Here is a 56125-nt window from a genome sequence, read left to right as displayed (position 1 = left end):
ACGATTAAAGGTGGATGAGATATGAATAACGAAGAAATCATTTTGGGACAAAAATATGCGTGTAAGCCAATCGGTTTAAAGCATGTAGTAGTAGGTGAAGTCATTAATAAATTAGAAAATTGTATCGTGTTATGTGTGGAAAAATACCAAGAAAGTGATCATGAAGAAATATTAGAAAAATGTGGGAAAGTGGTTGCGAAATATGCGGATGTATATGATTTAACTACTATAGAAGCCATTTTTGAAACTTCTTCAAAAATTTATGAACCAGCGCTTGTCTCATAAATAAAAAATAGTTTAAAAGAGAAAGAGGAATAGCTTTCTCTTTTTTTTGTTATTCAAACTTTTATGCTTTACAAGTCTCACTAAAACATTTATATTATTGATAAGTCAATAATTGACAAGTCAACGGAAGGAGGATGGAGATGGATTTAAGAAAACTCAGTCAGTTACTCTATAAAATCAAAATTATCAGTCAAGAAGGATCAGCTTTGTTCGAGAAAGAAACTGGATTCAGTTTGACGAGATATGAAATGCTGATGTTTTTATGGGAAAAAGGCAAATGTTTACAAAATCAAATTCAAACAGATCTGAAAATAGACAATGCAGCTATCTCTAGACATTTGAAGATATTGGAAGAAAAAGACTATGTTTCACGAAAACGCAATCCAGCGAATAATCGTGAAGTATTTGTTCTACTGACGGATACAGCCAAACGAGAACTGGCTAAGTGTGAAAATAATCATCAACAGTCCGCTGACTCTTTGTGCATTTCGTTGACCGATGAAGAAATCACCGAACTAACAAAATTATTGAATAAACTTTATTAACTACATTAGGAGAAAGAAGAGAGAGAAATGAGCAAAGAATTAGTAAACAATGATTTTTCAAGTGTTGTATTTGGAAGAAAATCCGTTCGTGTATATGATGAAACGGTTAAGATTTCTCATGAAGAAATGTTAGAAATGATACAAGAAACAACAACAGCACCATCTTCAGTTAATATGCAACCATGGCGTTTTGTGGTGGTAGAAAGTGAAGAAGCAAAAGCAAAATTGAAACCATTGATCCGTTTTAATACGAGACAAAATGATACTTCATCTGCAATGGTCATGATCTTTGGAGATATGAACTGCTACGAATATGGGGAAGAAATCTATGACCAAGCAGTAGCAGAAGGTAAGATGCCGGCAGAAGTCCGAGACCAACAACTTGCTGCGATCCTTCCTTATTACCAAAACTTTACACGTGAACAAATGAATGACGTTGTGAAAATTGATGCTAGTTTAGCTGCAATGCAATTCATGCTAGTTGCTCGTAGTCACGGCTATGAAACAAATCCAATCGGGGGATTCGAAGCAGACCAATTGGCTGAAGCTTTTGATCTCGACAAAGAACGTTATGTTCCAGTGATGATCTTATCTGTTGGGAAAGCAGTAGAAGAAGGGTATGAATCTGTTCGATTGGCTCCAGAAAAAATTACAACTTTTAAATAAAGCGAGTGTGGAAAAATGATCGTTATCAATGCAAAATTTTCAATCAAACCAGAAAAAAGAAATGAATTTCTTGCGGAAGTCAATGAACTTGTTGCAAGTACAAGAAAAGAAGACGGGTGCTTAAGCTATCAATTGTACGAATCAATCGATATTGAAAATGAATTTGTCATGGTTGAAAATTGGCGTGATCAAGCAGCGATTGAAGGACACAATCAAAGTCCGTTACTTCAACAATTATTTAAAAATATGAGTCAGTATAGTAGTAAGAAGACAGAAATAAATGTTTCTCAAACAGTAAACTAATTTTTTTATTAAAGAAGTTATGTGTTAAATCTATTTTTTAAAATGTATCTAAATAATTTCCAGTTCGTCATGGTAAAATGATTAATCATTTACCGTGACGGGCTTTTTTTGTTAATCAATCATTTTTACTAAATAAACAGAATCGGATTTTAAATAACGTTTGTGAATTTTTTTAAGAATGTAAAAATCATAATTTTAATTCCTTAACTAGATATTTTTTTATTTTAACACACAGAAAACCTTGGTTTAATAATAAAATAATCTTGCGAATCTTATATGTTACAGGTAACATTAATATGTAGGTTAAACTACTACTGTTTATTTTAAATAACGTTTTTTAAGGAGGCGGATAATCGGATTCAAGTACATAAATAAAAGTAACCAACCTTAGAATAAAGTAAGAAAAAGCTAGGTTAGCCAAATTTCAAATATAACTGGGGGAGCAGATAAATTAAATGACGAAAAGAAAGCAAAATAAAAAAATAAAAAAAATGAAAACAATTATCAACTCAGCATTGCTGATGACCACTGTAGTGGGGTTGCTAGCACCTAACGTATTGGCAGCATCCAACGCAGTAAGTGAAATCGAAATGATTGATGAGGTGCAACCACCATATGATTCAGGAACATTGGACCTATCCATGCCTGAACCGGAAATAGGACGGGTATCTGTCATTGGGGTAGATGTAGATACACAAAAAGTACTTTGGTTTTCAGAGGAATTCGGTTTTGTCGGAAACAATGTAACCTTATTCGCTGAAATTGTAGAAGGGTATGAATTGATCTCTCCAGATAGAGTGACTATTTATATGGAAACGCCAGAGATATATCACAATTTTTATTATAAAAAAATTGAAGATAGTCCTGAAGAAAGCTTCTCATCAGTCACTGTGCAGTATTTACATAATGAAACTGGTCAACCGATTGCCGAACCTACGGTAATTAATGATTTAGAGATTGGAACAGAATACATAGGAAATGCACTGGTGATTGATGGCTACACGATCGTAGGGCCTGAAACTTATACAATCAATGTTTCCGAGGATCCAAATAGCAATATCATTACTTTCCGTTATGATGAAAATCCAGTGACTAAAGAAAAAGCAACTGTAACTGTTAAGTATATTAATGAGAAGGGGGAATCGATTGCTGAAGATAAAATAATAAGTGACCTGGAAGTCGGCTCTACACATACAGAAGAAGCGTTACTTATCGAAGGATACGAATTGCTGAGTACCAAAGTCCAAACGATAGAAATACAAAGCGAAGGCAATATCATTACATTTATATATGAAACTAAGGAAACAACGCCGCCAGAAAATGAAAAAGCCGATTTGACTGTGAAATATATTGATGAGCAAGGTCAAACGATTGCTAATGATAAAATAATCCAAGACTTAGAAGTCGGCTCTACATATACAGAAGAAGCGTTACTTATCGAAGGATACGAATTACTGAGTGCCAAAGTCCAAACGATAGAAGTACAAAGTGATGGCAACACCATTACATTTATATATAAAGCCAAAGAAACATCACCGTCAGAAAATGAAAAAGCCGATCTGACTGTCAAATATATCGATGAGCAAGGTCAATCAATTGCGGAGAAAAAAGTAATAACTGATTTAGAGATTGGGAAGCTTCACAAAGAAGAAGCGTTGCTAATCAAAGGATATGAACTAGTTAATCCGAAGTTAGCGATACAAGAAGTCATGATTGAAAAGGGAACAAACACGATCATGTTTATCTATAAGAAAATCAAAACAACAGTAGCGTTAGCAGAAAACGTTGCTTTCATTTATGGTACAGAAGGAAAACAAATGACGGCGGTTATTCCAGGAGGAACAACGATGTACGTTGTTTTGAACGGGGAAATCATCGGAAAAGCCAAACAAGAAAAGGTCAATTCTTCTCGTTTAGTAGATGTAAAAGTAGAAGAACCGACGACGATTTATTTATCTAAAGCTGTAGCAAATGGGGAAACAGTTCAATACTATACAGAAAATGAAGCCGGAGAAAAATCAGTCATCTCAGAAATTACACGCCAAGAAAAGACGGATCAAACAAATAAACCAACTGAGAATGATGACAACAAACAAGATCAAAGTAAAGTGGATACCACAACTGAAACGAATAAAAATAAAGAAAGTACCGAAAAGAAAGAATCAAATCAAACGTCAACTTCAAAAAATGGTAGCACCACAAAAAATAATTCTACAGGTACGACCAAAACCACCGTATCTGGAAAAGCTACTTTACCAAAAACAGGAGAGCAACAAAATCGCTTATTGCGCAGTTTAGGAATGGCACTTTTAGTAACGGTAATGGGGATCAGTTACATATTAAAGAGAAAAAATAGAATAAAACAAGATTAAAAATCATTCAATGAAAAATAACTAAAAAAACACAGACCTCCAGAAGTATCTAGATACTTCCGGGGGCCTGTGTTTTTGTTCTCGCTTCCTATTTACTGGCAGTGATAGCGGACAGGATACTCATGTTTTCGGGATCGGATAAAACCGTCAATTATTTATTGATCTATGTGAGTAAACTTTGTCATAATGACTGAGAAATAACCAAAATCTAACTAATTCAAGGTTGCTTATTGTTCAAATTATGCGCTTTATATGTATCAGTCAGCAGGGAATGCTTAGATTCAATCGTTAGTATAGGAAAATGTTCAGAATCATTCAATTTTATAATGAGACTAGATAATAAAATTTTATCTTTCATTACTTGGTATTTTTTTTGTAAGGGATAAGCACGAGATTTTTTGTCTCCGTAGTTTCTTCCTCGCTTAAAGGAGTGAGAATAATCGTTTCATTCTTCTTACTGACTTTGTAAGACATGATGTCACTTTTAGACCAAAGTTCCTTCCAAGTCATTATATCTCCTTTAATCGTATAACGAAACTCTTCTTTTATATGCTTACTGAATTGTTTGATAAATTTCTTCATATGTACACTATTGGATTCATCGTCTACAGAGTAATCGATACTTGAAAAATCTAAGTTAAAACTAGCTTTACGGTTAGAAAAGGTAAGGGTCATTTTGGGATCATCAGTAGAGTCCGTCCCTTCAATTACCCACGCATTTGCTTTTAGATCCTTAACTAAACGATTCCACGAACATGGTTTATTAGTCTCTGTATGGACTTGCCCTGATGATAAGTTTGGCGCAATGGAAGACGCTGGTGTTGATATTATCACAACAAATAGCCGTTCTGGCGATTTAAGGTGGTCTCAACTAACGTTAAAGAATGGATACACTGGTGTAACATGGGCTGGGTATTTACCACCATACGTCGAAGAAATCAATAAAGGTTTAGTGCGTTTAAGCTGTACTGTAACTGGTGGATCAAATAGCCAAAACACTGTAATTGCAGAATTACCTGAATGGGCTCAACCTTATTTAAACAGCGCAGGTTTGGGTATGGTACGTACTAGCTCAAGCATTAACAAGTGTAGCGTTGATGTAATTGGGAAAATAGCTGGAACACCCAGATTTGTTGTTGGATTAGGTTGGGAAAGTCGAAGTTCTTGGGCAATGATCAATATTGATTACAAAATTTTATAAATATTAATAACATTTTATTTATTAGACACTCATTTTGAGTGTCTTTTTATGAAAGGAGGCTAGTTGGTTGAAAGACGAAGCAATACAAGACGTGGTAGAACGCTTAGTGCGTATTGAAACGAAGTTAGATAATTACGAGTTATTACGCGAAAAAGCGGAAAGTGCAAAAGATAGAGCGGATCAGGCATATTCTATTGCGCTTAATAATGTAGAAGATATCAAGGAAATGAAGAACAATAATAAATGGGCTTGGGGCTATATGATTGGCTTAGGCATTACAATCATTGGCTATTTCTTGACTAAATTGTAAAGGAGGTTAGAAGAAATGATTTTACCAGATAAGTATTATCAAATCATTAAATGGACGGTTTTAACAGTTTTACCAGCTGCATCTGTTTTAGTAGCCACGTTAGGAAAAGCGTATGGATGGAATGGAACAGATATGACAGTACTCACTATCAATGCAGTAGCAACATTTTTAGGCGTTATCACTGGTGTGTCGGCTTATAATTTGAAAAAATAGGAGGAAACAAATGAAAAAGAAAATTACTGTTACTGCGATGAGCCTATTAATGGCTCTTTTTTTATTGCCAATTAACGGGTTCGCCTATACGATCAACAATGGATTTAATTTAGGTGTAAATGAAGGTAGCTCTCAAGTAGCAAATAACCAATATATTCTATTGCATGAAACAGCAAACGAAACTGCGACAGGACGAAATGAAGCGCAGTATATGCAACGTTCATGGACTAGTGCTTATACTGCTTATATTGTGGGAGACGGTGGAATTGTTTACCAAGTCGGACAACCTGGTTATGTACAGTACGGTGCTGGTTCATATGCTAATGCCAATAGTCCTGTTCAGATTGAGTTACAACACACACATGATAAAGCAATTTTTGAAAAGAACTATAAAGCATATGTTGAATTGGCAAGAGATTCAGCAATGAAATATGGTATTCCATTAACATTAGACACTCCTTATAACCAACCAGGAATCAAATCGCATTTATGGGTAACACAAAATATCTGGGGCGATCATACAGATCCTTACGGTTATCTTTCTGAAATGGGCGTAAGTAAAGAAAAATTAGCATATGATTTAGCTCATGGATTTACCGATGAAAATCCAACTACTTCAGATGATAAACCAGTCATTGATCCAACTAGAGCAGGTGCTGCAAATCCTACGCTGACAGATGGAACAAATTACGCCCACATTGATCAGTTCGGAGAAATCGAAAACGCAAACTTGCATGTAGCAGGATGGCATATTGCTAACTATAAATACGAGTATATTTTCATTATGGACTACAATACTGGGAAAGAATTAGTTCGAGTAAAAGCTGATGGAATATATAGACCAGATGTAAATCAAGCTTATAATACTTCTGGAAATGTTGGTTATCATGTATCTTTCAATATGCGTAACTTCCCTAATAAAAAAGTTTACGTAATGATGCGTGCGACAAACGATCCAGAAGGAAATACTAAGGGTGGAGCACAAGATTTTCATGACAAGCGTTGGTATTTAAATATTCCACAACGATAAAAAATTCCCCCCTCTTTGAGGGGCGGTACATAAAAATTTATTATTTAGATTCTATAAACATGTGCAACTTATCTAACAAGAAAGTATATATTCTACAGAAGTAAACAAATAGCTTATATTTTAGGATGTACACAAATTGACAAGTATAATAAAACTTTGATAAAATACAAATGTTTTTTTATTTTTATGTGTGATTAGTTAGAACTTACTTAAATCCTATTATAATATTTTTGTTAATGATTTTAATAAAATGATTGGAGAGAAAATGATGGATCAAAAAGCGTTTATCGAATCTATTGATTCTACAATCGATAGATTAAAAAAAGAAATTCGATTTTATAATAGAGTAATTGGTATCGGAAATATTATAAAAATAGTCTTATCAGCTAGTATCCCAATATTAATTGATCAGGCTTCCGAACACAGGTCTTTACTATTGATTGTTTCAATTGCTTCAGCAATAATTACAATTATACAAAGTGGGATGTCTGCATTTAATTATCAAGATAAAGTACAGACTTCGGCAGAGTTATTAATGAAAATTGAAAAAGAAAAGTTGTTATATATAACGAAAACATCCCCATATAATAAAACAGATGAAGAAAATTTCCATTTAATCGTTACAACCCTTCAAACTGAATTAAATGATATTATCTCTGATTTTAATCAAGTTAATAACTAAAAATTTATTTAATTAGAAAGTAGTGCAGATAATACTAATTGTACAATTAAGAAAAGAGATAAGACTTTACATTCCTAAAAAAATGTAAAGTCTTATCTCTTTTCTTAATGCTATAAATTCATAATAAGATTATGGACAATAAATTTAAAATTTATTCAGACTGTAGACAAACTCCTAAATTTAGAGTGTTGTTTGCAGTCTGACGACTCAAAAATGAGTCGTATAAATCAATTATAGTAATAAGTCATTGATTTCTTTAAATTCTTTATCAAGTTCTTTTTCATCATATTTTTCATATTTATCAGCTTCATGAAGAACTTTTTTAATTTCATGAATAGCCTTTCGTTCAACTAACCATTTTTTTAGGTTATGTTTTTTTTCTGGATTTTCAGATAACGTATCAAGTTCGTCTAACTCTTTATCCAGTTTATTGACAACAGAAACAATTTTGTTTACAACTTTTTCTTCTTTGTTTTCTAAATTTGACATTTGTCTTCACGTCCTTTTTATTTGATAATTTAAGTATAGAACTTTGATATAGTTTATACAAATAGAAACGCTTCTTCGTGTATTCTGTGATTTTCTTTTGAAATGAGGAAAACTTTGGAGTAAAATGAACGTGGACAGAACAATATTTAGGAGGAATAAACTATGTGTACGTCTATTACTTATGTAACAAGTGATCATTATTTTGGAAGGAATTTTGATTATGAAATATCTTACAATGAAGTAGTCACTGTTACTCCAAGAAATTATAAGTTGAATTTTCGAAAGGTAAATGATTTGGATACTCATTATGCAATGATTGGTATTGCCGCTGGTATAGCTGACTACCCTCTTTATTACGATGCGACAAATGAAAAAGGATTGAGTATGGCTGGGCTAAATTTTTCTGGGTATGCTGATTATAAAGAAATACAAGAAGGGAAAGACAATGTATCTCCTTTTGAATTTATTCCTTGGATTTTAGGACAATGCTCAACAGTAGGAGAAGCTAAAAAATTGTTAAAAAATATCAATTTAGCAAATATAAATTATAGTGATGAACTTCCTTTATCCCCTTTACATTGGCTATTAGCTGATAAAGAAAAATCAATTGTCATTGAAAGTATGAAAGATGGACTTCATATATATGATAACCCTGTGGGCGTTCTTACCAATAATCCTTCATTTGACTATCAATTATTTAATTTAAACAATTATCGTGTCTTATCGAGTGAAACTCCTAAAAATAATTTTTCAAATCAAATAAGTTTGAATGCCTATAGTCGCGGTATGGGAGGGATAGGCTTGCCTGGAGATTTATCCTCAGTATCTCGTTTTGTTAAAGCGACTTTTACGAAGCTGAATTCTGTATCTGGAGATTCAGAGTCAGAAAGTATTAGTCAATTTTTCCATATCTTAGGTTCAGTAGAACAACAAAAAGGTTTGTGTGATGTTGGTGATGGAAAATATGAATATACAATTTATTCTTCTTGTTGCAATGTTGACAAAGGAATCTATTATTATCGAACATATGAAGACAGTCAAATTACTGCAATTGATATGAATAAAGAAGACTTAGATAGTCATAAGTTAATTAGTTATCCAATTATAGAAAAACAACAAATTAAATATATAAATTAGTTAATGTGTTGTGATTGATTATTTAATATAGATATAATACAAAAAGGCAAAGATATTTTCAAAACATTTTTTCTTGATGTGATATCCTTGTCTTTTTTGTAATGTTTTTAACTTATTGCTTTTGCAAAATTTATTTACCTGTTTTCTGGATCAACGATAGTGTATATTATGCTATCCTTGTTTGGATTTTAGGACGTTTAAAGAGGCACTTTTTTACATAACTTAATCCATAGACATAGACCTTTTAAGCATGCTGTGAGATAATAATAAAGAAGAGTTTAAAGCGCACCCCAAACCACTTCCCCATAAGTGTGTTACGCTTTAAACTCTTTTATATTTGAAGCCATTAAAAAGCATACCATATAACTGTAAAAAATAATGGGAAAAAGACTTATAATTGGAGTAGTAGTTAATTAGTGACTTATTTTTGATTTTATAGCACTGATACTATAAAATATAGATATCGTCATATTACACAATCTTAATACTAACTTAAAAATATTTCCTTTTATAAGTATGGTGATAAAATCCGTTCCGGGCTACCTTTTTAGGTAGCCTACTTTAATCTTTATACCTTTCTGGATCAACGAAAGTATACTTTATATAGTCATAACGCCGATGATCGCTTCGTGCGTCTGGCACGTCAGTCACGATATCAAACAAAAAGTATACGTCTTTCTTCATTCTAGTTTTTGCAGCAGGGATTTTAAAGTAGTTCTTATTAGAATAATAGAGATTAACTAGCAGGCTAGTTTCAATTGCTAAAAAGACTACTTCAGTATCCCAGACTTTATATAAATCTTTGACAAATTTTTCTGATGGATCGTATTTAAACCAAAGCAGATGTTCCTCTAGCTCGATTGTCATGTTTTTCACCTCAACGAAAGTATACGAACTAAAGTTCTTTTTGTAAAGTTAAGTAAGTTGCATATATAAAGTATGCAACATGAAAGAATGTATTTTTTGAATGCCATTTTGAATGCCATTTATAATTATTTAACGAATTTTAGTGAAAATAAAAAACGCTCAAACCCTTGTTTAATAAGGATTTGAGCGTTATGCGAAATCTACCAAAATCTCACAATGGAGACGGCGGGAGTCGAACCCGCGTCCAAACACATCGCCACTTAAAAATCTACGTTCATAGTCAACTCATTTGTGGTTTCGCTTTACAGCTTGCCGAGTGACAGGCATTCTGTATCGCTAGTCTGATGATCTCTTTAACAACTTACAGACGGAAAGTTGTCACGTATCCCACTAAATTTGAGACCCTTACTCGAGCACATGGGCGATGCCGAGAGGATCTACGCTAACTGTTTTTAGGCAGCTAAAGCGTAAGAGTTGTTTTCGTTTTTAGCAGTTATATTTAACTGTAACGTTTTAACGTAGACGTAACCTACGAAACGCAATTCAAGCTCAAACTGTGCCTGTCGAATCCGTAACGTCCCCGTTATAAACAAGGGTTACGTGTATTTTTCATACAATTTATATTATAGCACAAAATTGAATTTTTTCAATGAGGAACGATCACGGAAAAAGCAAATCGTCCGAAGTATCAAGAGATGATCCTCAATAGCTAATACTGTAAAAAATCATCTCTCAGTTACTCGGAAATATACATCGTATCTAGTTAAAAAGCTTTCAACATTCACCTGATATTGGCTAGATGAATCACCTTTCTACTAGTTATCATCCTTATCAGCAGAATTTCATCGTTTTTCGATTAAAAATCAAATCAAGTCAAAATATTTGAGCGCATGAACGATTCCGCCCTCAGTGTTTTTCTTTGTAATAAAAGTGGATAGTTCTTTGAGATCATTATAAGCATTGCCCATCGCGATCTTGTTGTCGCATGCTTCTAACAGTGCAAAGTCATTTGGTCCATCACCAAATCCAAATGTAGGCACATCAACAAGGTTTAATTCTTGTTTTAGACGTTTCACTCCTGCGCCTTTCGAGATTCCTTTTTTGACCGTGTCAATCGAGTAAGGACCATTTCGATAAAAAGTCAGATCAGGAAATTGTTCATGATAATATTCATCCCCAGATTGAGAGAGGATAAGTAACATATTGATTGGATGATCCAAATAAGCTTGCGGATTGATTTCTGGTACATTTGAATGGATAAAGTTATAGGCATCAATCATCGTTTGTGTGTGTGCAGTACACCAAATATGTTGATGGTTATAAAATGAGAGCTGGTGCCCTTGTATTTGGACATGTTCGAGCATCTTTTGACAGTCTTCAGTTGCGATTATTTCAGAATGAACTTCTTGACCATCCACGCTGATGTAAGAACCATTCATCGTAACTGCAGAGGAAATACCAGCATCTGACATGATATGTTTGATTTCAGCTTCAGTTCGTCCAGTTGCTATGACTGGCAGGACGTTATTTGCCTGTAGTGCTTGCATTGCTTCGGCCACTTCTGGTGTGATTTTTGATTGAGCATCTAACAGTGTTCCATCAAGATCAAAAAAAGTAATTGCACGATAATTTGACACAAAAAAAACCCCTTTTTTATTCGATTACCCCTATCTTAACAAAGAATGAACAAAAGACAAACCTTTCGTGAAGAATTACCGAATATATTGGTTCAAGTTAATTTTTAGAGTATACTAGAAAGAGAGATTTAGGAGGGATCATATGATTTTTTTAGTTATCGGAGTATTTTTGACTATCCTAGGTTGCTTGTTTCTTTTTATCCCTTCTAAAGGGAATCTGCCTTTTTATGGTTACCACTCACCGCGAGCCACAAAATCCGATGTTCACTGGCGGTTAGCACAAAAAACAAGTGGAAAATATTTTTTTATTTTCGGTTTATTGATGGCCTTGATCGGCTATTTACTAAAATTAACTGGACAGACAAACTATTTTATAATCGAGATGTTGGTTTTAGTTTTTCCAATTATGCCGATTTTTATCTTAACTGAAAAAAAATTACAAGAACTCGATGATAGTATTGGAGGAAATAAAAAATGAATATTTTAATGATAGAAGATAATCAATCCGTATCTGAAATGATGCAGATGTTTTTTTTGAATGAAGGATGGGAAGCAACCTTTAAATATGACGGAAAAGAAGGTCTAGATGCTTTTTTAGAAAGACCGAATTACTGGGACATGATCACTTTAGACCTGAACTTGCCAACGATGGATGGTATGCTTGTTGGTAGAGAAATTCGGAAAGTCTCTAGTACAGTTCCGATCATTATGTTAACAGCTCGTGATTCTGAAAGTGACCAGGTTATTGGATTAGAGATGGGCGCAGATGACTATGTGACCAAACCTTTTAGCCCACTAACTTTGATTGCCCGAATGAAAGCTTTACACCGTCGTAGTGAATTGGTAGAGGTAAAAGAAGAAACAAACAACTCGGACGATCACTTCGATATCGAAACAGATCACTTTAAGATGAATACAAAAACACGTGAAGCTTATTTAAATAAAGCACCAATCGAAGGTTTGACACCGAAAGAGTTTGATCTATTATTTACACTAGCTAAAAAACCACGTCAAGTATTTTCTCGGGAACAATTACTGGAATTAGTGTGGGATTATCAATACTTTGGTGATGAACGAACGGTTGATGCGCATATCAAAAAGCTTCGACAAAAAATCGAAAAGGTTGGACCACAAGTCATTCAAACGGTTTGGGGCGTAGGTTATAAATTTGATGATTCTGGTGTGGCCTAATGCGCTATCTTTACCAGCAGTTATTAGCCTTTTGCGGTATGATCGCGATGATCATTTTGATCGTAGGTGTTTCCTTTACGCAACTGACTAAGCAAACCATTGAAGAAAATAATTACCAACAACTTTTTGGCTATGCAGAATCTGTCGAGAAGACAACACAGACATACACAGACACGTTTCCTCAATTAAGCCAAGATCAAGCGTTTCAAAATGCATTATTATTAACGGAACAAGTCTTATCAGAACAAAATGTCAATTTTATTTTTATCGATAAGAACGAACGGGTCATTTATCCTACTGATAATGTGGTATTGAACTTTACGATTAAAGCGGAACAATGGGATAATCTGCGTCATGGAAGACAAGTAAAATTTACCTCCAACAAAAATATACTAGGACAAAATCAAGCGACGTCTTATGCCTTAGTACCTTTTAATTTAAATCATGAATTTTATGGTGGCTTGGTTGTTAGTCAACCGGCTAAAAATATCCATAATAGTGTTCGATCGGTCACATTGAATCTGTTTAAAGGTTTTATTTTTTCAAGTATTGTTGCTATATTAGCGAGTTATGCGTTTGCTGCTTTTCAGGTTAAAAGGATCAATCGTTTACGTAATGCAACGAAAGAAGTCACGAATGGAAATTTTGATGTCCAATTGCCAGTTCATGATAAAGATGAATTTGATGAATTAGCGGATGACTTCAACAAAATGACGAATTCTTTAAAAGAATCTCAGGCTGAAATCGAAGAGCAAGAAAATCGCCGAAGACAATTTATGGCAGATGCTTCTCATGAAATGCGTACGCCGCTAACCACAATCAACGGGTTACTTGAAGGTCTAAAATATAATGCAATTCCTGAAGACCAAAGAGAAAATGCGATCAACTTGATGAAAAATGAAACAGAACGACTGATACGCTTAGTTAACGAAAATCTAGACTATGAAAAAATCAGAACCAATCAAATCAGTATGGTTATTAAAAGATTCAATGGTACAGAAACATTGAAAAATATTGTGGCACAGCTTGAAACAAAAGCAGAAGCTGCAGGGAATGTTTTAGTTTTACAAGCAGAAGACGATGTGGAAGTGTATGCAGACTATGACCGATTTGTGCAAATCATGGTGAATATCATCCAAAATGCGATTCAATTTACAGAAAATGGAACGATCACGATCTCTTTAGAAAAAGGTTATCTAGAAACGATTATCCGAATTAAGGATACAGGTATCGGAATGACTGAACAACAAATGAAGAGTATTTGGGACCGTTATTATAAAGTTGATCCCTCAAGAAAGAATACAAAATACGGGGAATCAGGTCTAGGACTTCCAATCGTTCAACAGCTAGTTCGGCTTCATAAAGGAAAGCTGGAAGTAGAAAGCGAACTGGGGACAGGAACAACATTCACAGTTAAATTACCAGATGTAGAAATAAAATAAACAAAGAGACTGATCCAAAAATTGGTTCAGTCTCTTTTAGTATCTCTAAAAACGAATAAACGGCGTTCAAGAAACAACTCCTCAACAATTAAGAGAGGAGCTAAATAGTGTTCAAAGAACTGATCTTCGACAATAAGGATGAAACTCTCAAAACATAGGAAGCTGTGAGTTTCATCCTTATTACATAGGTCAAGTTGCTCTATCCACGACCTCTTTTTATCGTTCATCATAGATTTGGTCGACATACTGACTATGAGCAATGGTTTCATCATGAGTCAGTAATAGAATGGCGATTTTTTTGTTTTTGACTAGATAATCAAATAGATCAAGAATTTCTTGTGCTTCAATTACTTTAAGTTCATCCAGCACTTCTTCAATGATGAGTTTGTCTTTTTTAGCAAGTAACGCATGCAACAATTGAAGTTTGATTTTATCAAAAAGAGAGAGTTGATCAGGTTCTCTGTTAAGAAGTGCTGGATCAATCTTGAGCATTTCTTGAAAAGATAAACGTTCTTTTTTATTTTCAGATAAATTCAGTAGTACTTGATCTTTGGTTTTTAAATAAGGGAAGAGAGGCCAATCTTTTTGGACGATAAGTAATTGTTTGGGACTCGATACAATCGCTTGCTCTTTTAGCGCTGTTAATAGTTCTTCTTGTTTTGCTTTTGGGCAAAGAATAACAGCTAATTCTCCTAAAGACATTATTGGCTTACATGTATTCATGAAAGATCACCTTACCTTTTTTTAAACGTTGATAGAAAATCGTAAATTGTAAGAGACTAATACATAGACTGATGGAGATAAGAAGGCCAACCGTTTGTAGGAAACTCTTAAACGTATCGAAGAAAAAAGCATCGTTTACAAAATCAATTTTAAAAAAAGTTTGTTGATCCATCGGTATGGCTAATGGTCGAGTAGTCGATATAAGTGAATGGGTGTCAGGCAATTCAAATAATCTTAGACTCCAAAAATTAAGATGTTGTAACAGTGCTTGATAAATGTTTTGAAAAAGCACAATTCCAATAAATAAAAGTGTGCAACAGATCAGTAATGGTAAGATCATTTGCCAGATAATCAAAAGAAAAATTCTAGTTTTCGATAAACCAGCTAAACGCCAGTTGATCAATTCACGTTGATCTTGTTTTAATGTTCGCTGAAAGAAAAAGATAAATGCGCCAACAAACAAGAACAGTAACAACAAGATCAGCTCGGCATAAAATTGTTTCACTGATAGAAAAGACGGAAAGTGTACTTTTAAGGACGTCGTGTCCAAGAAACTAAGACGATCTTCAATTTGTGCATAAAGTGTTGATTGTAAATGATATAAGTTACACACAAGCATCAATAAAAAAGCAGTGACACTTGTAAATAAGCAACTAAAGAGTGTCTGTTTTTTATAATAACGCATTCTTGCAACTGAATAGCGGAGTATTCTCATCACTTTCACCTCATTTTAAATTATAGAAAATGAATATGAATAAAGTATGAAATTCATATAGTAAAATCAGGAAATCCCTATTTTTTAATAAACGAAAATGACGATAAATCAACTGTTCCGCTATATTTTGTGAATAAAATCCAATGTTCATGGATGGTTCTAATACGTGAATTTAAGCTCTATTTTCTAGAAAAACGCCAGAGTAACTCAAATTAAAGTGCATGAAAAAAGCTAAGAATTAACGAAAAACAAGAATTGGTTTTCGTCAATCTTAGCTTTTATAATCATTACTTCTATGGGCACGTAATCCTTTTGAAAGAAAGGCTAGCTATTTATCAGATTCAGAAGAAGGAACTGAATCACTCGTCTGTGTCCCATTTATTTGTTGGTAAGTTTTGGTTTCATATAGATCTTTTGTTGATTGGTTATTGTTTTGACTAAAGACACTTGTTGATTTGTCACCTAGTTCTTTTTCTTTTTCAAGCAACTGTTTCATGCCGTTTTTGTAATCAAATTGACTTGCTTCAATTGGGTCTAACCCAGTATCTGTAGAAAAGCGGAGTAAGTCACCATTGTTGATTTGATCTGAAACAGCTAACTGTTTATTCGCTTTTTCTTTCAATGCATCAATCTCATTTTGAACTTCTTGAGTCGGTTCTGTAATGGCTTGTCCAGTTTTGTTATCGTAAATCGTTCCGCCATAATAAGTGTATTTAGGAGTAATAAAATCACCATCACGGAAAGTAACAAGTTGATCATGTTGCTTAGAAAAGAGATCTTGTCCTAGCTGATTGTAGTTTTTGGTATCTACTCCTAACAGATGGAGTAGAGTAGGTAATGCATCCACTTGTCCGCCATAGGTATGATTGATTCCACCGTTTGTTTGTCCAGGTAGATGGATCATGTAGGGAACTCGTTGCATTTGTGCGTTGTCAAAGTTTGTCCATGTATCACTTGTTTTACCCACTAGTTCCGCTAACGATTTATTTCTAGAGTTAGAAATTCCGTAGTGATCACCATAAAGGACGATGACAGAATTATCATAAAGACCACTAGCTTTCAAATAGTTGAAAAATTCTTCAACTGCTGTATCGAGATAATTCGCTGTTGCAAAGTATCCGTTGATCGTTTCATCATTTGTCGTAGCTAGCGGGAAGCCTGCTTCTTCGTTTGTGAACTTAGAATAAGGATAATGATTAGATACCGCAATAAATTTAGAATAAAAAGGTTGTTGTAAATGTTCTAAATATTGTACTGATTGTTGGAAGAACGGTTTATCATGCAATCCATATTGGAATGAATTGTCGTCATTGACATCATAATAAGAAGCATCAAAGAAATAGTTGTAACCTAATTTTTTATAGGTCTCATTACGATTCCAGAATGTACCAGCGTTACCATGGAAGGCGGCACTCGTATAACCTTGTGTCTGACTCAAAATATCAGGAGCAGCTTGGAAGGTATTCTTTCCACCTAATTGAGTGAATAATGATCCTTGATTTAAACCAAATAGTGAATTTTCAAATAAGGTTTCAGCATCACTGGTTTTACCTGCTTTAACTTGATGGAAGAAATTGTCAAAGCTAAATGTACTGTTACTATGATATAAACTATTCAGAAATGGCGTTACTTCATGTTCTACACCATTGGCATCTTTTAGTTTATAGTCGATCAAGAATTGTTGGAAACTTTCTAAATGGATATAAATCACATTTTTTCCTTTAGCAATACCAAATGTTTCAGCATTTGGTTCAGCATAGTGATCTTTGATATAACTTTCTACTTCTTTCAGATCATTAGGACTTGCTTCTGCTCGTACTTGGTTCGTTTGGTAAGTCTGGATACCATCATAGACGGTAAACGCATTGATACCTAAATATTTGACTAAATAATCTCTAGAAAAAGTACGAGTCAATAATTCTGGGCGATCGGCTTCTGCTAAAAATAAATTTCCAGAAAAAATCATGACTGACAAAGTCGAGATCGCAAAAGCCATTCGTGCACGAATCGGTTGTGGATCCATTTTGATTTTTTTGGTTATCAATAATGCAGCGACAATGATAAAGTCGATCCAATAAAGGACGTCATATGGTCTAAATAAGCGAATAGCACTTTCTCCAAGCCCGCTAGCTACTTTTCCTGCCCCCAAGATGGTATTGATCGTAATAAAATCCGTAAACTCACGATAATAAGTTACGTTGGAGAACACCAGTAAAGTCAATAGGAAATAAATGACCATCATTGTAATATAAGACGCTTTCGTCCGTCTCACATATAACGCAATCCCCATTAACAACAACGTGGTAGCGATCGGATTGATAAACAGTATAAAGTATTGTATGCCACTTTCGATGCCTAAATTGAAATCAAACAAATAGGCAAAAATTGTTTTTAGCCAAAGTAAAACAGCTAATAAAGAAAAAAATCCGAGCCTTTTATTCAAAAAGGCGGGTGTTTTTATTCGTCTCAATGTAATCTCCCTTTCCCCACTCTTCTCATTTACAGAGTGTTATGAAGTTATGATTGCTCAAACTACATATTCCATCCTATTTTACTAGTACGCAAATCCAGTGTCAATCGAAACCAAACGCTTACACCGGTGATTAAGGATTTCTTATTCTTTTGTGAACGCTAGCACTAAGACAGCCTGCTTAATATTTGGTATACTGATTAATGATAAAGGTAAAGTAGGTGAGTCAATGAAAGTACAAATTAAGAAAAAAGCAGGAAATCGTATCAAGAACGGTTATCCATTGATTCAAAAGGAAGATTTGGTCCAGTCGTACAATGAAACCACGCAGTGGATCGAATTGGTTGATCAACAAGATAATTTCTTAGCTAAGGGCTATTTAGGTAAACAAAACAAAGGAATCGGTTGGGTTTTGAGTCAACAAAATAAAACGTTTGACCAGGCATTTTTTGAGAAAAAGTTTTCTGAAGCTAAAGCAAAAAGACAAGCTTTTTTCATAGATGAACAAACAACAGCATTTCGTTTATTTAACGGAGAAGGGGATGGCATCGGTGGTCTGATCATTGATTATTATGAACACTATGCAGTATTTTCTTGGTATAATGAAACTCTTTATACTTACCGCCATTTGCTCTTCTCAGCGTTTCAACAAGTTTATCCTGAGATAAAGGGTGCTTACGAAAAAATCCGTTTTGAAACAAATGAATTTCCTGAAAGTCAGTATGTTTATGGAGAAACAGCTCCTGAACCTTTAATCATCAAAGAAAATGGCGTCTCTTACGCCACTTATTTGAATGAAGGGCTGATGACAGGCATCTTTTTAGATCAAAAAGAAGTCAGAGGAGCTTTGATCGATGGACTTGGTCTAGGAAAGTCTGTTTTGAATATGTTTAGCTATACTGGGGCTTTTTCAGTTGCGGCAGCAATGGGTGGTGCTTTGGAGACCACTAGTGTTGACCTAGCAAAGCGAAGTTTGAAAAAAACACAGGAACAATTTGAAATCAACGGTTTGGATCTTCAGACACAAAAAATCATTGTGATGGATGTTTTTGCCTATTTTAAATATGCTAAAAGAAAGCAGCTGACTTATGATCTCATTGTGCTTGACCCTCCAAGTTTTGCGAGAAACAAAAAGAAAGTGTTCCGAGTAGCCAAAGATTATGGCGAATTGGTTAAAGATAGCTTGGCTATTTTATCGGACGAGGGAACGCTTATCGCTTCAACGAACGCAGCTAACGTGAGTACCGATCAGTTCAAAAAAATGATCGAAAATGAACTAATGCTAGCCAATGTTGAATATGAAGAAATTACTCGTTTTCGATTACCACAAGATTTCCAAACCATTGAAGCCTTTCCAGAAGGGGATTATTTAAAAGTATTTATCTATCAAATTAGGAAATAAGGGGGGGAGGACAGATGGTGCAAGTGAAAAGACTAAACTTAGGAAAAGGACATCCTAAAATTTGTGCGCCAATGATCGGAGACACTCGTGAAGAACTTTTGCGAGAAGCGATTTTAGCCAAAGAAGCTGGTGCTGATTTAGTGGAGTGGCGAATTGATTATTATGAAGATGTCTTTCAATATGAAAAAGTCACAGAAACGTTGGTACTGATCCATGAGATGCTCGACGGGTTACCGGTGCTTTTCACTTTTAGAACAATAGCAGAAGGTGGCAAACGAGATATAACGATCCGAGCATATCACGAGTTGTACCTACAGATGATCCGCTCTGGTTTAGTCGATATGGTTGATTTAGAATTAGACAAAATTGAAAGCCTTGAAAAAGAGTTGTTAGCAGAAATCAAACAGCGCAACATCCCGTTGATTATCAGCAGTCATAATTTTAAAGAGACCCCAGCTGATCCAGTCTTATTGTATCAATTGAATATGATGGAACATCTTGGTGCAGATATCGGTAAAATAGCGGTAATGCCCCATAACGAACGAGATGTTTTACGTTTGATGGAGCTAACGAGACGGGCAGGAGCGTTTGTGTCCATGCCTCTGATTACAATGTCAATGGGACAGCTCGGAATGATTTCGCGCTTATCGGGAAATTTGACTGGTTCGGTCATGACTTTTGGTGCGTTAACCTCTGAAAAAGCATCAGCACCTGGACAAATCACTGTAAAGGAACTAAAATCAATAATCAAATTATTAAATTGAAACAATCTAATTTGAAGGTGAAAATGTTGGCAAAGAAAAAACAAGTGAAAACAAATGCGATCCGCTTAGTAGAACAAAAGAAAATCAAGTATACTGAACATGAGTATGCTTGGGATGAAGCGCATTTAAGTGCATCTTCTGTCGCTGAGCAACTTTCTGAAAGTGAACACCGCATTTATAAAACACTCGTAGCGGTTGGAAACAAAACAGGAACGATCGTAGCGGTCATTCCTGGTAATCGAGAGTTAGATCTAAAAAAATTAGCAAGAGTATCTGGAAACAAAAAAGTAGAAATGTTACATCTGAAAGACTTAGAAGCTACCACTGGTTATATTCGTGGTGGTTGCTCGCCAATTGGGATGAAGAAATTATTTCCTACTTATTTAGAACAAACAGCACAATCACAAGAAACGATCATTGTATCAGCAGGAAAAAGAGGACACCAAATGGAGCTAGCACCTCAAGCCATTTGTGATTTAACTAAAGGGACTTTTGCTGATCTTGTACTGTGATGCAGTCGGCAATTCATCAGTTTATCAACTAAAAAAAGAAAAAACAGTAACGAAAAGAGTCAGACATCTTCTACTCCCTTCGTTACTGTTTTCGTTTAATCAGCTAAGAAAAGCGGCATTCATTCCTGCTACATGTCCAGTTGCAAAAGCCGCAGTAATATTGAACCCACCAGTATATCCATTAACATCTAGCAATTCACCAGCAAAAAATAATCCATTGACCAATTTGCTTTCTAATGTTTTTGGATTGATCTCTTTTAGTGAAACGCCACCACCAGTCACAAAAGACTTTTCGATGGCAAAAGTTTTGGTTATTTTGAAAGAAAAACTTTTGCAAAGCTCCGCAAATTGTTGGATCTCTTTTTCTGTCGTTTGACTACCAGTTTGTTCCGTTAGTCCACTTTTTTCAAGGAAAAAGAGAAGCAAGCGTTCAGGTAAAAAGCCATGCCAAGCATTACTCAATGTTTTCTTCGATTGGTGGCTTTTAGCAGTCAATTCGTTGATCAATTCTTGAAGCGAACGATTCGGAAAACAGTCTAAGACGACCGTGACAGGTTCTCCAGTCGTTTGCAACTCTTGATTGATGAAACTTGAACATCTCAATGCCGCAGGTCCAGAAATCCCAAAATGCGTGAAAAGCAAGTCCATAACATGTTCGGTGATGACTTTACCTTTCTTATTTAATACGCTTAAAGAAATATCTTGTAAAGATAATCCTTGCAAGGTTTTATCCTTGATAAAAGTTTCTTCAGAAACCAGTGGAGATTCTGTTGCATACAAGGGAGTGACAGTGTGACCGACTTTTTTAACGATTTTATAGCCATCACCTGTAGAACCAGTCGACGGATAGGTTCGCCCCCCAGTAGTTAATACGACACAAGAGGATTGAAATTCTTCAAATTCCGTTCGTACACCATAGATTTTTCCGTCGCTATGCACTAATTTTTCGACTCGGGTGCCAAAGAGCATCGTAACATTTAATTCATTTAAACGATGGATCAAGGCTTCGATAATCGTTTTTGACTTATTCGTCACAGGGAACATCCGACCATGATCTTCTTCTTTTAGATGAACACCTTGAGATTCGAAAAATTCCATGATATCAAAATTATTCCATTGGGAAAATGTACTGTATAAAAATTTGCCATTTCCAGGAATATGAGCAATCAAATCATCAACTGGACGGTTATTCGTGACATTACATCTTCCGCCACCTGTCATTAATAATTTTTTTCCAGCTTTTTTATTTTTTTCAATTAAGAGAACCCTTGCGCCATATTCAGCCGCACTAATTGCAGCCATCATACCACTAGTTCCAGCACCGACTACAATCACATCATAGGTTGTTTCCATTTCCTCACCTCAGAGAAAGTGTAGCATATTTATGAAAAGAAAGCAGGAAATGTTTTGAGCATCTAATAAAAATAGGCTAAAATAAAAGAAGATTATAAAAGGAGTGTGAAACAATGACAAACGCAACAGAATACGTCCAACGAATTCAAAATAATATTCATCAAAAAGACACAGGACAAGTCGAATTTTTACAAGCCATTGATGAATTTATGCCTTCAGCTACTCAATTTTTAGAAAAACATCCTGAATACATCAAACGCAATATTTTAGGATTGTTGTCAGAGCCAGAAAGAATCATTCAATTTCGCGTGCCGTGGCAAGATGACGAAGGAAACTGGCAAGTCAATCGTGGATACCGCATTCAGTACAATTCAGCAATCGGCCCTTATAAAGGTGGGTTGAGATTCCATCCGAGTGTGAATTTAAGTATTCTTAAATTCCTAGCTTTTGAACAAATTTTCAAAAATAGTCTAACTGGTCTACCAATTGGTGGAGGAAAAGGCGGAAGTGACTTTGATCCAAAAGGAAAATCAGACGATGAAATCATGCGTTTTTGTCAAAGTTTCATGCTGGAGCTATCCAAGCATATCGGTCCATCCATCGATGTACCTGCTGGAGATATCGGAGTCGGTGCCAGAGAAATCGGTTATTTGTTTGGAGAATATAAACGATTAAAACAATATGATGCCGGTGTCCTTACTGGAAAACCATTAGATTTTTGGGGAAGTAAGATTCGTACGGAAGCAACTGGATACGGATTGGTTTATTATGTCAAACATCTTTTACAAGCAGAAAAAGACTCTTTTGAAGGAAAAACAGTTCTGGTATCTGGTAGCGGAAACGTTGCCATCTATGCCATTGAAAAAGTTCAAGAATTAGGTGGGAAAGTCATCACATGTTCTGATTCCAGTGGGTTTATCTATGATCCAGAAGGAATCGACCTGGCACTATTAAAAGAAGTCAAAGAAGAAAAAAGGGAACGGTTGACCGCTTATGCAGAAAAACGTGATTCTGCTGTCTATCATGCTGGTCAATCTGTCTGGACTTTGAAAGAAACTGCAGATATCGCGCTTCCTTGCGCTACTCAAAACGAGATAGACGAAACGCTTGCTAACAACTTGGTTGAATGTGGCGTGAAAATCATCGCAGAAGGCGCAAACATGCCATGTACTCTTGAAGCTGTCACTGTTTTTGAAAAAGCCAATGTGTGGTATTGTCCTGGGAAAGCAGCTAATGCCGGCGGTGTCGCTGTCTCAGCATTAGAAATGAGTCAAAATGCTCAACGATTGTCTTGGGAAAGTGAAAAAGTGGATCGCCAATTAGATGAAATCATGAAAAATATTTATCAAACGTGTCGCCAAACGGCAGCAGCTTATGGCAATGAAAAAAATCTATTGCTAGGAGCAAATGTTGCAGGTTTTGAAAAAGTAGCGAAAGTGATGTATGCGCAAGGATTAGTTTAGTGTTTGAAATTTTCTTGTAAATATTAGCTTCAATTCATTTATTTGCTTGAAAAATTGTAAAAAAAAACGTAAAGTATAAGCTGTATATTGATCTTTTAAAGGAGGAATAAAAAATGGCACATATTCATTTTGATTATTCAAAAGTAGCACCATTTGTTAATGAACATGAGTTAGGTTACATGCAAAGCCAAGTATCAATGGCAGATAAAGTATTACGTGAAGGTACAGGCGCAGGAAGTGATTTCCGTGGTTGGATCGATCTACCTACTAATTACGACAAAGAAGAATTTGCTCGTATCAAAGAAGCAGCGAAAAAAATCCAATCTGATTCTGAAGTTTTAGTAGTTATCGGAATCGGTGGTTCTTACCTAGGCGCTCGTGCAGCAATCGATTTCTTAAACCACACTTTCTTCAATTTATTAGATGGTGAACAACGTAAAGCACCACAAATTTTCTTTGCAGGAAACTCAATCAGCTCAACTTATATCGCTGATTTGATTGAAGTAATCGGAGATCGTGACTTCTCAGTAAACGTGATTTCAAAATCAGGTACAACGACTGAACCAGCTATCGCATTCCGTGTCTTCAAAGAATTACTTGTTAAAAAATATGGTCAAGAAGAAGCGAATAAACGTATTTATGCAACAACTGATAAAGCAAAAGGTGCAGTTAAAGTAGAAGCCGACGCAGAAGGTTGGGAAACATTCGTGATTCCTGATGACATCGGTGGACGTTTCTCTGTCTTAACAGCAGTAGGATTACTACCAATCGCTGTTAGTGGAGCAGATATCGATGCGTTGATGCAAGGAGCTGCAGATGCAAGCAAAGCTTATTCAAGTGATAAACTAGAAGAAAACGAAGCTTATCAATATGCAGCAATGCGTAACATCCTTTACCGTAAAGGGAAAGTAACTGAATTATTGATCAACTATGAACCAGGAATGCAATACTTCTCTGAATGGTGGAAACAATTATACGGTGAATCAGAAGGCAAAGACCAAAAAGGAATCTACCCTTCAAGTGCGAACTTCTCAACTGACTTACATTCACTAGGTCAATATATTCAAGAAGGACGCCGTAACATTTTTGAAACGATCGTTAAAGTTGAAAAACCACGTAAATCAATTACAATTCCAGAACAAGCTGAAGACCTAGATGGTTTAGGTTACTTGGAAGGAAAAGAAGTAGATTTCGTCAATACAAAAGCTTTTGAAGGAACTTTATTGGCTCATACAGATGGCGACGTACCAAACTTATTAGTTAAAATTCCAGAAATGGATGCTTACACATTAGGTTATACAATGTACTTCTTTGAAATTGCTGTAGGTATTTCAGGTTACTTAAATGGAATTAACCCATTTGACCAACCTGGTGTTGAAGCATATAAGAAAAACATGTTCGCACTTCTAGGCAAACCAGGCTTTGAAGACCTTGCAAAAGAATTGAACGAACGTTTGTAATATAAGGTTTTTAGTCAGATTTAAAAAAATAGTGATAGAAACATGTTCGCTTGAAAATAAAACTAGTGATAGTTTTAGTGATAGTGAAAGTAAAAAAGCGCTCAATTTGAGTGCTTTTTTATTTGCTCTTCTATATAGTTTTCTAATTGGTTCATTGATCTTTTTTTCACTTCGGGAGAAATATGGGCATAGACTTGTGTAGTAGAAACATCTTTATGTCCTAAAAAATCTTTGATATCTTCTAAAGGTATTCCTGCTTGTCTCGTTCTAGCTGCAAAAGTATGTCTACCATCATGCACAGTTATGTGGGGGAGATTGGCACGTTTTTCAATTCTATGAGAAGCACCGTTAACGGTTCGATCTCTTATTGGAATACCTTTATTTTTACCGTAAGTATTTATAAAAATAAATGCTTCGTGGTCATCTGTTTCAGGTAAAAAACCAAATTCTTTTATTACTTGATTTCTTAAAGTCAATAAGGCTTTCTTTACTCGTTTTGTCATAGGCAATGATCGTGTACCAGATGGGGTTTTTGTGTCATCTGTAATAATTAAACCTTTGTTAGGTCCTTTTTCAGCAGCCCCAAGTCGTTCACGTTTGATATTAAGTGTATTCTGAGAAAAATCAATATCAGCCCATTGTAGCCCTAAAGCTTCTGATTTTCGCAATCCTTGATCAAATATAATAAGAAAAAAGGGATACCATATAAATGATTTCTCTTTTTTGGCAAATTCGAGAAATAGTTCAGATTGATCAAAAGTATAATATCTAACTTTCTTTTTATCAGATAGATTTCTTGGAAACTCAACAAAACTAGTAGGGTTATTCTTTATATATCCTAACTGAATAGCTTTTTTGAAAGCATTGCTAAGAGTGGCATTGATACTTTTGGCTGTTGTTACTGAGAGACCTTCCTTAGTTCTACCTAAACCCTTTTTAGTAAGTAACTGATTGATGAATCTTTGATGATCAGCTCTAGTATATTTATCTAGTTTATATTTTCCAATATAAGGATTGATGTACATTTTTATATTTGCCCTATGAACTATTCTTGTTCCTTCTTTAACATTCATTTTATAGTTATTAATCCAATCGTCCATGAATTTTTCTATAGTTAATTTCTTAGGATTATTTTGTATATATTCTTCAGAAGCTATTTGTCCTTCAATGATTTTTGCGAATTTTTCAGCTTCTTCAAAACTTTTAAATCCTTTTTTATGAATTTTTCTTTGTAACTTTGTCCCGGGATCAATCCCATTTGATACATAGACTTCATAACGGTAATCTTTTGATTTTTTTAAATAGTACTTTTTAATGGAGGCCATTAAAATCAATCCTTTCGTAATTCATGCCCAATAGTAAGATATTTCAAGTTGGGTATATTTATTAAAATGTGTATTTAGATAAGATTCGTACTAATAAAAATAAAATACGAACCTATGTTCTTTTGTATCTAAAAAGAAAAGCCCGAAGGCTTTATTATAAAAATTTATTTACAACATCAATAATTTGGTTTGAATAGTTATAGATATCTATTGGTTCTTTTAATTCATAAACTGTATGATTTTCATCATTCAGCTCAATTTTCATTCCGTTTGTATTAAATCGGACACGTAAAATCCATTTTCTTATATTATCATCTAACAAAATATTGAAATAACTTCTATTGTCACGATAGAATAATCGATCCAAAGGAATCGTATCTTTTAAGACTACTTTACAAATAGTATAAGCTTCTAATTCTTCAGGGGTCGTAACAATTTCACTATCTGTTTCATCTGTAGTATTAGATTCTGATTTAGTTTCATTGTCCTCAACAGTGACGGATGTCTTTAAAGCAGCACTCAGTTTATCATTTACTCTTTCAGCAATAAATTGGTTTAGCCCTTTTTTTATAATAGGTTTAAATTTTTCAACGGTTTGTTTAGTTTTCATACCATCATAAATTTCAGTAAGTAAATATTTTACGAAATCTTCAGTTGGATCATTGAGTTCAGAAGAAAGATAATTTTTTAATGAATTTAAATATTTAAGCTCAGCTGCAGAGCTCGTAATTTTATCTACGTCAAAATTATCTTTGTGAAATTTAGCTAATTCTGGGATTTGGCTGTCTTTAATTTTAGTAATATTAACAGTCAAAAATGGTGTAAGATCCATTTTATTTGGTTCATCTAAATCAGTAAAAAATTTATACTCTTCTCCGTTAGTTAATATTCCAAATTTCGATACTGTAGTGCCGAAATATCTGAATAATTGAGAATCATGTTTTGTTAATTGTTCATTAATTGATTTTGCTTCTATAAGTATAGTTGGTTGACCTTCAAGAACAATTGCATAATCAACTTTTTCACCTTTCTTTATTCCAACATCTGCAGTAAATTCTGGTACGAATTCGGTTGGATTAAATAAATCATAGCCTAATGCTGCGAAAAAAGGCATAATTAGAGAAGTTTTAGTAGCTTCCTCGGTTCCGATACTATCTTTAAGCTCAACAACTCGTTTTCCTAATTGTTTTAATGTATCTTGAAATTTTTCTAACTCCATAGTTTTCCTCCGGTATTTTTTTCACTCCCACTTAGGGCAGGAAGTAGTAGCCGCCAATTAAATTAAAAATCTATACACGCTTTCAGGAAGCCCATACAAATTTGTTAATTCCTCGACTTTTCTAGGGTATTTATCGTTGTCTTCTTTATAAAGAGAAACAATGAGATTAGCGGCAAAGCAATTCGCTTCGCTCTCTGATTTACTTCTGGATGTTTTTGTTGATACGTAATAGCTAGATAACCCACGATGAAATATAGCGTGACCAAGTTCGTGAGCGCAAATATAGAACCGTTCTTCAGAATACTTCAGTTCGTGATTTAGAAGAATAATTGAGCGTCCTAATAATTCTTGAAATTGCCCCTTTGGGTTATTCAAAAAGGGAACGTATCTAATTTGAATATCCATTTTTTCACAAATAGTAAAGGGATTAGCAGAATTATATTTTTGTTTTAGTCTACCGACTAGACTAATTACGTCCATCTCCATAGAAAATCACTTCTCTTTACTTTTGTCTTCTTTTCTAAATTCCCAAAATAGACCAGTTAAAACATCTTTTACCCGTTGTTTCTCTTCATCTGTTAATGTTTCACCACCATAAGCCATGTTAACGTTGGAATCGAGCATTTTATCTAACTCAATTAAATCATTTTCATCGGCCCATTTTGGCGTTTTATTTCTTCCTAATAAATAATCAGTAGTAACATCAAAAATATTAGCTAAAGATTGAAGAATAGAAAAGTCAGGCTCTCTCTTTCCACTTTCATAGGCTGTATAAGCAGGGCGAGTAATTCCTAACTTATCAGCAACTTCTTGTTGTGTCATTTTCTTTGAAAGCCTCAATTCTTTGATTTTTTCTGGAAACATTTAGACACCCACTTTCTATATAAAGGGTAACATGCTGTTACGTATAAATGAATCGAAAAACAAGTAACTTTTTGTTACTTATTCCGTTGACAAGTAACCATATGTTACTTATAATGTGTTTGTAACGAAATGACACATGAATAGGAGGTATATGATGAGGAAATGGCTAATTGAAAAAAGAGAGCAACAAAATCTAACTCAAGAAAAAGTAGCTAAAAGATCAGGAATTCAGCGTTCTTATTATAGTATGATTGAGAGTGGCAAGAGAAGTCCTAGTCCATATGTAGCTATGAAAATTGCTACTGTTTTATCCTTTGATTGGACTATTTTTTTTAACTATCAAAGTAACAAAATGACACATAACGAGACGATCAAATAAAAAAGAACAATAAAGATTTTCTTGAAGGTAAATTTTGTACGATAGTTTTGTCAATATTACTTTCTATTATTGTTTCAATTGTTTACCAAATATTAGTTAACTAAAAAAGGAGTGCTTTTTATGTCACGCCGAGAAAAAATAAACATCGTACTTGATGCAAGACCTAGACTAGTACACATCATCAAATGTGCTACAGATGTTCAACTTGATCTTTTAGTTGAAGAAGTTCAAAAAGAGCTTGAACGTGAATTAGACGAAACAGCTTTTGTTTGATTCTTTAAATTAATAGTACAAAAAAATTGCTCGTATTGATATACGTGCGAATAAGAAATTGAGGTGTTCAAACTGTTAAAAAAATCAGCTGTCATTCGAGAATCATTAATTAAGGTGATAAATAAGAGTGGCAAAACGAAGAAAAAAATTGCAAAGCAAGTTAATGTATCTCAACAGTCATTGAGTGATTGGACAACGCCACATAATACTAAGCCTGTGACGTTAGAAAATGCTCAAGCTTTAACTGATCATTTTCGGGATTCAGATTTTACTCTCCATGTAATCCATAAATTTTTTGGATTATTTAAATCAATTGATGGAGATGTTTATAGAAGAGACCCCTCGTCACTAGATAAGCTTCAAATGATAGAATCCGATGAGCGAAAACAAAAGAAACAAGAAGTTGAGAAAATTCTTCTCAAAAATGAGGATTATTTAACCGCTGAGGATCGTCAGCAAATCATTTCATATGCATATGAGTTTTTAGACGAGATCATGATTGAAGTGACTCTGATCAGTGTACTATGCGAAATTCTTGGAATTGATATTCGTCAACTAAGCGAGCAGCGTTTAACTTATTGGATCAGTCAAGGATACATGAAAGGAGAATTAAAATGAAGATTTCACAAATGGAAAGAGTGGTCCCTTTAGTTCAAAAAAAGCAACCAAAAGAAAGAGTTTGGAAGAAAGCTAAAGACATTGCTGAATATTTCGGTGTCTCATTAGCTACTATTTCTAAATGGACGAATTCAAAAAATGATCCGTTACCTTCTCGAAGGGTTCGAGGTGTTTTGCAGTATGACTTCGAGTTAGTGAAGGAATGGGAAGAACGCAATACTAATTAGAAAGGAATGTGAAGCAATGAGAACGGTTTTTAAAATGACTGTCAAAAGCGCTTTGCTTATGTGTCTTGTAGCAATCATACTGACAAGTATCAACCCGGCATATGCGCTGATTTATTGGGGAACTTTAGTAGTTGTTACTGCTGTAAGAGAAAGTTTCAAAATGCCAACACAAAAAAGACCGACCAGCGATGGCCGTCGCTAATCGGTAACATAAAAAAACATAACTAAGGAGATTTTACCATATGAATCCAAAAATTAAAAATTTAATTGAAGAACTAATACATGAGTGTAACGAAAGTGATGTAGCCATCACTCTTGGGGCGATTGATCCAAGTGTAGATGAAGCAACTGTTGTATTTGGTGGAACATTTGCTTTGCAAACAATTGTACTAACACTAATGAACGATAAGTTTAAAGAAAGTATACGAACTAATGATTGCGATTGTCCTGCATGTAAGGCTACAAAGGAGATGATGTTTAATGAATGACTTTGCCTCATCGTTAGATCAATACCTAAATACTCCAGATTGGGGAAGACCACAAACTGAGGAGGATGAAGATGAGTAAATCAACTTTAGACATGAGCCATCAAGAATGGCTCGAAGACCGCAAAAGAGGTATTGGTGGTTCTGATGTCGCAACAGTACTTGGATTGAATAAATACAAATCCCCTTATCAATTATGGCTTGAGAAAACGGGTCAAATTGAATTAAAAGATTCAGAGAGCGAACCAGCTTATTGGGGCAATGTTTTAGAAGAAGTTGTTGCCAAAGAATTTCAAGAACGAACAGGCAAAAAGGTCCGTAGAAGAAACCAAGTGTTTGAACATCCGTTACATCCATTCTTAAGAGCAAATATCGATCGTGATGTAGTAGGAGAAAATGCCATTCTTGAATGTAAAACAGCGAATCAATTTTTTAGCAAAGAATGGGAAGGAGAAGAAGTGCCACTTAGTTATTTGTGTCAAGTGCAACATTACATGAATGTTTTGAACAAGGATTATTGTTATATCGCTGTGTTGATTGGTGGTCAAAGATTTATATGGAAACGAGTTGAACGAGATCAAGAACTGATTGACATCATCACAGAACGGTTAGTTGATTTTTGGGAAACGAACATTATCGGCGGAGAAGAGCCACTGATCGATGGAAGTAAAGCAACGTCAGATTTTCTAAAAGAGCGTTATTCAGAATTAGATTCAACTGAAATTATGCTTCATGCTGATTATGATGTTCTACTCGATCAAAAAGAAGAGTTACTCAAAAATAAGAAGGAACTAGAGAAGAGTATTCGACAAATCGACAATCAAATTATTCAGGAACTTGGAATAAAGAATGCCTCTACAGGTATCACACCTAATCGGATTATTTGTTTAAAATCAGTCGTTTCTAAACGAAAAGACTTGAAGAAAATAGCAGAGAAATATCCATATGTGATGAAAGATGAGGAAATTTACAGTTTATCAACTTCAAATAGATTAGTGATAAAGGAGATTCAGTGATATGGCAACAAGTAAAGATTTAAAGAATCAACTAACAGAAAAAAACAATCAAGCAGTGGATGTTTCAAAATTAGGTTTTAAAACATTGATGAGTCAGCCAGCTATGAAAAAGAAATTCAATGATATTTTACACGAAAAATCAGATGCTTTTATGGGTTCTCTTTTAACGTTAGTTGGTGGCGATGATTATTTATCTAAAGCAGAGCCGATGACAATCATCGCTTCTGCTTTAAAAGCAGCAACGATGGATTTACCAATAGATAAAAATTTAGGATATGCCTATATTGTTCCATTTAATCGGAAAGAAAAGGTAGGAAAAGATTGGATTACGCATAACGAAGCCCAATTCATCCTAGGATACAAAGGCTATATTCAGTTAGCACAACGTTCTGGACAATACAAAGCACTTAATGCAATAGAAATTTATGAAGGGCAATTAATTGAATGGAATCCTCTGACAGAAGAGTTTCAGTTTGACTACAATGCGAAACAATCTGATCGAGTCATCGGTTATGTTGGATTTTTTGAATTACTAAATGGGTTTAAAAAAACTGTTTATTGGACAAAGCAAGAAGTGGAAGCTCATCGTATTAAACATGCCAAAGGGTTTGATAAAACAAAGCTAACTGGAGCGTGGAAAGAGAATTATGATGCGATGGCGATAAAAACCGTCTTACGTAACATGTTAGCTAAATGGGGGATTTTATCTGTAGAAATGCAAAATGCGGTTACTTCTGATGAAAGAGTTTTTCGATTTGATGAAAATAATGATCTTGTAGAAGAAGTTACTTTAAATGATGCAGAACCAATTGAATCAGAACGTAAAGAAGCAGAAAAAGTGGAAGACGTGTCATCAGCGTTTGATGAATACGAAGAAACAGCAAATACAGATGAACAACAGGATTCATTGTTCGATGATATGAACCCACCACTATAGCGAGGGAGTTTCCCCTCGCTTATCTAAGGAGGTGATAGTGTGGCAAGACCAACAAAAGAAGGTCTTGATTATTTTCCTCTTGATGTTGATGTTTTCGAAGATGAAAAAATAGAGGCTATTGCTGGGGAATTTGGACTTAAAGGAGAAATTGCGGTAATCAAACTGCTTTGTGCGATATATAAAAAAGGATATTTCATTTTGTGGAATGATTTAACGCAAGCTACTCTTTTAAAACGCCTGCCAGGAGTAAGTAAGGAAATGCTCAATCAAATAGTGAACCGCTTAGTCAAATGGGGTTTTTTTGATAAACAACTGTTTGACTCGGTCGAGGTGCTTACGAGTGAGAATATCCAAGCCACCTACTTTGAAGCGACAAAAAGACGAAAATCACCAAAACCAACTAAGTATGTAATTAACGCAAACATTAATACACAAGATGAAAGAGATAATGCTGACATTAATCCCCAAAGTAAAGGAAATAAAAGTAAAGTAAATGAAACAAGAGTATCTTCTTCTAGATCTAGTATAGATATTCATTCAGAAAATATCGCAGAGAGCTATTGGCTAAATCAAGTGAATCCAGCAGAAGCACCAATGGTTTTAGAATCTATTCGTTTTTGGGTAAATGATTTTCAAGGACAAGATGAAATTGTCATCATGGCGATTGAAGAAATGCTAAAAAATGGTGCTAAAAATTATAACTATCTCGATAGAGTGCTAAAAAACTGGGAAAACAAGCAACTAGACACCGTTGAGAAAGTGAGAAAGTATTTGCAAGGTCATTATTCAAAATCACCTAGAAATGCAAATAAAACGCTTGAATACGAGAAATTTAGCACAGATGAGTTGCCTATTTGAGAGGAGGCGTAGGCATGGAAACCGTTGGAGAAATCATGGAAAAACTAATACAGAAAGTGCTTGTCCAACGTGGCGAATGTCCTGAATGCGGACAGCCCTTGTATGGATGGCGTACGAAGAATCCTGATGGCTCAGATCGTTGTAAACCAACTTGTATGCAATGTGGGTATAAAGCATTGCGAGTTCAGGAAGACTTACAAACAGAGCAAATGTACAACGAAAGTCTGAAAGCAAGAGCTATCAATTTTTTCAAAGGTGGTTCTGTCGTGCCTAATAAAGCGTTGTTTGATTGTACATTGCAGAATTATCAAATCGTTGATCAAGAAACAAGACAAGCGGTTGAAGTAACCAAACGCTTTGTTAATTCAGTCTTGTTAGGAAATCCAAGTCATCTTGTTTTAACTGGCAAACAGGGAACAGGTAAAAGTCACCTAGCGATGGCAGCGGCTTGGGAAGTTTTGAGGCGATCAAACTACGACAAGAAAATCTTGTTTATCGGGTTACAGGAAATGCTGGATCAAATCAAGTTTTCGTACAACAATCCTGAACTTAGAAAAACGATTGAGGGATCGTTGATTGCAGATATCAAAACGGCGGATTTAGTCGTCATTGATGATATCGGTTCAGAGCTAGGAAAAGATACTTCAGATAGTCGAGCATTTGGCATAAACACGTTGAATTCGTTCTTGGATGCACGACAGAACTTAGCAACGATTATCACAACGAACTTGCTTGGGGAAGAGTTGAAAAAGGCTTACGGTATGAGGACAACATCAAGAATATTTGTCAATTCTGATGGATTTACGATGGTCTTTTCTCAAACAACCGATAAACGATTAAAACCAGTAAAAGGAGCGACAGCATGAACAAATATCGCAATCGAAAAACGGTTCATCGTGAGATCAAATTCGATTCTGTAGCAGAAGCAGAGTACTATGATCTGGCAGTATGGCAAGCGGAAGCAAACGGCTGGAAAGTAAAGCTTCAGGAAAAATTTGAACTATTGCCAAAATTTGAATTGGAAGGCAAGAAGTACCGTAAAATCGAGTATATTCCTGACTTCACGTTTTATAAAAACGGTAAGCTTGTGAAAGTTGTAGATGTCAAAGGAATGCAGACAAAAGATTTTAAAATCAAAGCGAAACTGTTCTGCCATCGTTATCAAGTGCCGTTGATATTAGCTAAAAAATATGGCAAGACGTTCAAGGAAGAGCGTTTTTAAAAGAAAGGTTAGGAAGGTTTGAAAATGAGCAGAAAAAGAAATTCATTCCAGAAGTTAACCAAGAGGTTGAATGCTTTTGATGTGACTCAGAACATGAGACACCATGGATTTATCTATTTGTATGATATGTAAAGACAGTCTACGACAGATGTTGATACGGAAGATAAAAATAAACTCGTTATTCTAGTTGAAACAGGAAAGAAACAGTACAAAAGACATCTTGTGAACATGACTAGTTGGAACATGTATGTGGTTGAAGATTTAGAAGGCGCGAAGGTCAATGAATACAAATACGAAGTAAATTACATGCCAGAAAGTATTGTGCCGTTTACGGTGACTGAGAAGAAGTAGGAGGACAGCGAATGATACCGAAGTTTCGAGCGTGGTACCACCGTTTAAAGGTAAAAAATTTGGGCAAGAAATGAAATATGGACAAGCAGGAAGGTTGATCACTCATGCTGAAATGTCTCCAGATAAATATATCCTCATGCAATCCACAGGACTGAAAGATAAGAACGGTGTAGAGATTTTTGAGGGGGATATAGTACTTTTCAGTGTAAGTGATGGTTTTAATCACTTAGATCATGAAAAAGCTGTTGTTCAAGCCTCTGGGTGTCATTCTGGCTTAATTTGTAAGCTAGTAGACTTGGACTTAGAATATCGAATTTATTATGATCCAGTATTTCACACTGACTATGAAGTTATCGGGAATATATACGAGAATAAAGAGTTATTAGAGGTAGAGTAATTGACTAAAATATTAGATGCATGTTGTGGTAGTCGAATGTTTTGGTTTGATAAACAGAATCCAAACGTAATTTTTATGGACATTCGGAAACAATACGAAGAACTAAATAGCGGACATGTCGTTGATATCAATCCTAATGTCATTGGAGATTTCAGAGATATGCCATTTGAAGATGAATCATTTTATCATGTAGTATTTGATCCGCCACACTTGCTTAAAGCAGGCGAGAATAGCTGGTTGGTCAAAAAGTATGGAAAATTAAATCCCGAAACTTGGAAAGAAGATTTAGCATTAGGATTCAAAGAATGTTTCAGAGTATTAAAGCCAAATGGAACTCTTGTATTTAAATGGAACGAGGATCAAATCAAGCTATCAGAAATATTGAATGCAATTGATTATGTGCCATTATATGGAAATAAGAGAGCTAAAACACACTGGTTAGTATTTATGAAGAGTATCTAGCTACCTCGTGAAATTGTAGGATCAATTTTGATTAAATATGTAATTTCTGAATTTACCAGATAATGGGAAGGTAAACATGCAAATTAAAAGGATCGTTTGGAAAATTAAAACTATAGTTAATGCTGTAGCGTTGAATTTTAAGTACAAGCTTAAATGTATTCCCCATTCAATCAAATTTAATCCAATTAAATAAAAGTAGTATCTCTTTTTAATCTTACAGTTTTTAAGAAAATAGTAGCTAATATAATAATCTAATAAGACAAGTATAACCAATATATGTTTATCTATAGTGACTATAATGTCATGTTTTTCTGAGAGTCTATGGAAATACATTAATAATGTTGGTAAAGGAATATATATTGTTAATAATGATATAAAGAAAAAGACTATAAATGGCATTTCGTCACTCCCATATAAATAAAACTATGTAAAAAATATCACAATCTTGTGTTGTGGTCAAATATTTTCATGTTATCTATTTTGTTATTATCGTCAATAAATGAAAAGGAGGAGGTAGAATGATGGGTTTCAAAAAGAGTGACAAAGTAGTGACTAAAATAGGATCAGGCGTGTCATTATACTTCTTGGACAACGAATATTATATAGTTCAAGATGCTTCGATGCCTGGCAGAATCGTTTTGATTGACGACGATAAACAGCGTTTGAGTTGGCCATCTAGTAAATTCGAATTATATGAGGAGGTGGCGGAAGGATGAAATTAAAAGACGGCTTTTACGCTAGCAGTCATGGAATCGGCGGTTTAATGCTAGATATGCCGACTAAGAATCCTAAGAAGAAAAAGAAAGCAAAAGTCGAAGTAGGTGACATGGTTCGTTGCGAAGCAGAAGAGTTCGTTTATCCGTTCAGAGGATATGTAGAACACGTTTATAATCATTCTGCAATCATTCGTATCGGAAATACGATGGAATGCGACAAGTGGTTAGCAAAGAGTAAAGATAATTTAGCTGTAGCTCGTTTGATGGATATCGAACTCATTGGAGGCAAATAAAAAAAGCCGGATCGCTCCGACTCAAAATAAATAAACATGACACGTTTATTATATCACAAAAAGGAGCGGTTTGACTTGATGCAATTGTTACGAGAGGTAGATTTCAAACAGACAAGATGTAATGCGAGAGATGTGCTGAAGAACTTTCGGCGTTTGGAGCGGATGGCAGGTCGCTCTTTGATAGATATTAAGTCGCCTATCATAACCGATATGCCGAAGGCACCAAAACACGGGAATAAGGCAGAAGACGCGATTATCCAGATGATGGATATAGAAGCAGAGAGAGACGCGATTTTAGCGGCTTTAATGGCTCTTAGTCTGATTAGTCGTCAGATACTCTACTACAGCTTCTGTGTGCCAGATAGCTTCTCAAATTACAGGATTAGCTGTGAAATTGGCTATTCAGAAAGAAGCATACAACGGATGAAGTCGGAAGCGCTAATAGAGTTCGCAGAAGCGTATAAACATGGAAAGATAATTGCTTATAAATAATTTGGCGGTTTTTTGGCGGAATGATGGCGGTTTTTAGCCATTTATCAGTGATATTATGGTAGTGTCGAAAGAATTAAAACAGGACTTCGACAAAATAAAAAAAGAACATCGTTGTCTATTGTTACATGATTAAGCTTGATACGGGGACAAAGGTGAAATCTATGTAGATACTTATTTCAAAAAATCAAATGAATGTATTAAAGTCTAGCACACGCTAGGCTTTTTCTTTACATAAAGGAGGTAAGGTATCATGGCTCTTAGAGCTGACAAACAAGGCGCTCACCGTGTTGCATTCGATAAGAATAGAAAGAGACTGCTTAAGACTGAGAATGTCTGTGGGATTTGTGGTAAACCAATCAACAAGAAACTGAAAGCTCCTGATCCAATGAGTCCAGTTGTCGATCATATTATTCCAATCAACAAAGGAGGACATCCGTCAGCTATCGAGAACCTGCAACTAGCACATTGGACTTGTAACAGACAGAAGTCAGACAAACTATTCAATAATAAAAAAGAAGAAATAAAAGTAATTGGAAATAGAAACCTTCCCAAAAGCCTTGATTGGACTTTATACAGTGGTTAAAAGAGGTAGGTATAAAGATACTAAAAATAAATTTAAAAGCCTTGAGCGAAAGAATAAAGGGGGCATACTTCCCCCACCGGTGGTTGCTTCGTACTTCACGCAGTCACTGTACATTTTTTCTCGCGCGAAATTGAAAGGAGTTGATTAAATGGAATTGCAAGGTATTGAATACTTGCGAAATAAGTTAAATGTCCACAAAAATCGTGTGGATACACGTTATAAGCAGTATGCCATGAAGTACAATGACAAGATGATCGGAATTACAATCCCGCCAGCAATTAGATCAAAATATCGATCGGTTTTAGGTTGGTGTTCAAAAGGCGTTGATGCCCTCGCTGATCGTCTAGTTTTTCGTGAATTTGCTAATGATGATTTTGAAGTAAATGAAATTTTTCAAGCCAATAATCCAGACGTTTTTTTCGATAGCGCAGTGCTTTCAGCTTTGATTGCATCTTGCGCTTTTGTTTATGTCTCGAAAGGTGAGGATGGCATGCCGCGTTTGCAAGTAATCGAAGCGAGCAATGCAACTGGCGTGATTGATCCAATTACTGGATTGCTGATAGAAGGGTATGCGGTACTCGAAAGAGATAAGTACAATAGCTCAACTATCGAGGCATATTTTGGTCCTGGATACACAGACTATTATTATACTGATAGCAATATGGAAGACAATCGAATCGAACATAGTTTTAAGCATCCGTTACTGGTCCCGATTGTTCATCGACCTGATCCAGTTCGTCCATTTGGGCGTTCACGCATTACTCGTTCAGGAATGTATTATCAGCGCTACGCTAAACGAACGCTTGAACGTGCTGACGTGACCGCTGAATTTTATTCATTCCCACAAAAGTATGTACTTGGGAGAAGTCAGGATTCTGAACCGATGGACAGCTGGAAAGCCGCCGTATCAAGTATGCTAGATTTCACGAAAGATGAGGAGGGAGATAGTCCGACACTTGGACAATTCACTACATCAAGCATGACGCCTTTCACTGAACAATTAAAAACAGCAGCTGCTGGATTTGCTGGAGAAATGGGACTAACGATGGACGATCTAGGATTTGCATCAGATAACCCATCGAGCGTAGAAGCAATCAAAGCTAGTCATGAAAATTTGCGTCTCGCAGGACGAAAAGCGCAACGCTCTCTTGGATCTGGTTTATTGAATGTGGCGTATACAGCTGCATGTTTACGAGATGATTATCCATATTATCGTTACCAATTCAATCAAACTATACCTAAATGGGAACCGTTATTCGAAGCCGATGCAAGTGCTTTATCATTGATTGGTGACGGAGCTATTAAGTTAAATCAAGCAATGCCTGGATACGTTAATAGTGAAGTCATGCGGGACCTGACAGGTATTAAAGGAGCTGAAACAAATGGATAACGATATTGTGCCAGCTTTACTCGAAGAAATTCAAAATGAATTTGACAAGCGAAGTTATAACAGTAAAAAATTAAAAAAAGCTTTCCTTTTGTTGCAGAATAAAAAAGCTACCTATTTGGATGCAAACAATTTTGCAATAGAAATAGGCGAAATTTTATCTGACGTGTTAAGAACCAAAATCACTGCCGAAGTTCTTCCTGATGGAAAAATGTACTTCAATATCGCTGATAGAATTTTAAATCCAACAATGAAAAAAAATTACGATTTGATTTCTAATTTTATCGTAGACGTACAAACAGAATTGAATCGTACTGCAAACCTAAGATTAAAAGGACAGATTCCAGAATTTAATCAAGATCGTATTGATGGGATAGTCAATCGAATATCAAGCGAAGAAGATTTTGAGTCAATCAAATGGCTTTTAGATGATCCGATTATAAATTTTAGTCAAAGTATTGTAGATGATGGAATCAAAGCCAATGCAGAATTTCATGCAAAAGCAGGTCTGCAGCCAAAAATTACACGTAGAGTTTCAGGACATGCTTGTGAGTGGTGCAGTCGTTTGGCAGGAACTTACGGATACTATGAAGCACCTAAAGAAGTATATCAAAGACATGAAAGGTGTCGATGTACGGTTGATTATAATCCAGGCAATGGACGTAAACAGGATGTGTGGTCAAAAACTTGGAGAGACTCACAAAAAGAACAAAAAATTGCAAATCGTAAAATGTTGAATTTAAGAAAAAGTAAGCAATAATTTATCCCAGCGACAGGGTTATCATGCGTGATTGAGATTGAAGGGGGATATTTATGACTACTAAAGCACGACTTGGTAATCAGCATCCTACTCAATCGGTAATATTGCCATATGACAAATCTCTATATCAAGAAGCGATTGATTATTATCAGCGGACAGGCCGTAAATGCTACGAATGGCAAGTAAATATGCTAAAGGCGATCATGGCTGTTGATGATGATGGATTATGGGTTCACCAAAAATTTGGATTCTCTATACCTCGGCGGAATGGTAAAACGGAAGTTGTTTACGATGTCGAAATATGGGCGTTGGAAAATGGGCTAAATGTCTTGCACACGGCTCATCGAATCAGCACGTCTCATTCTTCATTTGAAAAACTAAAAAAATATCTTGAAGAATGTGGATATGTTGAAGGCACAGATTTCAATTCGATTAAAGCTAAAGGACAGGAACGGCTAGAATTATATGAAACAGGCGGTGTGATCCAATTTCGTACCAGAACATCTAGCGGTGGTCTTGGTGAAGGTTTTGATTTTCTGGTTATTGACGAAGCCCAAGAATACACCACTGAACAAGAGTCAGCCTTGAAATATACCGTTACTGACAGCGATAACCCTTTAACAATTATGTGTGGAACACCGCCGACGCCGGTTTCTAGTGGTACAGTATTCACTAATTATCGTGAGAATACGCTATTTGGGAAATCAAAGTATTCAGGCTGGGCGGAATGGTCGGTTGATGAAATCAAAGATATTCATGACGTAGAAGCCTGGTACAATTCTAATCCATCGATGGGTTATCATTTGAATGAACGAAAAATCGAAGCCGAACTTGGTGAAGATGAATTGGACCACAATGTTCAGCGTCTCGGATACTGGCCAAAATACAATCAGAAATCTGCAATATCAGAAACCGACTGGCAAGCACTAAAAGTGAATGCTTTGCCTGTGTTGAAAGGTTCATTATACGTTGGAATTAAATACGGAAACGATGGGGCAAATGTCGCGATGAGTATTGCTGTACGGACTTTGTCGGGAAAAATATTCGTTGAAGCCATCGACTGTCAATCAGTCAGAAATGGAAATCAATGGATCATCAATTTTCTTAAAAAAGCCAATGTAGAAAAAGTGGTGATCGATGGAGCAGGTAGTCAAAATATCCTTGCTGAAGAAATGAAGGATTTCAAACTAAAAGAGCCCATTTTACCAAAAGTGTCAGAAATCATCACTGCCAATTCACTTTGGGAGCAGGGGATTTTTCAAAAAGGAATCTGCCACTGTGATCAACCATCGCTGACACAAGTCGTTACGAACAGTGAGAAAAGAAATATTGGTTCAAACGGCGGGTTTGGTTATAAATCGCAATTTGAAGATATGGATATCAGTCTTATGGATAGTGCACTTTTAGCACATTGGGTTTGTAGTAACAGCAAACCTAAGAAAAAACAACAAATTAGGTATTAAACGATTATCAATTTTGATAGTCGTTTTTTTAATACACAAAATTACCGAACTGCCGGGCAAGCAGGAGAAAGGATTTTTATCATGACATTTAAAACAATTGAAACACAAGAGGAACTGGACCGAATTATTCAGGAGCGATTGAGTCGTGAAAAAGAAAAATTTTCAGATTATGATGCAATCAAGATACGTAATGCGGAATTAGAAAATGAAATCGGTACTTTGAAATCAACCATCGAAGAAACAAACGCTGCTACAAAGACTCATGAGCAAACAGTGGCTGATCTAAATAAAAAAATTGCTGAATATGAAACAGCAAGCTTGCGAACTAAAATCGCGTTGCAAAACGGATTGCCTGTTGATTTAGCGGATCGCTTGGTCGGAGATGACGAGGAAAGTATCAAAGCTGATGCAGAACGTTTAGCTGGTTATGTCGGCAAGAAGCCACAAACACCGCCACCATTGAAAAATATAGAACCATCTTTAGGCGATGATAAAAACACTGCTTATAAAAAACTATTAAATGGACTTAAAAAAGAAGGAGAATAAAAAATATGACATTAGAAAAAGGAACTTTATTTGACCCGAAATTAGTAACAGATTTGATTAGCAAAGTAACAGGTAAAAGCTCGTTGGCTCGTCTATCCGCTCAGAAGCCTATTCCGTTCAACGGTGAGAAAGTGTTCACTTTTACTATGGATTCAGAAATCGATATTGTTGCAGAAAGCGGAGCTAAATCTCATAGCGGGATGACCTTAACGCCGCAAAAAATGGCGCCAATCAAAATTGAATATGGCGCACGTATTTCCGATGAATTTATGTACGCTTCAGAAGAAGAACAAATTGAGATTCTTGAGTCTTTTAACGATGGTTTTGCAAAAAAAGTAGCTCGTGGGATCGATTTAATGAGCTTTCATGGAGTTAATCCGCGAACGGGGCAACCGTCCACTGTGATCGGAACCAACCATTTTGACGCTAAGGTAACGCAGAAAGTAGAAATGGCAACAGGGCTTGCAGATCCAAATGGTGCTGTAGAAAGTGCAATTGAATTAGTAACTGGTTCTGAAGGAGAAGTTAATGGAATGGCAATTAATCCTTCATTTCGTTCAGCTCTAGCAAAACAACAAGATAAGCAAGGTAATCCAATGTTCCCAGATTTGGCTTGGGGTAATGCACCGTCGACTATTAATGGATTGTCAGTTGATGTTAACAAAACTGTTTCAGATATGAATGCCAGCGAAAACGACCGCGCGATCATCGGTGATTTTACCGAAGGTTTTAAATGGGGTTATGCAAAGGAGATTCCAATGGAAATCATTGAATACGGTGATCCAGACAACTCTGGCATGGATTTGAAGGGACACAACCAAATTTATGTACGAGCAGAAGCGTTTCTTGGCTGGGGAATCTTAGCTCCTGAAAGATTCGCGCGTATTGTTGAAAAAGCAGCGGAGGGTGGCGAATAAATTGCGTTATAAGAACAAAGTTACGGGAGCTGTCTTTGACAGCCCTTTCGCTATTTCCGGTGGAAATTGGGCTCTTGTCGAAAGTAAGCATCATTTAAATGAAAGAGAGAACGATGAGCAAAAAGCGGAAGAAATTGATAATTCAGAAATAGCAGAAGAAAAAAATCAAAATACAGAACAAGAAGAGCCTGATCAAGAAACTAAAACTGACGATCCAGCTTTTGACTCAATCACTGTTCCTCAAATCAAGCAAGAACTAGATGCTTTTGGTATCAAGTACAGTGCCACTGCTAAGAAACAAGAGTTGTATGACTTAATGATGGCGCAAGGGAAGTGATCAGATGCAGCCTTTTGCAACGATTGATGATTTGGAAAAGCTATGGCGTAAATTAAAGCCTGATGAAACAGAACGTGCTAAGCAACTACTTATTATTGTTTCTGACTCGTTACGTGAAGAAGCCGGACGAGTGGGTAAAGACTTAGATAAGATGATCAAAGAAAAGCCACCTTATTTCACAAATGTAGTGAAGTCAGTGACGGTTGATATCGTTGCGCGAACACTTATGACGTCAACTGATCAGGAGCCAATGACTCAAACAACAGAAAGTGCATTGGGCTATTCCTGGTCAGGATCATACCTGGTTCCTGGTGGTGGCTTGTTTATCAAGAATACTGAACTAAGTCGTCTAGGATTACGCCGGCAACGTTATGGGGTGATTGAATTCTATGGACAAGATTAAAGGTATGACGATCATTCTTGTTGATAAAGTTCAAACAGGAAAAGATCCATTTGGCAATCCTATTTATGAAGAGCAAGAAATCGAAATCAAAAATGTTCTGGTCAGCCCTACATCGTCTGTTGATATCGTGAACCAATTGACACTAACCGGCAAAAAGGCCGTATATACGTTGGCCATTCCTAAAAGTGATACACACGATTGGGAAGATAAGGAAGTCAAATTCTTTGGCCAACGATGGCGTGTATTTGGAATACCACTCGAAGGGATTGAAGAACTCATTCCGCTTGATTGGAATAAGAAAGTGATGGTGGAGCGTTATGGCTAAAAATAAATTCAAGCTCAATTATTCCGGAGTCGGTCAATTATTGAAATCGGCTGAAATGCAAGGTGTATTGACTGAAAAGGCAACAGCCATTAAGAATCGCGCGGGAGAAGGATACGCACAAGATGTCTATGTCGGGAAAACTCGTGCAAATGCGATGGTCTATGCTGACTCCTATAAAGCCAAAAGAGACAATATGAAAAATAATACCTTATTGAAGGCGGTGCGTTAAATGATTGAGATCATTATTAAGCAATATCTCGATAGTCATTTATCTGTACCGTCTTTTTTAGAACAAAGCGGGAAGATGCCAGATAGTTATATTTTGTTTGAAAAAACAGGAAGCTCAAAACGTAATTATCTTTCATCGTCCACCTTTGCTTTTCAAAGTTATGCGGAATCGATGTACGATGCTGCGAAACTAAATGAAAAACTGAAAGAAGTAGTTGAAAATATGATTGAACTTGATGAGATTAGCAATGTTCAATTAAACAGTGACTACAATTTTACAGATACGACAACTAAAGAATATCGATATCAAGCAGTATTTGATATCAACCATTACTAGGAGGGAATCAGATGTCAAAAACAGAAAATGTATCAACCGCAAAACCAAAGATCGGTGGAGCAATTTATTCGGCACCATTAGGGACAACTTTGCCGACTGATGCAGTAGCCGAATTAGACGATGCTTTTAAAAGTTTGGGTTATATATCAGAAGATGGATTAACAAACAACAATACACCTGAAACAGACACAATCAAAGCTTGGGGCGGTGATACGGTCGATGTTGTACAAAATGAAAAAGCTGATACTTTTGGTTATACGTTGATTGAAGCGTTAAATGTAGAAGTATTGAAAGAAGTATATGGTCCAAATAACGTATCTGGCAGTTTAGATACAATGATTACGATTAAAGCTAACGCTACGCTATTAGAAGCGCATTGCTTAGTTGTAGATATGGTGTTGAAAGCTGGTGTTTTGAAACGTATCGTTATTCCAAATGCGACAGTTTCAGAGATTGGAGAAATTAGTTATGCTGATGAGGATGCAATCGGATATGAAACGACTTTAACTGCTATGCCAGATGAAAATGGGGATACTCATATTGAATATATTCAAAAACCTACCAATCTAACTAAGATATCAAATGGAGGAGCTGGAAAATAATGAAGGGAAAAACTAAATCAGGCTTCGAGTACAAAATTTCGAAAGAACGCTTAGATAACTATGAATTGTTAGAAGCTATCGGTGAATTAGAGACAAATCCTTTAGCTCTTTCTAAGGTCGTTATTATGCTTTTAGGTAAAAAACAGACTGAAGCTTTAAAAAATCATTTACGTACAGAAGATGGTTTTGTGCCAGCTGAGAAAATGTCAAAAGAAATTACTGAAATTTTTGAAAGTCATTCAAACACAAAAAACTCTTAGTCCTTGCTAGAATGATCAATTTAGATGAAGAAGCTTTGATTTGTGACTTAGCAGAGACTTATCAAATTTATGAATACAAACAGCTACCAGTACGTATGGTGGCTGTTTTTTCTTGTGGTTTAAAAGAGGACTCTAGAATTAAGTTGAAAATGAGTAATCAACTAGTTTCTTTTGAAACCATGCTGTTAGCGGGTATCTATGATCGATTGAGCCTATTGCTCTGGAGTAAAACAAAAGATGCAGAGAAGGGCAAAAATATGCCGAAAGCAGTTTCTGATGAATTGGATCTCAGCCCTAGAAAAACAAAACAAGCTAATACATCTTTATTCAATTCTAGCGAGGATTTTGAACAAAGGAGAAAAGAATTAATTAAACAGATTGAATATGGAGGTGAAGAGCAATGGCAACAGAACTAGGGCAAGCATATGTACAAATTATTCCATCAGCTAAAGGAATTAGCGGAGCGATTAAAAGCCAACTGGATCCAGAAGCATCATCAGCTGGTATAAGTGCTGGGAATACACTAGGAAGTAAGTTTGTATCCATTATGAAAGGTGTCATTGCTACTGCAGCTATAGGCAAGGCTTTTTCAATGGCACTTACCGAAGGCGCTGACCTCCAGCAATCACTTGGCGGTATCGAAACACTGTTTAAAGGTAGTGCAGATAAAGTGAAGAAGTATGCAGATGAAGCCTATAAAACATCTGGCTTGTCTGCTAATGCCTATATGGAAAATGTGACTAGCTTTAGTGCTAGCCTATTACAATCGGTTGGTGGAGATACTGAGAAAGCCGCTGATGTCGCAAATATGGCCATGATTGACATGTCTGATAACGCCAATAAAATGGGTACAAGTATGGGCGATATTCAAAATGCTTATCAAGGATTTGCTAAGCAGAATTACACCATGTTAGACAACTTGAAGCTGGGTTATGGCGGTACAAAGGAAGAGATGCAACGACTGTTATCCGATGCCGAAAAACTCACAGGCGTTAAATATGACATAAATAATCTAAGCGATGTTTATAATGCGATTCATGCTATTCAAGAAAATCTAGATATTACTGGTACGACGGCAAAAGAAGCCGCTGAAACATTTAGTGGATCTTTTGCAGCGATGAAAGCCTCTCTCTCTAATGTTTTAGGTAAAATGGCGCTTGGGCAAGATATAAAACCAGCACTAAATCAATTAGCAGAAACAACTTCAACTTTTCTTTTTGGAAACTTTATTCCGATGGTCGGCAATATTTTAAAGGCTCTTCCTGGAGCGATTGTCACATTTATTAAAGCGGCCATTCCATATGTGAAAGAAGGAATCGGAAATTTATTAGGATCAGCTTTAGAGCCATTTCAGGATATTGGGAAAAAGATTACGGGTTCATTTAAAGGATTCGATGAATTAGGGGATACTTTTTCAAACCTAAAATCAAAAGTTGATTTACCAACAGTTGGTTTAAAAATTCTCCAAGTGGCTTTTAGTGCATTGCTAGGACCAGCTGGGCTAGTTCTGAAAGTAGTTGGTATGATTACTGATGCATTTCAAAACAAAGGGATAAAAGGCGGAATGAGTCAGATTTCCCAATCCTTTGAAGAACTAGCTTCAAGTATGTCGCAAAATGCTCCCAAGCTCGGTTCAACATTTGGTACTGCTCTAGAGGGAATCTTAAAAGCAATCACAGCAGCGTTGCCAGGAATTGTTTCCGGAGGATTGAAAGTGATTGCCAGTTTTATGGTAGGCCTGGCACAAGGATTACCGCAGCTAACTTTAGCGGCAGCACAACTGATCACAGCATTTACAGGAGCCATGTTGCTACTTATTCCCACAATAGCTATGTCTGCCACGACAATTGTTGTGGCATTTATCGGGGCATTAACTGCTTCTGCTTTACAAATAGTCGCAGCGGGTGCAGCTCTGATCAATGCGTTACTTCAAGGGATCACACTTCAAATTCCTTCGTTAGTTGCAAATACAGCAGTATTGATTGTGACTTGGTTGACTGCACTCAATTCTCATTTACCAGAAATACTACAAGCTGGAATGAATCTTCTGCTGACCTTCATGCAGGGAATTGCCAATAATATTAGTCAAGTATCACAACAAGCGTTAAATATCATTTTGAATTTCGCTCAAGTAATCGCCCAAAATATGCCGACAATCGTCAACACTGCGGTAAATTTAATGGTTAATTTTACAAATACGTTAGCCGCTCGAATGCCAGATATCATTAGTGCAGCTGCTACCTTGATTGCGAATTTTGTTAATGGAATTGCCAATAATTTAGGGCAAATCATCAATGCTGCAGCTAATTTGATTATCAAGTTCTTAGAAGGGATTGCCAATAGAATTCCGGATATCGTAAATGCGGCAATGAATTTAGTTGACGCAATGGTTCGAGGCATCGTTCAAGCACAAGGGCGATTGATGGATGCAGTTATTACGATGATCAACGGTTTCGCCGACAACATCCGCAATCGACAAGAGGATATCCGAAATGCTGCTATGAATCTACTTGATGCGATCATCGGTGTATTTGTTCCCGATTCTTTGATGCAGGCTGGTAGTGCCATCATAGACGGATTTCTCGATGGATTGAAAGCTGGATTTGAAAGCGTGAAGGATTTCGTTGGCGGAATTGCCGAATGGATTAAGGAACATAAAGGTCCTATTAGTTATGATAAGAAATTATTGATTCCTGCTGGGAATGCCATTATGGATGGCTTGAATGAAGGATTGACTAGTCAATTTGCAAATGTTAAAAAGACAGTCACCTCAATGGCAAACGAAATACAAGACATTATCGCAAACGGAGTAGATACGAGTTTATTAACAGATGATTCTTGGAATCCGCAATTGAGCAATGCGACAGCAGTAGTCAGCGCTCAAAACGTTGCGACAAAGAAGATGGCTAGTGAAACATCGCCTCAAACAGAAACATCTATTTATAATCGAGGACTTTTTGAAGGAGCTATTTTCAACGTGCGAGAAGAATCTGATATTGAAAAAATTGCTGAAGAACTATATAGACTACAGCAACGCAAAAACGCCGGTCGGGGAATGCGAGGTGTGATTATATGACGACAAAACTTCCAAAACGAGCCATGAACATTAACGGTTCATTTTTAGAAGAGTTGATTCCAGGTTATCAAACATTAGATGTTGAAGGCCGAGAACTTTTCGAAACAGCAAACGAATATGCACAACTAGGTATTCGTGATGGCGAACGTCATATTTATAATCGTATTCCTTCAAGAAAACTAGTGATTAAGTACTATTTGAAAGCAGAAGATCCATCTTCGTTCAGAGATAAGTTCAATAAATTAAACGTTGCATTGTTTACTGAAAATGAGGTTTCTATATGGTTCAATGATGAACCCGAAATGATTTTCAAAGGGACCAAAGCAAGTATTGATGAAGTTAATTCTGCTTATTATTGGGCGACTGGTAGTTTTACCATTATATGTGGTGATCCTTACAAATATACGAAGTCAGATGCTACAAGTGTAACGTGGGGATCAAAAACAATTACTTTTCAATCAAATTATTTATTAGGAAATACCGGATCGGGTGCTGTCTTGATGCCAATTGTTTTTGAAGGCGGTGCTTACTGGGGATCTGATATTATCACATGGCAGCACCAGGGCTATCTGATGGGGGATGATGGGAAGGATGTTCAACCTTACGAGATCTATCCTACAGTGGAGGGGTTGAAAGTTAAACCAACCATTGTAGTTGAAGGTATGGGAAGAGGAATTCAAATTAGAACGCGTAAAGATACTATTGATTTGGGAGATTTTGATAATGCCACCATCGAGATTGATACACAGACATTTAACATTATAAAAGATGGTAAACCAATGATTCGACCAATGAATGACTTCTATATTTATCCCAATGAACCATTATATGTTTCTGGGAAAGATGGAGATTTCGAGCTGACTATCAAATATTCAAATCGCTATCTATAGGAGGTTGATTACTTGTTAATGACAATGAATCTCAGTCGTGAGTACACTGCGATCTTAGAGAATGCTTACGATGTAAGTTACGAAAAAATAGAAAATGAGATTGGGTCCATTGAATTTACTATGCCACTTTATGACACAAAAAATTCAATGATCCAAGCGCTGCAGTACGTTGAGTTAACCGACAACGAGAATGAGTATATTGGCTTGTATCGTATTATGCCATCGACGATCCAAAAAGATCCAAGTAATTATTCTATCAAATATACAGCGATGCATGTGTTAGGAACATTACTGGATAGTGTCCTTTTTGGTTACCATGAGCTAGTGAATCGAACAACTACCGATGTAATCAACTATGTATTGAATCAGCAAAAAACAAAGCATTGGGTTTTAAAAAAATGTGAATTCACTCGATATTTCAGCTATGCATGGGAGAACGAAAATGGGTTGGCTGATGCGTTGTTTTCTATACCGAAAGCTTTTGATGAAGATTATATGTGGACATGGAACACACAAGTCTATCCATTTGAGTTATCGCTTGTAAGACCATCAACAGAACCGATTTGCCGGATACAAGAAGGTTACAACATGGAAGGGTTTGAAATTGAGACCGATCCGAACAATTTAGTCAATCGAGTCTATCCGCTCGGCGCTGGTGAAGGCGTGAATCAATTAAACATTCAATCAGTCAATAACAATATTCCGTATGTTGAAGACACTCAGTCAATAAAAAAATATGGCTTAATCGAGTATGTTTGGGTGGATCAACGATTTACCATTGCCCAAGCATTGAAAGACAATGCAATCAGCATGTTGAAAAAGTGGTCCATCCCAAAAGTATCGTGGAAGGTTTCTGCTGCTGATTTAATCAAATTGACAGATACGCCTTTAGAAATCGATAAATTGCGACAGGGCACAGTTGTGATGATCAATACAAATGAGTATGGATCATTTAACCTAAGAATCAAAAAAGAAAGCAAATCAGATGTGTTCGGTGCACCGCAGTCCATTCAATTAGAACTAGGAAATCTGAAAGATGATATCAGTACAACGATGTCAGATCTTAGTCGTAAGCAGCAGATCAATGAGACGTATAGTCAAGGAGCCACCAATATTTTGAATTATTCATACCAGGACAATTGCGAATCTGCTTATCCTGCTGAGATTGAGTTCTATCTAGATGATGATGTTTTCCATGTGAATACCGTCGAATTGACTTTCAAAACAAAACGTTACCGAGGTTATACCAAAGCGGTAAAAGGCGGTGGCGCTAAAACGATCACCAGTGAAGCCGGTGGCCAGTCAACACAAACCAGTTCTGCTGGTGGTGGCAGTCGTCAAACAAGCTCGGCCGGTGGTGGATCCGTTCAATCGACTACAGCAGGTGGAGGCGGAGTAACAACATCTGGCTCTGGTGGTGGTTCTTATCAAGGATCGTCAACGAGTGTAGGAGGAGGCTCAACACAAACATCTAGTGCAAACGGTACACACCGGCACATGATGTTTAGTCCAACTAATAAACCAGGACCAGTTCAGACGACAATGTATGAAGCGTACGGTAGTAGCCTTTTACAATTACAAGGTTCGCCAAAAGAAATATATACAGCAGAAGCTGCAGATAATCATACGCATACTGTAAGTATTCCAAATCATTCGCATAATTTTACAATCAATGTGCCAGCACATACGCATAATGTTTCTATCCCAAGTCATGCCCATAGCGTCAATATTCCCAATCACACACATAGTGTGAACATACCGAATCATACGCATACAGTGAAAATTCCAAGCCATAAGCACAACGTTGTGCTGCCGGAACACACGCATCCGTTAGAATGGGGAATTTTTCAAGCAAGTGATTCACCTTCAAGTGTGGATATTATCGTTGATGGGAAAACAATCCCGCATCATGAAACCAGTCAAAGTAGATTGAATTTAGTCGACTATTTGAAAAAAACAAATAGCGGACAAATACAGCGCGGAAGCCACACGATACAAATTAAGCCAAACAAATTAGCTCGTATTGAAGCACAAGTCACATGTCGGGTTTTTATTCAATCACAATTAGGAGGTCAATTTTAATGCTAGTTAAAGTAAAAAAAATTAATGGTGAAGAATTCACTGCAGAAGTGAATCAAACTATTCAGGAAATTTATGATGAACTGTCTAATAATTTAGACGGTTCTTTTATTTTATTTGGAGAACGCATAGAACAGAAAATGACAATCGAATCTGTTTATAAAGATAAGGTAGGTGATCGATAATGGCAGTAGAACATATTCAAGAGACTGATACGCTTAATCGTGGTCGTATCAAGATAAATGAAGCAATTGACTTAGCAAACAATTCATCTACCAAAGTTGACCAATTTGAAATTGATTTAGCAAAAGGGATTCAAGACGCAAAAAAAATTGCAACAGATGCTGGTAGTGAAGCAAAGAGTATAGCTGAAACTGCTGGTAATGAAGCCAAACAAACCGCTTCTACAGCTGCAACAGAAGCTAAAACAATTGCTGAGACAGCTGGAAATGAAGCAAAAGCAATAGCAGAAAATGCCGGTTTAGAAGCAAATAAAAAAGCGGATCAAGCCATTGCCGATTCGAAAACAGCGGTAGATAATTCTAATCAAGCAATTGGACGAGCTAATCAAAACAAACAAGAATTCGATGCGCTTAGAAATGATTTTGACGATTTAGTTGCTGAATCTGGTGATAGTAATCCCGAAATTGTTCAAGCTCGAACGGACACACAAGGGGTTAAACAAAGCACGTTGCAAAATCGTCTGACAGCTGATTTTAGTACACGGTTAACAAACGCAGATGCTATTCAGTTATTTAGCGGGCCAGTCAATGTTCCTAAAATGATGGATTTAGCTGGGAAAGTCGCTGGAAATATTGAATCAAATCCTCATTCAGTTTATACAGATTATACAGCTACTAGCTTAAAAACACCGTCAGCATCTTGGGCTGAAATCACTCAAGAAAACTATAATAAGTTGGTCGGACGTGATGATCAGGGTGTTTCGGTTGGTTCAAGCCAAGGAAGTGTAATTCCTCAACAATTAAGCAAATTTGACACAGTAAAAGCAATTGAACAATTAGCCCCACGAATTTTTGAAGGAATGAGTGTTAGTGAAAAAGTAAAATATATCAAAGATAATTTTATTTCGTTTTCAGTTACGACACGAGCAAAAGCGAGCTCCCCAAACAATAAAAATATAAAAATCGGGGTTTTTGTTGAATCTGCTGATTCTTATACAACGAAAATTCAAGGAGATGCCACAGACTTTACTGATTTCACTACAGAGATTAACGATAGTAATTTCATCGATTCAAATGGCTTTATTTATGTCTTATCGTATGCAGATAGCTCAAACGGTGTAACAGCCTCTAATATTAATACTGACTATATCGGCGTACAGTTGATGGTATCTTTGAATCCATTAACTGTCCTAAATAAATCAGGTTTTGCTAATGAAGCTGATTTAGCATTAAAAACTGATCAGACTACTTTTGAATCTCACACAACTAATCAAGAAAATCCGCACAGTGTAACTGCTTCGCAAGTTGGTGCTTACAGTAAAATAGAGTCAGACAATAAATTTTCTGAAATTACTGATAAGACAAATGAATATACAGATGCTGAAGTATCGGAGATTAATTCACGGTTGACTGCTGCGATTAATGCGGTAGATGAGAAGGCTACGAATAATACTAATGATTTAACTAATCAGATTAATAACAATAAAGTTCTAATTCAAAAAAATAAGGATAGAATTATTGGCAGTTACAGTGTCAAAGAATTGATGAGTAAAACTCATTATTCAGCTCACAGATGTAATAATGCTGATTTTCCTGAAAATAGTTCAATGGCAATGAAGAGAGTATTTAGACATAAATTTTGCGAATTCGATGTTCAGACAACGTCTGATCACAAATGGGTTGTCATGCATGATGCGACAGTTGATCGCATGACAAACGGAACAGGTCGAATTGATGAAATGACTTATGAACAAATACGAGCGCTTAGAATTGATGCGGGCGCTAATCTAGCAACATTGCCTGACTGGGAAAAAGTAATACCTAATTTGGATGAAGCTATTAAATATTCGCGTATGGCTGGAGTTATACCTATGATTGAAATTAAAGTCGATGAAGGTACGACGTATACTGATGCTGAAATTGCTGATTTTGTTCGCCAGTTAAAATTGAATAATTTAGATACTGGTGGCTGTATTGTTATTTCATTTAGTGAAGATGTACTACGTAAAATACGTGAATTATCTGAAAGCATAGAAATAATGTGGGTTACGTATGACATGACAGATGAAAAACTAGCTAAATGCATCGAACTGCGTATGCATATTGATCCACAATACTCACATGACACAGTAAACAGATTACAAGTACAAAAATTCCACGAACATGGTTTATTAGTCTCTGTATGGACTTGCCCTGACGCTAAGTTTGGCGCAATGGAAGACGCTGGTGTTGATATTATCACAACAAATAGCCGTTCTGGCGATTTAAGGTGGTCTCAACTAACGTTAAAGAATGGATACACTGGTGTAACATGGCCTGGGTATTTACCACCATACGTCGAAGAAATCAATAAAGGTTTAGTGCGTTTAAGCTGTACTGTAACTGGTGGATCAAATAGCCAAAACACTGTAATTGCAGAATTACCTGAATGGGCTCAACCTTATTTAAACAGCGCAGGTTTGGGTATGGTACGTACTAGCTCAAGCATTAACCAGTGTAGCGTTGATGTAATTGGAAAGATTGCAGGAACACCAAGCCTAGTTGTTGGTCTAAACTGGAACAACAGAACATCATGGGCTATGATAAATATTGATTATAAGATTTTATAAAATACAAACCCTACACCCTACTAGCCCACAAGTGCAGATTTATTAGGTACCAAACACAAGTGTAGGACAACTACGGATCTATGGCCGGTATAGAAGAGTAATCTAATAGAGTTCTTAATAAAGAAAATTAAAGCATACTCCATCGAGTATGCTTTTTTGTTGGAAAGTTGGTGAAGTATGAGTATTGACGCGATTATTTCTGCTTTAAGTATTGCAGGAACCTTAGTTGGTACGTTTGCAGGCATTGTTTTTTCAAATAAACTGACCATTTATCGAATTGATCAATTGGAAAAGAAAGTTGAAAAGCATAACCATATTGTTGAACGTACTTTTCTATTAGAAGGACGGATGAATGAAGCAGAACATGATATTCAGGAAATGAAAGGAGGCGAGAAGTGATGGTCTTACCAGACAAGTATTATCAAATTATTAAATGGACAGTGCTTATAGTACTGCCAGCTTTATCTGCATTAGTAGCCACATTAGGCAAAGCATATGGATGGAATGAAACTGATATGACAGTATTAACTATCAATGCTATAGCAACATTTTTAGGAGTAATTACAGGGGTATCAGCTTACAACTTAAAAGATAAGGAGTAAACGAATGAAAAAGAAAATTTTAGTAGGAGCTCTCGTAGCTCTTTTTTTGTTGCCTATAAATGTTTTTGCCGCCAAAGGCGATCAGGGTGTGGATTGGGCGATTTATCAAGGGGATCAAGGGCGTTTTGGTTATGCTCATGATAAATTTGCTATTGCTCAAATTGGCGGATATAACGCTAATGGCATTTACGAGCAGTCCACGTACAAAACACAAGTAGCAAGTGCTATTGCTCAAGGCAAACGAGCGCATACCTATATCTGGTATGACACCTATGGAAACATGGATATCGCTAAACAGACAATGGATTATTTCTTGCCTAAGATTCAAACACCGAAAGGTTCGATTGTAGCTTTAGATTTTGAACATGGCGCTTTAGCGAGCATCTCAGATGGATATGGAGGTTATATCAGTTCGCCTACAGAAAAGGTTGCAAATACAGAAACCATTTTGTACGGCATGCGTAGAATCAAAGAAGCAGGTTACACACCAATGTACTATTCATACAAGCCTTTTACATTGAATCACGTAAATTATCAACAGATTATTAATGAATTCCCTAATTCTTTATGGATTGCCGGGTATCCTAACTATAATGTAACTCCAGAACCGTTGTATAACTATTTTCCAAGTATGGATGGGATTGCCATTTGGCAGTTTACATCTACTTATATTGCAGGAGGATTGGATGGAAATGTCGATTTAACAGGGATCACTGATAATGGTTATACAGGTTCTGACAAACCGGAAACAGATACTCCAGCAATTAATGCGGGCGAAGAAACGAGTGAAAAACCAAAATCAGAGATTAAAACTGGCGACACTGTTAAAGTGAATTTTTCAGTGAAAAACTGGGCAACTGGAGAAGCAATCCCACAATGGGTAAAAGGTGAAAGCTACAAAGTACAGCAAGTAGACGGCAATAAAATTTTACTTGCGAATATTTTATCTTGGATCGACAAATCTAATGTAGAACTTTTACCAGATTCTACGACAGTTGCAGAACAACCATCAGCTGTTCAAACTCATGTTGTTCAATATGGCGAAACTTTATCTTCAATCGCCACGAAGTACGGCACAACGTATCAAGCTTTAGCTTCCTGGAATGGATTGAGTAATCCAAATATGATTTATGCTGGACAAGTTCTAAAAGTAAACGAAAAAGTAAGTACTAC

Annotated in this window: 68 protein-coding genes, 1 other RNA gene and 4 pseudogenes (1 of these 73 running past the window's edge); 59 read left to right on the top strand and 14 right to left on the bottom strand. The window is 36.0% G+C overall.

The features are described 5' to 3' along the window. Positions 1–21 precede the first annotated feature (21 nt). The 5 genes from IGL30_RS08460 to IGL30_RS08440 all read left to right on the top strand — a co-directional run bounded on the left by IGL30_RS08460 (position 22) and on the right by IGL30_RS08440 (position 4171). On the top strand, positions 22–285 hold the full coding sequence (locus IGL30_RS08460; protein ID WP_010737894.1) for a hypothetical protein: 264 nt from the start codon (positions 22–24) through the stop codon (positions 283–285). A gap of 140 nt (positions 286–425) precedes the next feature. Next, the gene (locus IGL30_RS08455) at positions 426–830 is read left to right on the top strand and encodes a MarR family winged helix-turn-helix transcriptional regulator (RefSeq protein ID WP_088745753.1); all 405 of its coding nucleotides are present in this window, start codon (positions 426–428) and stop codon (positions 828–830) included. A 27-nt stretch (positions 831–857) separates the two neighbouring features. Beyond that, positions 858–1496, top strand: a complete 639-nt coding sequence (locus tag IGL30_RS08450) for a nitroreductase family protein (protein ID WP_088745752.1) — start codon at positions 858–860, stop codon at positions 1494–1496. A gap of 15 nt (positions 1497–1511) precedes the next feature. Then, positions 1512–1799: a putative quinol monooxygenase gene (locus IGL30_RS08445; protein WP_010718425.1), complete on the top strand. Its 288-nt coding sequence runs from the start codon at positions 1512–1514 to the stop codon at positions 1797–1799. Between the two features lie 491 nt (positions 1800–2290). Further along, the gene (locus IGL30_RS08440) at positions 2291–4171 is read left to right on the top strand and encodes a MucBP domain-containing protein (protein ID WP_249509852.1); all 1881 of its coding nucleotides are present in this window, start codon (positions 2291–2293) and stop codon (positions 4169–4171) included. A gap of 357 nt (positions 4172–4528) precedes the next feature. Here IGL30_RS08440 and IGL30_RS08435 read toward each other — a convergent pair whose 3' ends face one another. Continuing rightward, positions 4529–5005, bottom strand: coding sequence for a hypothetical protein (locus IGL30_RS08435; RefSeq protein ID WP_260221361.1), 477 nt, complete (start codon positions 5003–5005; stop codon positions 4529–4531). Here IGL30_RS08435 and IGL30_RS08430 point away from each other — a divergent pair. The 5 genes from IGL30_RS08430 (at position 4977) to IGL30_RS08410 (ending at position 7607) form a co-directional block, all read left to right on the top strand. Continuing rightward, on the top strand, positions 4977–5372 hold the full coding sequence (locus IGL30_RS08430; protein WP_088745751.1) for a hypothetical protein: 396 nt from the start codon (positions 4977–4979) through the stop codon (positions 5370–5372). The two genes, IGL30_RS08435 and IGL30_RS08430, sit on opposite strands and share 29 nt — an antisense overlap. Positions 5373–5439: 67 nt before the next feature. After that, positions 5440–5682 (top strand): hemolysin XhlA family protein, encoded by a 243-nt coding sequence (locus IGL30_RS08425; RefSeq protein ID WP_088745750.1) that lies wholly within the window; start codon positions 5440–5442, stop codon positions 5680–5682. 15 nt (positions 5683–5697) lie between these two features. Further along, positions 5698–5895, top strand: a complete 198-nt coding sequence (locus IGL30_RS08420) for a phage holin (protein ID WP_002319084.1) — start codon at positions 5698–5700, stop codon at positions 5893–5895. 10 nt (positions 5896–5905) lie between these two features. Further along, positions 5906–6925 (top strand): peptidoglycan recognition protein family protein, encoded by a 1020-nt coding sequence (locus tag IGL30_RS08415; RefSeq protein WP_317751779.1) that lies wholly within the window; start codon positions 5906–5908, stop codon positions 6923–6925. 250 nt (positions 6926–7175) lie between these two features. Further along, positions 7176–7607 (top strand): DUF4231 domain-containing protein, encoded by a 432-nt coding sequence (locus tag IGL30_RS08410; protein ID WP_317751780.1) that lies wholly within the window; start codon positions 7176–7178, stop codon positions 7605–7607. A gap of 231 nt (positions 7608–7838) precedes the next feature. On the opposite strand, the gene IGL30_RS08405 is transcribed toward IGL30_RS08410, so the two are convergent. Further along, a complete protein-coding gene (locus IGL30_RS08405) occupies positions 7839–8096 on the bottom strand; it encodes a hypothetical protein (protein ID WP_002295273.1) in 258 nt (85 codons plus the stop codon). Between the two features lie 162 nt (positions 8097–8258). On the opposite strand from IGL30_RS08405, the gene bsh reads away from it, so the two are divergent. Next, positions 8259–9233: a choloylglycine hydrolase gene (gene bsh / locus IGL30_RS08400; protein ID WP_002287105.1), complete on the top strand. Its 975-nt coding sequence runs from the start codon at positions 8259–8261 to the stop codon at positions 9231–9233. 561 nt (positions 9234–9794) lie between these two features. On the opposite strand, the gene IGL30_RS08395 is transcribed toward bsh, so the two are convergent. The 3 genes from IGL30_RS08395 to IGL30_RS08385 form a co-directional block, all read right to left on the bottom strand. Next, positions 9795–10100 (bottom strand): DUF5960 family protein, encoded by a 306-nt coding sequence (locus IGL30_RS08395; protein WP_088744946.1) that lies wholly within the window; start codon positions 10098–10100, stop codon positions 9795–9797. A 214-nt stretch (positions 10101–10314) separates the two neighbouring features. Then, positions 10315–10682, bottom strand: a transfer-messenger RNA (tmRNA) gene (ssrA, locus tag IGL30_RS08390). 281 nt (positions 10683–10963) lie between these two features. Beyond that, positions 10964–11737, bottom strand: coding sequence for a Cof-type HAD-IIB family hydrolase (locus IGL30_RS08385; protein WP_088744945.1), 774 nt, complete (start codon positions 11735–11737; stop codon positions 10964–10966). 142 nt (positions 11738–11879) lie between these two features. Here IGL30_RS08385 and IGL30_RS08380 point away from each other — a divergent pair. The 3 genes and pseudogenes from IGL30_RS08380 to IGL30_RS08370 all read left to right on the top strand — a co-directional run bounded on the left by IGL30_RS08380 (position 11880) and on the right by IGL30_RS08370 (position 14370). Beyond that, a pseudogene (locus IGL30_RS08380) lies at positions 11880–12237 on the top strand (SdpI family protein). Next, positions 12212–12928 (top strand): response regulator transcription factor, encoded by a 717-nt coding sequence (locus IGL30_RS08375; protein WP_010718417.1) that lies wholly within the window; start codon positions 12212–12214, stop codon positions 12926–12928. The pseudogene IGL30_RS08380 and the gene IGL30_RS08375 overlap by 26 nt, the downstream one beginning before the upstream one ends. Then, positions 12928–14370 carry a sensor histidine kinase gene (locus IGL30_RS08370; protein WP_088744944.1) on the top strand — a complete coding sequence of 481 codons (1443 nt, stop codon included), beginning with the start codon at positions 12928–12930 and terminating at the stop codon, positions 14368–14370. Before IGL30_RS08375 ends, IGL30_RS08370 begins: the two co-directional genes overlap by 1 nt. 216 nt (positions 14371–14586) lie before the next feature. On the opposite strand, the gene IGL30_RS08365 is transcribed toward IGL30_RS08370, so the two are convergent. The 3 genes from IGL30_RS08365 to IGL30_RS08355 all read right to left on the bottom strand — a co-directional run bounded on the left by IGL30_RS08365 (position 14587) and on the right by IGL30_RS08355 (position 18278). Then, the gene (locus IGL30_RS08365; protein ID WP_010718415.1) at positions 14587–15093 is read right to left on the bottom strand and encodes a hypothetical protein; all 507 of its coding nucleotides are present in this window, start codon (positions 15091–15093) and stop codon (positions 14587–14589) included. Next, positions 15080–15778 carry a hypothetical protein gene (locus IGL30_RS08360; protein ID WP_249509676.1) on the bottom strand — a complete coding sequence of 233 codons (699 nt, stop codon included), beginning with the start codon at positions 15776–15778 and terminating at the stop codon, positions 15080–15082. Before IGL30_RS08360 ends, IGL30_RS08365 begins: the two co-directional genes overlap by 14 nt. 358 nt (positions 15779–16136) lie before the next feature. Then, the gene (locus IGL30_RS08355) at positions 16137–18278 is read right to left on the bottom strand and encodes an LTA synthase family protein (RefSeq protein WP_317751781.1); all 2142 of its coding nucleotides are present in this window, start codon (positions 18276–18278) and stop codon (positions 16137–16139) included. Between the two features lie 229 nt (positions 18279–18507). Between IGL30_RS08355 and IGL30_RS08350 the strand changes: the two genes are divergently transcribed. The 3 genes from IGL30_RS08350 to ybaK are packed head-to-tail and all read left to right on the top strand — an operon-like array spanning position 18508 to position 20956. Then, a complete protein-coding gene (locus IGL30_RS08350; protein ID WP_240210545.1) occupies positions 18508–19680 on the top strand; it encodes a class I SAM-dependent rRNA methyltransferase in 1173 nt (390 codons plus the stop codon). Between the two features lie 14 nt (positions 19681–19694). Continuing rightward, complete coding sequence (aroD, locus tag IGL30_RS08345) at positions 19695–20444, top strand: type I 3-dehydroquinate dehydratase (RefSeq protein ID WP_349700631.1); 750 nt, start codon at positions 19695–19697, stop codon at positions 20442–20444. 26 nt (positions 20445–20470) lie between these two features. Beyond that, positions 20471–20956, top strand: a complete 486-nt coding sequence (ybaK, locus tag IGL30_RS08340) for a Cys-tRNA(Pro) deacylase (protein ID WP_025480513.1) — start codon at positions 20471–20473, stop codon at positions 20954–20956. A gap of 99 nt (positions 20957–21055) precedes the next feature. On the opposite strand, the gene IGL30_RS08335 is transcribed toward ybaK, so the two are convergent. Next, positions 21056–22309, bottom strand: a complete 1254-nt coding sequence (locus IGL30_RS08335) for an NAD(P)/FAD-dependent oxidoreductase (protein WP_096708924.1) — start codon at positions 22307–22309, stop codon at positions 21056–21058. A gap of 113 nt (positions 22310–22422) precedes the next feature. On the opposite strand from IGL30_RS08335, the gene gdhA reads away from it, so the two are divergent. Together gdhA and IGL30_RS08325 are read left to right on the top strand one after the other, a co-directional pair. Next, positions 22423–23772, top strand: a complete 1350-nt coding sequence (gdhA, locus tag IGL30_RS08330; protein WP_317751782.1) for an NADP-specific glutamate dehydrogenase — start codon at positions 22423–22425, stop codon at positions 23770–23772. A 113-nt stretch (positions 23773–23885) separates the two neighbouring features. Continuing rightward, positions 23886–25232 carry a glucose-6-phosphate isomerase gene (locus IGL30_RS08325; protein WP_010718407.1) on the top strand — a complete coding sequence of 449 codons (1347 nt, stop codon included), beginning with the start codon at positions 23886–23888 and terminating at the stop codon, positions 25230–25232. A gap of 101 nt (positions 25233–25333) precedes the next feature. On the opposite strand, the gene IGL30_RS08320 is transcribed toward IGL30_RS08325, so the two are convergent. The 4 genes from IGL30_RS08320 to IGL30_RS08305 form a co-directional block, all read right to left on the bottom strand. Further along, the gene (locus IGL30_RS08320) at positions 25334–26557 is read right to left on the bottom strand and encodes a site-specific integrase (protein WP_240274159.1); all 1224 of its coding nucleotides are present in this window, start codon (positions 26555–26557) and stop codon (positions 25334–25336) included. Between the two features lie 154 nt (positions 26558–26711). Beyond that, positions 26712–27776 carry a type I restriction endonuclease gene (locus IGL30_RS08315; protein WP_053766638.1) on the bottom strand — a complete coding sequence of 355 codons (1065 nt, stop codon included), beginning with the start codon at positions 27774–27776 and terminating at the stop codon, positions 26712–26714. 57 nt (positions 27777–27833) lie between these two features. Beyond that, positions 27834–28262: an ImmA/IrrE family metallo-endopeptidase gene (locus tag IGL30_RS08310; RefSeq protein ID WP_010718404.1), complete on the bottom strand. Its 429-nt coding sequence runs from the start codon at positions 28260–28262 to the stop codon at positions 27834–27836. 6 nt (positions 28263–28268) lie between these two features. Next, a complete protein-coding gene (locus IGL30_RS08305; protein WP_002320147.1) occupies positions 28269–28640 on the bottom strand; it encodes a helix-turn-helix domain-containing protein in 372 nt (123 codons plus the stop codon). A 154-nt stretch (positions 28641–28794) separates the two neighbouring features. Here IGL30_RS08305 and IGL30_RS08300 point away from each other — a divergent pair, with 154 nt between their 5' ends. The 14 genes and pseudogenes from IGL30_RS08300 to IGL30_RS08235 all read left to right on the top strand — a co-directional run bounded on the left by IGL30_RS08300 (position 28795) and on the right by IGL30_RS08235 (position 35865). Then, positions 28795–29019, top strand: a complete 225-nt coding sequence (locus IGL30_RS08300; RefSeq protein WP_165482094.1) for a helix-turn-helix transcriptional regulator — start codon at positions 28795–28797, stop codon at positions 29017–29019. Between the two features lie 120 nt (positions 29020–29139). Further along, a complete protein-coding gene (locus tag IGL30_RS08295) occupies positions 29140–29292 on the top strand; it encodes a hypothetical protein (RefSeq protein ID WP_240273422.1) in 153 nt (50 codons plus the stop codon). Positions 29293–29355: 63 nt separating this feature from the next. Further along, positions 29356–29910: a hypothetical protein gene (locus IGL30_RS08290; RefSeq protein ID WP_081123691.1), complete on the top strand. Its 555-nt coding sequence runs from the start codon at positions 29356–29358 to the stop codon at positions 29908–29910. Then, positions 29907–30137 (top strand): DNA-binding protein, encoded by a 231-nt coding sequence (locus IGL30_RS08285; protein WP_010718399.1) that lies wholly within the window; start codon positions 29907–29909, stop codon positions 30135–30137. The genes IGL30_RS08290 and IGL30_RS08285 overlap by 4 nt, the downstream gene beginning before the upstream one ends. A 16-nt stretch (positions 30138–30153) precedes the next feature. Further along, positions 30154–30339, top strand: a complete 186-nt coding sequence (locus tag IGL30_RS08280) for a hypothetical protein (protein WP_010718398.1) — start codon at positions 30154–30156, stop codon at positions 30337–30339. A 40-nt stretch (positions 30340–30379) separates the two neighbouring features. After that, complete coding sequence (locus tag IGL30_RS08275; RefSeq protein WP_010718397.1) at positions 30380–30625, top strand: hypothetical protein; 246 nt, start codon at positions 30380–30382, stop codon at positions 30623–30625. A gap of 65 nt (positions 30626–30690) precedes the next feature. Beyond that, entirely contained in the window at positions 30691–31638 is a 948-nt protein-coding gene (locus IGL30_RS08270) for a YqaJ viral recombinase family protein (RefSeq protein WP_179287073.1), read from the top strand. 1 nt (position 31639) lies between these two features. Beyond that, positions 31640–32575: a recombinase RecT gene (locus IGL30_RS08265; RefSeq protein WP_081123841.1), complete on the top strand. Its 936-nt coding sequence runs from the start codon at positions 31640–31642 to the stop codon at positions 32573–32575. A gap of 39 nt (positions 32576–32614) precedes the next feature. Next, positions 32615–33433, top strand: coding sequence for a Lin1244/Lin1753 domain-containing protein (locus IGL30_RS08260; RefSeq protein WP_010720131.1), 819 nt, complete (start codon positions 32615–32617; stop codon positions 33431–33433). A 14-nt stretch (positions 33434–33447) separates the two neighbouring features. Next, complete coding sequence (locus IGL30_RS08255) at positions 33448–34299, top strand: ATP-binding protein (RefSeq protein ID WP_010719519.1); 852 nt, start codon at positions 33448–33450, stop codon at positions 34297–34299. Further along, the gene (locus IGL30_RS08250) at positions 34296–34655 is read left to right on the top strand and encodes a DUF1064 domain-containing protein (RefSeq protein WP_034698477.1); all 360 of its coding nucleotides are present in this window, start codon (positions 34296–34298) and stop codon (positions 34653–34655) included. The genes IGL30_RS08255 and IGL30_RS08250 overlap by 4 nt, the downstream gene beginning before the upstream one ends. 150 nt (positions 34656–34805) lie before the next feature. Next, positions 34806–35006 (top strand): annotated as a pseudogene (locus IGL30_RS08245) (hypothetical protein); the annotation flags it as partial. Positions 35007–35017: 11 nt separating this feature from the next. Beyond that, positions 35018–35403, top strand: a pseudogene (locus IGL30_RS08240) (YopX family protein). Beyond that, on the top strand, positions 35404–35865 hold the full coding sequence (locus IGL30_RS08235) for a class I SAM-dependent methyltransferase (RefSeq protein ID WP_002325355.1): 462 nt from the start codon (positions 35404–35406) through the stop codon (positions 35863–35865). A 21-nt stretch (positions 35866–35886) separates the two neighbouring features. Here IGL30_RS08235 and IGL30_RS08230 read toward each other — a convergent pair whose 3' ends face one another. Beyond that, positions 35887–36264 (bottom strand): hypothetical protein, encoded by a 378-nt coding sequence (locus IGL30_RS08230; RefSeq protein ID WP_080704590.1) that lies wholly within the window; start codon positions 36262–36264, stop codon positions 35887–35889. A gap of 119 nt (positions 36265–36383) precedes the next feature. On the opposite strand from IGL30_RS08230, the gene IGL30_RS08225 reads away from it, so the two are divergent. The 26 genes and pseudogenes from IGL30_RS08225 to IGL30_RS08100 form a co-directional block, all read left to right on the top strand. Beyond that, positions 36384–36581, top strand: a complete 198-nt coding sequence (locus IGL30_RS08225) for a hypothetical protein (protein ID WP_010718393.1) — start codon at positions 36384–36386, stop codon at positions 36579–36581. Continuing rightward, on the top strand, positions 36578–36874 hold the full coding sequence (locus IGL30_RS08220) for a hypothetical protein (RefSeq protein WP_034698471.1): 297 nt from the start codon (positions 36578–36580) through the stop codon (positions 36872–36874). Before IGL30_RS08225 ends, IGL30_RS08220 begins: the two co-directional genes overlap by 4 nt. Positions 36875–36952: 78 nt before the next feature. After that, positions 36953–37366: an ArpU family phage packaging/lysis transcriptional regulator gene (locus IGL30_RS08215; protein ID WP_240273423.1), complete on the top strand. Its 414-nt coding sequence runs from the start codon at positions 36953–36955 to the stop codon at positions 37364–37366. Between the two features lie 145 nt (positions 37367–37511). Then, positions 37512–37574: pseudogene (locus IGL30_RS08210) on the top strand (DUF6275 family protein); the annotation flags it as partial. Between the two features lie 39 nt (positions 37575–37613). Next, positions 37614–37949: an HNH endonuclease gene (locus tag IGL30_RS08205; RefSeq protein ID WP_206600208.1), complete on the top strand. Its 336-nt coding sequence runs from the start codon at positions 37614–37616 to the stop codon at positions 37947–37949. A gap of 148 nt (positions 37950–38097) precedes the next feature. Then, positions 38098–39339: a hypothetical protein gene (locus tag IGL30_RS08200; protein WP_375371669.1), complete on the top strand. Its 1242-nt coding sequence runs from the start codon at positions 38098–38100 to the stop codon at positions 39337–39339. Beyond that, positions 39332–40096: a hypothetical protein gene (locus tag IGL30_RS08195; RefSeq protein WP_073984646.1), complete on the top strand. Its 765-nt coding sequence runs from the start codon at positions 39332–39334 to the stop codon at positions 40094–40096. Before IGL30_RS08200 ends, IGL30_RS08195 begins: the two co-directional genes overlap by 8 nt. Positions 40097–40149: 53 nt before the next feature. Continuing rightward, positions 40150–41559, top strand: coding sequence for a terminase (locus IGL30_RS08190; protein WP_240274158.1), 1410 nt, complete (start codon positions 40150–40152; stop codon positions 41557–41559). Between the two features lie 81 nt (positions 41560–41640). After that, entirely contained in the window at positions 41641–42105 is a 465-nt protein-coding gene (locus tag IGL30_RS08185; RefSeq protein WP_240273425.1) for a capsid assembly scaffolding protein Gp46 family protein, read from the top strand. A 5-nt stretch (positions 42106–42110) separates the two neighbouring features. Continuing rightward, positions 42111–43022, top strand: a complete 912-nt coding sequence (locus tag IGL30_RS08180; protein WP_430618164.1) for a phage major capsid protein — start codon at positions 42111–42113, stop codon at positions 43020–43022. Position 43023: 1 nt separating this feature from the next. Then, positions 43024–43359: a hypothetical protein gene (locus IGL30_RS08175; protein WP_375371667.1), complete on the top strand. Its 336-nt coding sequence runs from the start codon at positions 43024–43026 to the stop codon at positions 43357–43359. Positions 43360–43363: 4 nt separating this feature from the next. Continuing rightward, positions 43364–43762, top strand: a complete 399-nt coding sequence (locus IGL30_RS08170) for a phage Gp19/Gp15/Gp42 family protein (RefSeq protein WP_240273428.1) — start codon at positions 43364–43366, stop codon at positions 43760–43762. Further along, the gene (locus IGL30_RS08165; RefSeq protein WP_240273429.1) at positions 43749–44087 is read left to right on the top strand and encodes a hypothetical protein; all 339 of its coding nucleotides are present in this window, start codon (positions 43749–43751) and stop codon (positions 44085–44087) included. Before IGL30_RS08170 ends, IGL30_RS08165 begins: the two co-directional genes overlap by 14 nt. Further along, positions 44080–44316, top strand: a complete 237-nt coding sequence (locus IGL30_RS08160) for a hypothetical protein (protein WP_010732375.1) — start codon at positions 44080–44082, stop codon at positions 44314–44316. The genes IGL30_RS08165 and IGL30_RS08160 overlap by 8 nt, the downstream gene beginning before the upstream one ends. Then, a complete protein-coding gene (locus IGL30_RS08155) occupies positions 44317–44652 on the top strand; it encodes a hypothetical protein (protein WP_240273430.1) in 336 nt (111 codons plus the stop codon). 11 nt (positions 44653–44663) lie between these two features. Then, positions 44664–45254 (top strand): phage tail protein, encoded by a 591-nt coding sequence (locus IGL30_RS08150; protein ID WP_240273431.1) that lies wholly within the window; start codon positions 44664–44666, stop codon positions 45252–45254. Then, entirely contained in the window at positions 45254–45514 is a 261-nt protein-coding gene (locus tag IGL30_RS08145; protein ID WP_240273432.1) for a hypothetical protein, read from the top strand. Before IGL30_RS08150 ends, IGL30_RS08145 begins: the two co-directional genes overlap by 1 nt. A gap of 11 nt (positions 45515–45525) precedes the next feature. Further along, positions 45526–45930 carry a DUF5361 domain-containing protein gene (locus IGL30_RS08140; protein WP_240273433.1) on the top strand — a complete coding sequence of 135 codons (405 nt, stop codon included), beginning with the start codon at positions 45526–45528 and terminating at the stop codon, positions 45928–45930. Beyond that, positions 45915–48590, top strand: coding sequence for a phage tail protein (locus IGL30_RS08135; protein ID WP_240273434.1), 2676 nt, complete (start codon positions 45915–45917; stop codon positions 48588–48590). The genes IGL30_RS08140 and IGL30_RS08135 overlap by 16 nt, the downstream gene beginning before the upstream one ends. Next, positions 48587–49480 carry a distal tail protein Dit gene (locus IGL30_RS08130; protein ID WP_240274157.1) on the top strand — a complete coding sequence of 298 codons (894 nt, stop codon included), beginning with the start codon at positions 48587–48589 and terminating at the stop codon, positions 49478–49480. Before IGL30_RS08135 ends, IGL30_RS08130 begins: the two co-directional genes overlap by 4 nt. A gap of 12 nt (positions 49481–49492) precedes the next feature. Continuing rightward, entirely contained in the window at positions 49493–51562 is a 2070-nt protein-coding gene (locus tag IGL30_RS08125) for a phage tail protein (RefSeq protein WP_375371666.1), read from the top strand. Continuing rightward, positions 51562–51744 (top strand): phosphoribosyl-ATP diphosphatase, encoded by a 183-nt coding sequence (locus IGL30_RS08120; protein ID WP_240273436.1) that lies wholly within the window; start codon positions 51562–51564, stop codon positions 51742–51744. Before IGL30_RS08125 ends, IGL30_RS08120 begins: the two co-directional genes overlap by 1 nt. Further along, positions 51744–54350 carry a glycerophosphodiester phosphodiesterase family protein gene (locus tag IGL30_RS08115; RefSeq protein WP_240273437.1) on the top strand — a complete coding sequence of 869 codons (2607 nt, stop codon included), beginning with the start codon at positions 51744–51746 and terminating at the stop codon, positions 54348–54350. The genes IGL30_RS08120 and IGL30_RS08115 overlap by 1 nt, the downstream gene beginning before the upstream one ends. A gap of 177 nt (positions 54351–54527) precedes the next feature. Next, entirely contained in the window at positions 54528–54749 is a 222-nt protein-coding gene (locus IGL30_RS08110; RefSeq protein WP_240273438.1) for a hypothetical protein, read from the top strand. Next, a complete protein-coding gene (locus IGL30_RS08105; RefSeq protein WP_240273439.1) occupies positions 54749–54952 on the top strand; it encodes a phage holin in 204 nt (67 codons plus the stop codon). The genes IGL30_RS08110 and IGL30_RS08105 overlap by 1 nt, the downstream gene beginning before the upstream one ends. 4 nt (positions 54953–54956) lie before the next feature. Continuing rightward, on the top strand, positions 54957–56125 hold the 5' portion of the coding sequence (locus IGL30_RS08100; RefSeq protein ID WP_240273440.1) for a LysM peptidoglycan-binding domain-containing protein. The gene runs 139 nt beyond the window's last position; only the first 1169 of its 1308 coding nucleotides appear in the window; its start codon is at positions 54957–54959; the stop codon falls past the right edge of the window.

The sequence above is a fragment of the Enterococcus sp. DIV1089c genome (genome assembly GCF_050530965.1).
Classification (GTDB): domain Bacteria; phylum Bacillota; class Bacilli; order Lactobacillales; family Enterococcaceae; genus Enterococcus_B; species Enterococcus_B hirae.
Note: the sequence above shows the minus strand (reverse complement) of the source record. Positions and strands in the feature narration are given on the sequence as shown.

Excerpts from the sequence above, each read along its gene's own strand:
- IGL30_RS08460 (WP_010737894.1), top strand. The coding sequence starts at position 22 with ATGAATAACGAAGAAATCATTTTGGGACAAAAATATGCGTGTAAGCCA.
- IGL30_RS08455 (WP_088745753.1), top strand. The coding sequence starts at position 426 with ATGGATTTAAGAAAACTCAGTCAGTTACTCTATAAAATCAAAATTATC.
- IGL30_RS08450 (WP_088745752.1), top strand. The coding sequence starts at position 858 with ATGAGCAAAGAATTAGTAAACAATGATTTTTCAAGTGTTGTATTTGGA.
- IGL30_RS08445 (WP_010718425.1), top strand. The coding sequence starts at position 1,512 with ATGATCGTTATCAATGCAAAATTTTCAATCAAACCAGAAAAAAGAAAT.
- IGL30_RS08440 (WP_249509852.1), top strand. The coding sequence starts at position 2,291 with ATGAAAACAATTATCAACTCAGCATTGCTGATGACCACTGTAGTGGGG.
- IGL30_RS08430 (WP_088745751.1), top strand. The coding sequence starts at position 4,977 with ATGGAAGACGCTGGTGTTGATATTATCACAACAAATAGCCGTTCTGGC.
- IGL30_RS08420 (WP_002319084.1), top strand. The coding sequence starts at position 5,698 with ATGATTTTACCAGATAAGTATTATCAAATCATTAAATGGACGGTTTTA.
- IGL30_RS08415 (WP_317751779.1), top strand. The coding sequence starts at position 5,906 with ATGAAAAAGAAAATTACTGTTACTGCGATGAGCCTATTAATGGCTCTT.
- IGL30_RS08410 (WP_317751780.1), top strand. The coding sequence starts at position 7,176 with ATGATTGGAGAGAAAATGATGGATCAAAAAGCGTTTATCGAATCTATT.
- IGL30_RS08405 (WP_002295273.1), bottom strand. The coding sequence starts at position 8,096 with ATGTCAAATTTAGAAAACAAAGAAGAAAAAGTTGTAAACAAAATTGTT.
- bsh (WP_002287105.1), top strand. The coding sequence starts at position 8,259 with ATGTGTACGTCTATTACTTATGTAACAAGTGATCATTATTTTGGAAGG.
- IGL30_RS08395 (WP_088744946.1), bottom strand. The coding sequence starts at position 10,100 with ATGACAATCGAGCTAGAGGAACATCTGCTTTGGTTTAAATACGATCCA.
- IGL30_RS08375 (WP_010718417.1), top strand. The coding sequence starts at position 12,212 with ATGAATATTTTAATGATAGAAGATAATCAATCCGTATCTGAAATGATG.
- IGL30_RS08370 (WP_088744944.1), top strand. The coding sequence starts at position 12,928 with ATGCGCTATCTTTACCAGCAGTTATTAGCCTTTTGCGGTATGATCGCG.
- IGL30_RS08365 (WP_010718415.1), bottom strand. The coding sequence starts at position 15,093 with ATGAATACATGTAAGCCAATAATGTCTTTAGGAGAATTAGCTGTTATT.
- IGL30_RS08360 (WP_249509676.1), bottom strand. The coding sequence starts at position 15,778 with ATGCGTTATTATAAAAAACAGACACTCTTTAGTTGCTTATTTACAAGT.
- IGL30_RS08350 (WP_240210545.1), top strand. The coding sequence starts at position 18,508 with ATGAAAGTACAAATTAAGAAAAAAGCAGGAAATCGTATCAAGAACGGT.
- aroD (WP_349700631.1), top strand. The coding sequence starts at position 19,695 with ATGGTGCAAGTGAAAAGACTAAACTTAGGAAAAGGACATCCTAAAATT.
- IGL30_RS08335 (WP_096708924.1), bottom strand. The coding sequence starts at position 22,309 with ATGGAAACAACCTATGATGTGATTGTAGTCGGTGCTGGAACTAGTGGT.
- gdhA (WP_317751782.1), top strand. The coding sequence starts at position 22,423 with ATGACAAACGCAACAGAATACGTCCAACGAATTCAAAATAATATTCAT.
- IGL30_RS08325 (WP_010718407.1), top strand. The coding sequence starts at position 23,886 with ATGGCACATATTCATTTTGATTATTCAAAAGTAGCACCATTTGTTAAT.
- IGL30_RS08320 (WP_240274159.1), bottom strand. The coding sequence starts at position 26,557 with ATGGCCTCCATTAAAAAGTACTATTTAAAAAAATCAAAAGATTACCGT.
- IGL30_RS08315 (WP_053766638.1), bottom strand. The coding sequence starts at position 27,776 with ATGGAGTTAGAAAAATTTCAAGATACATTAAAACAATTAGGAAAACGA.
- IGL30_RS08310 (WP_010718404.1), bottom strand. The coding sequence starts at position 28,262 with ATGGAGATGGACGTAATTAGTCTAGTCGGTAGACTAAAACAAAAATAT.
- IGL30_RS08305 (WP_002320147.1), bottom strand. The coding sequence starts at position 28,640 with ATGTTTCCAGAAAAAATCAAAGAATTGAGGCTTTCAAAGAAAATGACA.
- IGL30_RS08300 (WP_165482094.1), top strand. The coding sequence starts at position 28,795 with ATGAGGAAATGGCTAATTGAAAAAAGAGAGCAACAAAATCTAACTCAA.
- IGL30_RS08295 (WP_240273422.1), top strand. The coding sequence starts at position 29,140 with ATGTCACGCCGAGAAAAAATAAACATCGTACTTGATGCAAGACCTAGA.
- IGL30_RS08285 (WP_010718399.1), top strand. The coding sequence starts at position 29,907 with ATGAAGATTTCACAAATGGAAAGAGTGGTCCCTTTAGTTCAAAAAAAG.
- IGL30_RS08280 (WP_010718398.1), top strand. The coding sequence starts at position 30,154 with ATGAGAACGGTTTTTAAAATGACTGTCAAAAGCGCTTTGCTTATGTGT.
- IGL30_RS08275 (WP_010718397.1), top strand. The coding sequence starts at position 30,380 with ATGAATCCAAAAATTAAAAATTTAATTGAAGAACTAATACATGAGTGT.
- IGL30_RS08270 (WP_179287073.1), top strand. The coding sequence starts at position 30,691 with ATGAAGATGAGTAAATCAACTTTAGACATGAGCCATCAAGAATGGCTC.
- IGL30_RS08265 (WP_081123841.1), top strand. The coding sequence starts at position 31,640 with ATGGCAACAAGTAAAGATTTAAAGAATCAACTAACAGAAAAAAACAAT.
- IGL30_RS08255 (WP_010719519.1), top strand. The coding sequence starts at position 33,448 with ATGGAAACCGTTGGAGAAATCATGGAAAAACTAATACAGAAAGTGCTT.
- IGL30_RS08250 (WP_034698477.1), top strand. The coding sequence starts at position 34,296 with ATGAACAAATATCGCAATCGAAAAACGGTTCATCGTGAGATCAAATTC.
- IGL30_RS08230 (WP_080704590.1), bottom strand. The coding sequence starts at position 36,264 with ATGCCATTTATAGTCTTTTTCTTTATATCATTATTAACAATATATATT.
- IGL30_RS08225 (WP_010718393.1), top strand. The coding sequence starts at position 36,384 with ATGATGGGTTTCAAAAAGAGTGACAAAGTAGTGACTAAAATAGGATCA.
- IGL30_RS08220 (WP_034698471.1), top strand. The coding sequence starts at position 36,578 with ATGAAATTAAAAGACGGCTTTTACGCTAGCAGTCATGGAATCGGCGGT.
- IGL30_RS08215 (WP_240273423.1), top strand. The coding sequence starts at position 36,953 with ATGCAATTGTTACGAGAGGTAGATTTCAAACAGACAAGATGTAATGCG.
- IGL30_RS08200 (WP_375371669.1), top strand. The coding sequence starts at position 38,098 with ATGGAATTGCAAGGTATTGAATACTTGCGAAATAAGTTAAATGTCCAC.
- IGL30_RS08195 (WP_073984646.1), top strand. The coding sequence starts at position 39,332 with ATGGATAACGATATTGTGCCAGCTTTACTCGAAGAAATTCAAAATGAA.
- IGL30_RS08190 (WP_240274158.1), top strand. The coding sequence starts at position 40,150 with ATGACTACTAAAGCACGACTTGGTAATCAGCATCCTACTCAATCGGTA.
- IGL30_RS08185 (WP_240273425.1), top strand. The coding sequence starts at position 41,641 with ATGACATTTAAAACAATTGAAACACAAGAGGAACTGGACCGAATTATT.
- IGL30_RS08180 (WP_430618164.1), top strand. The coding sequence starts at position 42,111 with ATGACATTAGAAAAAGGAACTTTATTTGACCCGAAATTAGTAACAGAT.
- IGL30_RS08170 (WP_240273428.1), top strand. The coding sequence starts at position 43,364 with ATGCAGCCTTTTGCAACGATTGATGATTTGGAAAAGCTATGGCGTAAA.
- IGL30_RS08165 (WP_240273429.1), top strand. The coding sequence starts at position 43,749 with ATGGACAAGATTAAAGGTATGACGATCATTCTTGTTGATAAAGTTCAA.
- IGL30_RS08160 (WP_010732375.1), top strand. The coding sequence starts at position 44,080 with ATGGCTAAAAATAAATTCAAGCTCAATTATTCCGGAGTCGGTCAATTA.
- IGL30_RS08155 (WP_240273430.1), top strand. The coding sequence starts at position 44,317 with ATGATTGAGATCATTATTAAGCAATATCTCGATAGTCATTTATCTGTA.
- IGL30_RS08150 (WP_240273431.1), top strand. The coding sequence starts at position 44,664 with ATGTCAAAAACAGAAAATGTATCAACCGCAAAACCAAAGATCGGTGGA.
- IGL30_RS08145 (WP_240273432.1), top strand. The coding sequence starts at position 45,254 with ATGAAGGGAAAAACTAAATCAGGCTTCGAGTACAAAATTTCGAAAGAA.
- IGL30_RS08140 (WP_240273433.1), top strand. The coding sequence starts at position 45,526 with ATGATCAATTTAGATGAAGAAGCTTTGATTTGTGACTTAGCAGAGACT.
- IGL30_RS08135 (WP_240273434.1), top strand. The coding sequence starts at position 45,915 with ATGGCAACAGAACTAGGGCAAGCATATGTACAAATTATTCCATCAGCT.
- IGL30_RS08130 (WP_240274157.1), top strand. The coding sequence starts at position 48,587 with ATGACGACAAAACTTCCAAAACGAGCCATGAACATTAACGGTTCATTT.
- IGL30_RS08120 (WP_240273436.1), top strand. The coding sequence starts at position 51,562 with ATGCTAGTTAAAGTAAAAAAAATTAATGGTGAAGAATTCACTGCAGAA.
- IGL30_RS08115 (WP_240273437.1), top strand. The coding sequence starts at position 51,744 with ATGGCAGTAGAACATATTCAAGAGACTGATACGCTTAATCGTGGTCGT.
- IGL30_RS08110 (WP_240273438.1), top strand. The coding sequence starts at position 54,528 with ATGAGTATTGACGCGATTATTTCTGCTTTAAGTATTGCAGGAACCTTA.
- IGL30_RS08105 (WP_240273439.1), top strand. The coding sequence starts at position 54,749 with ATGGTCTTACCAGACAAGTATTATCAAATTATTAAATGGACAGTGCTT.